Source organism: Streptomyces sp. ME19-01-6 (assembly GCF_033793745.1).
GTDB lineage: Bacteria > Actinomycetota > Actinomycetes > Streptomycetales > Streptomycetaceae > Streptomyces.
On sequence record NZ_JARAXF010000006.1, the window covers coordinates 54,099 to 110,197 of the forward strand.

Sequence of the window (56,099 nt, forward strand, 5' to 3'; positions counted from 1 at the left end):
GCCTTTGTTCACGAACTAGGTCGCCCTTGTCGTCGTAGTCGAGCAGCTCGAAGCCATCGGCGTAGCCGGACGCCCCGAACTCGTCTTCGAACTCCTTGAGGAGGTTGAGCTCGGGGATGGGTGAGTACGCGTTGCTCATGAAGGCCGCCGTGGGGGAGGGGCGCCGTCGTGTGATCGCATCGTATTGCCACCGGCCAGAGATTCGGCCGGATCAGGCCGCGATGTCGAACCTGCCGTGGTGCGGGGTGAGTTCGAACCACAGGAGCTTGCCGCTGATGCCGAAGAGATCGTCGGCGAGTGGGTAGCCGCCCCAGTTGTCCGCGCAGAGCCGGACGATGAGCAGGCCGCGGCCGTGGGTGTCGTCGATCTTGGCGGCGGCTTCGGTGAGGGCGGTGAAGCGGTCGAGGTGGCCGGGCGGGGTGTCGAAGGGCGCGGGGATGAGGGGGTTCGTGTCCCAGATGCTGACCCGGAGGCGGTTCTCGCAGAGGTGGCGCAGGCGGAGTTGGGCGGGGCCGTCGGAGTGGCGGAGAGCGTTGGTGACCATTTCGCTCGTAAGAAGTTCGGCCGTCTCGGTCAGCTCGGCCATGCCGTGGCCGGAGAGGACCGCCCGCAGGGTGACCCGTGCGATGCGGGCGGCCCTGGGGTCGTTGGGGAGACGGAGGGTGTACGTCCAGGGCTGGTCAGCGTCGTCGGATGGCCCGGAGCCGGAGTCCTGCGGGGATACGGTTGCCATGCGAGTCTCCCTCGGTCGGGTGGAGTTGAGTGGCTTGGCTCACACGGTAGAGCAGTGGATGGTAGATCTAGCCGGAGTTCGGTGAGACAGCTCTCGATTAAACCCGTGTGGGTTACAAGGGGGACCAATGGCGACGACCAATAACCCGACGCTCAAACCGCGACGACTTGGGGCCGAGCTGCGCAAGCTTCGTGAGCGCGCCGGCCTGTCCTCAACTGCGGCAGCGGCCGAATTGGGCGTGCAGCAAGCTCGGGTGAGCATGATCGAGGCTGGCCGGTACGCGGTGAGCGGAGACCGGGTACGGGCGATGGCCCGGAGCTACGCCTGTGCTGATGATGAACTGGTGGATGCTCTGGCAGACATGACCGGTGGGCGCACCCGGGGCTGGTGGGACGAGTACCGGGAACACCTCCCTGCGAGCTTTGCGGACATGGCCGAGCTGGAGCATCAGGCCCGGGGGCTGCGCGTGGCGCTGGTCATCCACATCCCAGGCTTGCTCCAGACCGTGGACCACGCCCGCGCGGTGATCCGGGAGGCGGCTCCGCCGCTGAGGGCATACGAGGTGGAGCACCGGCTGACCCACCGGATGAAGCGGCAGGCCATCCTCTACGGCGACGAACCGGTACCGTACACCGCCGTCATCCACGAGGCCGCTCTGCGGATGGAGTTCGGCGGAGTGAGCACAGTCCGTGCGCAGCTTGAACACCTCATCGAGATGGGCGAGATGGACAACGTCACCATCCGAGTGATTCCGTTTGGTGGCGGGACCTTCCCTGGAACAGGGCAGGGATTCGACTATGTCCTTGGGGCTGTGCCGCAGCTCGACACAGTGCAGCTCGATTCCGCCCAGGGGACTCAGTTCATGGACGCTGAGGCCGAGTTGGTCAAGTACCGGGCCGTCTTGGAACGGATGGAGGCGACGGCGCTCACATCGGCCGAGTCGCGGGACTTCATCCACAGCATTGTGCGCAGCATGTGAAAGGTGAGAAACGTGTCCACGTATCAGTGGCGTAAGTCTTCCTACAGTGCGGACGCGGGCAACTGCGTCAACGTCGCCGCCGCCGACGGCGTCATCGCGCTCCGCGAGAGCGACGACCCCGCCGTCGTCCTGACCACAACCCCCGCCGCTCTGCGCGCCTTCATACGTGGCACCAAGGCGGGCCGTCTCGACCACGTCAACGAGCCGCCCAGGCACGCATAAGGGCGCGGGGGCGCGAGATGGCCACGACAGCTTCGTCGTGGCCATACTCACCGCCGTACGGCGATCAGGCGCGCCTGGGGGCTCGCGACCGCGCCTCGTCGACCTGGATCGAACGGCCGCCGATCTCGGTGCCGTTGAGGTCGACCACCGCCTGCTCCGCCGCGTCGTTGTCGCTCATCTCGACGAAGCCGAAGCCCTGGGATCGCTGGGTGTCGCGGTCGTACATGATCTGGACGCCCGCCACCTCACCGCACTGCTCGAACACCCGCTGAAGGTCGTCCTCCGTCGTTTCGAAGCTCAGATTGCCGACGTACAGCTTCTTCATGACCGGCTCTCCCTCTCGCCGTGGTGTTGGCCGGACGGATCGTCGCGAGCCGGGTCAATCGTCGCGAGGGAGAGGGTGGTCGGCCATCGCGGCTGGGCCGAACGGGTGACGTCACACGCGGGCGCGGTTACCCGGCGAGGGCCGCGCCGAAGGACGACTTGACCGCCTCGTAGCCGAAGGAGTCCGGGCCGAAGAGGATCGAGCCGGTGCCGGTGAGACCGTCGCCGCCGCCGTACAGCATGCTGACGGCCCCGGTGTCGCGCCACTTGCCCCGCACGCCCACGGCGAGGTCGGCCGTTCCGTCGCCGTTGTAGTCGCCGGGGGCCATAGCCGAGCCGAACAGGTCGCCCGTCTCGGCGACGCCGACGACGCCCTTGGTGTCGAGCGACAGCGTCTGCGCCTTTGAGCTGGCCAGCCACTGCGTACTGCCGGGCACGACCGTGAGCGCCCCGGCGTTGGAGAAGCCGTCGCCGTCCTCCGCGGTCGGATCGCCGATGAGCAGGTCGGCGTGGCCGTCGCCGTTGACGTCTGCGAGCTGCGCCGCGGTGCCCTGGTGCGGGCCGCCGTCCCACACCACGGCGCCCGCCGCGTCGAGGCCGCTCGCGCTGCCGGGGAAGGTGCGCAGCAGGTAGTCGTCGGGGCCGTCGGAGAAGCCGGTGTCGATGACGACGTCGGCCTTGCCGTCGCCGTTGATGTCGCCGACCACGGCCTTGTAGCCGGCGAAGGGCAGGTTGATGTTCCGGCCGAGCGGCGTGCTCTTCAGGCCTGTCCTGGAGCCCGGCAGCACGCCGAGGGTGCCTTCGTCGGCGGGGTCGTCGGAGTAGGCCACGGTGACGAGGTCGTCGTAGCCGTCGCCGTTGATGTCGCCGCTCGAGATGCCTCGCGTTCCGGCGCCGCCGCCGGGCGGGGCGATCCGGGTGATCTTCGGGGTGGGCGTCGAGCGCAGGTTCTTCGCCCCGAGGACGAGGTCGACCTTGGTGCCGTCGCCGATGGCGAGGTCCTTGAGCCCGTCGTGGTTGTAGTCGCCCAGGGCCAGCCGGCCGCCGAAGCCCTGCCGGGCCGTGACGGTCGGCGCGTGGAAGGCGATGGCCTTGGTGGACAGGCCGGTCGCGGAGCCGAAGACGACGGTCACCGAACCGGCGCCCTTGACGTCGCCGATGGCCTCGCCGCTCGCGCCGACGACCAGGTCCGCGTATCCGTCGCCGTCCATGTCGCCCAGTGCGAGCGAGGACCCGAACCGGTCACCGGCCTCAGGCGTGCCCGGGACCCCGGTGGACGACTGGGTGAGGCCCTTGTGCCGGCTGACCTGGATGCCGCGCTGGGTGCCGTACGTCAGGACCACGTAACCGGCCTTGGCGTACCCCTTGGTGGCGGCGTCGGGCGCGCCGGCGGCGAGGTCGTCGTAGCCGTCGCCGTCCACGTCGGCGGTCTTGCCCGAACCGGCTGCCGCGGCCGCTGCCAGTCTCGTGGCGCCGCTGTCACCGTCCGGGGCGCCGGTGTGAGCGGCGGCGTGCGAGGTCCCCGCCAGTGTCACCCCCGTGACCACGGCAGTGACCACGGCCGTCACGGCACCTACAGACAGCAAGCGTTTGCGCATACCCGTTCCCTCTCCCGGTGGTTCGTCGTCGCCGGGTGAGACCAACGAGAAGGTGGAATGGTTGGGTTGCTGTGGCGGCCAGAAGGTGAACGCGGCCTGAAGCAGCGCGGCCCGGCGCCCAGCGGGGAGCCGCTGGGGCCGGGCCGCGTCCGTGACGCTCAGCGCACGGAGGTCACTTCACGATCGATCACTTCACAATCGGTCACGTGACGATCGGTCACTTGACGACCTTGATGCGGTCCGCCGCGGGCGGAGCCAGGGGCGAGGCGGCCGAGGAGTGCGCGCCCAGGTAGGCCGTGAAGGCCTCCAGGTCGGACGCGCCCACCAGCTTGTTCTTGCCTTCCTTGAAGACGGGGAAGCCGTCCCCGCCGCCCGCGAGGAACTCGTTCATCGCGACGCGGTAGGTCTTGGCCGGGTCGATCGGCTCGCCGTTCAGCCTCACCGAGTCGGCGACGACGCGGTCGGCGCCGGTCTTGGTGAGGTCGAGCGTGTACGTGAGGCCCTTGGAGACCTGGAGGATCTTCGGGGAGGCCTGGTTCGAGCCGCTGACCTGCTGCTGCAGGGCGGTGATGAGCTGGGCGCCGGTGAGGTCGATGACGTTCAGCATGTTGGTGAAGGGCTGCACGGTGAACGCCTCGCCGTACGTCACGACCCCGTCCCCCTCGCTGCCCGACGCCGCGTAGGCGAGGTCGGAGCGGATGCCGCCGGGGTTCATGAGGGCGAGCTGGGCGCCGCCCTTGTCGGCGGGGGAGAGTGCTTCGAGCTGGGCGTCGGCGATGACGTCGCCGAGCGGCGACTCGTACGCCGTGGAGCCGCGGCCCGGGATCTCGGCGGAGACGTAGCCGACGGGCTTGTTGGCGACGGGGGCGGCCAGCTTGTTCCAGCGGCCGATGAGGGAGGTCATGTCGGCGGCCTTGGGCTGCTGCCGATCGACGACGTGGTTGGCCGACTTCACCTTCGTACGGACGATGTCGCCGGTGCGGCGGTCGTAGGTGAGGGTGGTGTCGGTGTAGAGGCGGCCGAAGGAGGCGGCGGAGGTGACGGTGCGCGGGGTGCCGGAGGGGTCCGGGACGGTGCACGCGTAGGCCTGGTGGGTGTGGCCGGTGACCAGGGCGTCGACCTTGGGGGTGACGCTCTTGGCGATGTCCACGATCGGACCGGAGATGCCGGCGCCCGGCCCGGAGCTGTCGCAGTCGTAGTTGTACGAGGAGGAGGCGGGCAGGCCGCCCTCGTGGACGAGCGCGACGATCGACTTGACGCCCTTGCGGTTGAGCTCCTTGGCGTACTTGTTGATCGTCTCGACCTCGTCGTGGAACTTCAGGCCCTTGACGCCCTCGGCAGTGACGATGTCCGGCGTGCCTTCGAGCGTGACGCCGATGAAGCCGATCTTGACGCCGTTGTGGGTCCAGACGGTGTAGGGCTTGAGGATCGGCTTGCCGGTCTTCTCGTCGGTGACGTTCGCGGCGAGGTAGGGGAAGTCGGCGCCGGGGAAGGTCTTGCCGTCCTCGTAACAGCCGTCCTTGGGGTGGCAGCCGCCGTTCTGGATCCGCTCCAGCTCGGCGCGGCCCTCGTCGAACTCGTGGTTGCCGACGGCCGTGACGTCCAGGTCGAGCTTGTTGAGCGCCTCGACGGTCGGCTCGTCGTGGAAGAGGCCGGACAGCAGCGGGCTCGCGCCGATCATGTCGCCGCCGGCGGCGGTGACGGAGTACGGGTGGCCCTTGCGCGCGGTGCGCAGGGCGCTCGCGAGGTATTCGACGCCGCCCGCCGGGACGGCCTTGGCGGTGCCGTCCGGCTGCGTCTCGGTGACGGTGCCGGAGGAGCCCTGCGGGGGCTCCAGGTTTCCGTGGAGGTCGTTGAACGACAGCAGCTGCACATCGACGGTGCGGGCTGGGGCCGGTCGCGGCTTGGTGGAGGCGGCGTCGGCGTTCGCGCCTGCCGGGCCCGCGGCGGACAGGACTCCGGCGGCTGCGGCCAGCACGGCCGCCGCGGCGGTCAACCGGCGGGCCGCGCGGCGCCGTTGAGGTGTCGCTGGCATGTGGTCCCCTCTGTGCACCGTGATGGTTGTGCGCGGCAGCTTACGGTCAACGCGCGTAGCGGGGCAGGGGGATCGAGGTTACGAGCTGATTGCGCGTGGGCGGCCGGTGGAGCGGCCTCACCCGTTCGGCGGTATGGCGTGGGGTGTCGGGCGTGGGGTCGGTGCGGCCGGGTTCGGTGTGTGGGCCCGGGATCCGTCGGGCGAGTGACTCATGGATGACCGAATGCGCGGCCGCCTGCCCGGCCAGGGCCTGGCCGTAGGCTCGGGAACATGAATGACGTGCTGAACGAGGCGGCCGCCGCCCGCCGGATCGATGTCCTCGACGAGGTGACGCCCGACGTGGCGCAGGACGTGCTGCGGCTCGTCGCGGAGGCCGCGCGCACCGATGGTCAGCAGGCTGTGTCCGAGCAGGGGCGGCTGCAGCTGCGGGGGCGGCGGGAAGGGGTGCGGCATCTGCTGCTGAGCGAGGAGCCGAGCGGCAAACTCGTGGGGTACGCGCAGTTGGAGGACACCGACCCGGTGGAGGCCCCGGCCGCCGAGCTGGTCGTACACCCCGCGCACCGGGGGCAGGGGCACGGGCGGGCGCTGGGCGTGACGCTGTTGCGCGAGTCCGGCAAGCGGCTGCGGGTGTGGGCGCACGGCGGGCACTCCTCGGCGCGCCATCTCGCGCAGGTGCTGGGGCTGACGCTGTTCCGGGAGCTGCGGCAGATGCGCCGGCCGCTGGGGCCGCTGGCGGGGCTGGACATCCCCGAGCCGGTGCTGCCGGAGGGCGTGACCGTACGGATCTTCCGGCCGGGTCAGGACGAGGCCGCCTGGCTGGCGGCGAACGCGGCGGCCTTCGCGCACCACCCCGAGCAGGGCTCGCTGGCCCTGCGCGACCTCGAGGACCGGATGGGGGAGCCGTGGTTCGACCCCGAGGGCTTCTTCCTGGCCGAGCGGGACGGGGAGATCGTCGGGTTCCACTGGACCAAGGTGCATGCGCGGGAGCGGCTGGGCGAGGTGTACGTGGTGGGGGTGCGGCCCGAGGCGCAGGGCGGCGGGCTCGGCCGGGCGCTGACGGCGATCGGGCTGCGGCACCTGGCGGGGCGGGGGCTGCCGACCGCGATGCTGTACGTCGACGCCGACAATTTCGCCGCCGTCGCCGTCTACGGGCGGCAGGGCTTTACGACGTACGAGACCGATCTCATGTACCGCACGGAGACCTGAGCCCGGGAGGGCCGGGGCGGGGGCTGCCCTGGACGACGGGCGGCACGGCACGCGGGCCGGGGGCGCGGAACGGCGGCCGGGCACGGTGGTCAGGTCGCCTGCGGGATGGATCGCGATTTCCTACGCGCCATGTCTCCGTTACCGGCGATTCACACTCGGTTGCGAGCATCGCGGAATGCAGCCCGCCGTGCCGCCCACCTCGAACCGGAGGTTCCGTGCCGCTTCAGCACCGGCTTCCGGGAAGCCGTTCGCGCCTTCGGCGCGGAACAATGAGGACATGAACCACTCCAGCGGACAGGCCCCCGTTACCGCGCAGCACCAGCCTCAGCCCTCGGTCGGCTCCATCGCGGCCCACCGGCCGCATGCCGTCGCCGCGCCGCCCGTCCGGAACCTCGACCCCGACCTCGACGGCGACCTGGACGCGTACGAGGTCGACAGCGTGGACGGAGCGGGGGACGAGCTGCCCCAGGGGCGGTTCCTCGACCGTGAGCGCAGCTGGCTGGCGTTCAACGAGCGGGTGCTGGAACTCGCCGAGGACCCGAACACGCCGCTGCTGGAGCGGGCGAACTTCCTCGCGATCTTCGCGAGCAACCTGGACGAGTTCTTCATGGTGCGGGTCGCCGGCCTCAAGCGGCGCATCGCGACCGGCGTCGCCACCCGCTCCGCCTCCGGGCTGCAGCCCCGCGAGGTGCTGGACCTGATCTGGAACCGGTCGCGGGAGCTCATGGCCCGGCACGCGGCCTGCTTCCAGCAGGACGTCGCGCCCGCGCTCGCCGACGAGGGCATCCACCTGATCCGCTGGCCCGACCTCACGGAGGACGAGCAGTCCCGCCTGTTCACGCTCTTCCGCCAGCAGATCTTCCCGGTCCTCACGCCCCTGGCGGTGGACCCGGCGCACCCCTTCCCCTATATCTCCGGGCTCTCCCTCAACCTCGCGGTCGTGGTGCGCAACCCGGTGAGCGGCCATGATCACTTCGCGCGTGTGAAGGTCCCGCCGCTGCTCTCGCGGTTCCTGGAGGCGTCGCCGCAGCGGTACGTGCCGCTGGAGGACGTCATCGCGGCGCACCTGGAGGAGCTGTTCCCCGGCATGGAGGTACTGGCGCACCACATGTTCCGGGTGACCCGCAACGAGGACCTGGAGGTCGAGGAGGACGACGCGGAGAACCTGCTCCAGGCCTTGGAGAAGGAGCTGCTGCGGCGCCGCTTCGGGCCGCCGGTGCGCCTGGAGGTCGAGGAGTCCATCGACCCGTACGTGCTGGACCTGCTGGTGCGCGAGCTGAAGATCTCCGAGGCCGAGGTCTATCCGCTGCCGGGGCCGCTCGACCTCACCGGGCTCTTCGGCATAGCCGCGCTGGACCAGCCGGAGCTGAAGTACCCGAAGTTCGTGGCCGGGGTGCACCGGGACCTGGCCGAGGTCGAGACCGCCTCCGCGCCGGACATCTTCGCCGCGCTGCGCGAGCGGGACGTACTGCTGCACCACCCGTACGACTCCTTCTCGACCTCCGTCCAGGCCTTCCTGGAGCAGGCGGCCGCCGACCCCGACGTGCTCGCGATCAAGCAGACGCTCTACCGGACCTCCGGCAAGTCGCCGATCGTCGACGCGCTCATCGACGCCGCCGAGGCCGGCAAGCAGGTGCTGGTCCTCGTCGAGATCAAGGCCCGCTTCGACGAGCAGGCGAACATCAAGTGGGCGCGCAAGCTGGAGGAGGCCGGCTGCCACGTGGTCTACGGCCTGGTCGGCCTCAAGACCCACTGCAAGCTGTCGCTGGTGGTCCGCCAGGAAGGCGACACGCTGCGCCGCTACTGCCACGTCGGCACCGGCAACTACCACCCGAAGACGGCCCGGCTGTACGAGGACCTGGGGCTGCTGACCGCCGACCCGAAGGTCGGCACCGACCTGTCCGACCTGTTCAACCGGTTGAGCGGCTACTCCCGGCGGGAGAACTACCAGCGGCTGCTGGTCGCCCCCAGGTCGCTGCGCGACGGGCTGGTCAGCCGGATCAACCGCGAGGTCACCCACCACAAGGCGGGGCGGCCCGCCTACGTACGGATCAAGGTCAACTCGATGGTCGACGAGGTCATCGTCGACGCGCTGTACCGGGCCTCGCGGGCGGGTGTTCCGGTGGACGTCTGGGTGCGGGGCATCTGCGCGCTGCGGCCGGGCGTGCCCGGGCTCTCGGAGAACATCCGGGTCCGCTCGGTCCTCGGCCGGTTCCTGGAGCATTCGCGCCTCTTCGCGTTCGGGAACGGTGGAGAGCCCGAGGTGTGGTTCGGCAGCGCCGACATGATGCACCGCAATCTGGACCGCCGGATCGAGGCCCTGGTCCGGGTCACCGACCCCGCCCACCGTGCCTCTCTCAACCGTCTGCTGGAGTCCGGCATGTCCGACTCCACCTCCTCCTGGCACCTGGCCCCGGACGGCGAGTGGACGCGGCACGCGACGGACGCGGACGGACAGCCGTTGCGGAACATACAGGAAATGCTCATAGACGCCCGGAGGCGACGGCGTGGTACAGCGACATGATCTGTCGTCGCCGGTCGGGGTTACGGGGGCCGGCCGGTCGCATGGCGCTCCACCCGCCGCTGCCCTCGGCCCTGGGGGGTACGACACGATGACGGACGGTGTGATGGGGGTCGACGCGGCGGCGGCCGGGCCGGCGCTCGCGACGGCCACGGCGGGCGATGTGCTGTCGTGGTACTTGAACACCCAGGCCGGGGACTTTCTGCGGAGCCTGCGGCAGCAGCGCGAGAGCGGGGCGGACGCCGAGGAGGCGGCCGAGGCCGCCCGGCTGCTGCGCCGCTGCGCGCGGCGCATCAGCGGCACGCTGTGGGTCTACCGTCCACTCACCGACACCGCCTGGGCGGATCAGCTCCGCTCCGAGCTGAGGTGGCTGTCCGGCACGCTCGCTCTGGAGCACGCCTACGCGGCCCGGCTGACCCGGCTGCGCGGCGCCCTGCACCGGCTCTCGGGCGCGGGCGCCCCGGCGGACGCGGCGGCGGGCGCCCGGGGGGCTGCGGCGGCGGATGTGCGGGTGGACGCGCGAGTGGACGCGCGGGGTGACGGGGCGGCGGGGGACGCGGCGGCGCAGCGCTCGCCCCGGGCCGCACGCCGCAGCGTCTCCCTGACGGCCGACGCCCCGCAGGACCCGCCCGGCCCGCCCGGCCCGCCCGGCCCACGCGGGAGCGGTACGGCGGGCGGGGGAGCGGCGGACGCCGCACATGGCGCCGCCCGTGACACCGCCAACGGCGCTTCCGGCGACGCGGCCCCGGGGCCCGAGGCAGGGGCGGCCGGTCAGCGGGGCGACAGGGCGAAGCAGCAGCCGGGCGGCGGCGCCGGACCGCGGCCGGGCGGCGGCGCGGACGAGGCCCGGGGCGGGGCGCTGACGGTCGGGGCCGCGCGGGCCGGAGCCCTCCTGGAGCGTCAGCTCACCCTCGCGCGGACCCGCGCGCACACCGCGGCCCTGCAGGTGCTCGGGTCCTCCCGCTTCCACGCGGTCGCCGACGCGGTCGCGCTCCTGGCCTCGGAGGTCCCCCTCGACGAGGCCGCCGCGCCCCGCCCCGCCGGGCTGTCGCTGCCGCCGCTCGCGGGGCTGGCCCACCGGCGGCTGGTCGAGGCGGTCGAGACGCTGCCGCTGGGCCGGGCCGGGCACCCGTACAACGCGGAGGCGCTGGTCCACGGCCTCGCCGCGACCCCGGCCGCCGACGCCCCGCCCGCCAGCGAGCGGCAGGACGCGCCCTGGGACCAGGTGCGGCGGCTGGTGCGGCTGCGGCGCTATGCCCTGGAGGTGCTCGACGCGGGGCAGCGGCCGGACGGCACCGGGCCGGTGGACGCCGACCCCTCCCTGTCCGTACGGCTGCTGGCCGCCGGGCAGGCCCTCGAACGGCACCGGGACGCGGCCGAGGCGGCGGCCGCCGCGGCCACCGCGGCCCGGACGCCGAGGATCGCCCCCGCCACCGCCTACGCCCTCGGCGTGCTGCACGCCGACCAGCGACACGAGGTCGAGGCCGCCCGCTTCGCCTTCGGGCGGATCTGGCAGCGGATAGCGGTCTCGGCGCATGGCTGAGATGGCTGAGACCGCGGTGATCCGCGCGGCGGGGTGCGTCCTGTGGCGGCGCTCCCGGCGCGACGGCCGGCCGGAGATCGCGCTGGTGCACAGGCCGCGCTACGACGACTGGTCGCACCCGAAAGGCAAGCTCAAGCGGGGCGAGGAGCCGCTGCGCGGCGCGGTGCGCGAGGTGTTGGAGGAGACCGGTGTGGCCTGCGTGCCGGGGGCCGCGCTGCCCACGGTGCGCTATGTGGCCAAGGGCCGCCCCAAGGAGGTCCGTTACTGGGTGGCGGAAGCGGCCGGGGCGGTGGACGCGGGGGCCGGCGGGGCCTTCGTGCCCAACGACGAGGTCGACCGGCTCGTATGGCTGCCCCCGGACGAGGCCCGCGCGCGGCTGACGCATGACCACGACCGGGCGCTCGTCGACGCGTTCCTGCACACGCTGAGCCCGGGCGGCTAGGCCCCCGGCCGCCGGCGACGCTGTGCCTTGTCGGCCAGCGCGGGCGGCGTGTAGTAGCTGTCGTCCCGGTTCAGTTCCGTACCCGGCGGCACGATCTCGTCGATGCGGTCCAGGATGTCCTCGCTCAGCTCCACATCCGCCCCCGCGAGCAGGTCTTCCAGCTGCTCCATCGTGCGCGGGCCGATGATCACCGAGGTGACGGCCGGGTGGGACCGTACGAAGGCGACCGCCAGGTGCGGCAGCGAGAGCTTGGCGTCCGAGGCCAGCTCGGCCAGCTGGCCGACGGCCTCCAGCTTGCGTGCGTTCCCGGGCAGCGAGGGGTCGAACTTGTGCCTCTCGAGGGCCGTCCGGCCGCCGGTCAGATCGATGTCGGAGGCCTTGGTGTAGCGGCCGGACAGCCAGCCCGCCGAGAGCGGGCCCCAGGTCAGCACGCCCATCCCGTACTTCTGGGCGGTCGGCAGCACCGCCGCTTCCGCCGAGCGCGCCAGGATCGAGTACGGCGGCTGCTCGCTGCGGAAGCGGACGTGGCCGCGCCGCTCGGAGGTCCACTGGGCCTCCACGATCTGCTCCGCCGGGAAGGTGGACGAGCCCACGGCCCGTACCTTCCCCGCCCGGACGAGGTCGGACAGGACGGAGAGGGTCTCGTCGATGTCGGTCGCCGGGTCGGGGCGGTGGATCTGGTACAGGTCGATGTAGTCCGTGCCGAGGCGGCGCAGGCTGTTCTCGATCTCGCGGATGATCCAGCGCCGGGAGTTGCCGCCGTGGTTCTCGTCCGGGCCCATGGAGTTGTAGACCTTGGTCGCCAAGACGATGTCCTCGCGGCGCCCCTTGAGCGCCTTGCCGACGATCTCCTCCGACTCGCCGGCGGAGTAGACGTCGGCGGTGTCGACGAAGTTGATGCCCGCGTCGAGGGCGCGGTGGATGATCCGGACCGAGTCGTCGTGGTCCCGGTTGGCCCAGCTTCCGAACATCATCGTGCCCAGGGCGTATTCGCTGACCGAGATGCCGGTGGCGCCGAGGATTCTGCGCTTCATGGGGGTTCCGCCTTATGCGAACAGGTGGCTTCGGTGGGGTGTTGGTGACAGCTTTCGCCCCGCGCGGGGCGGGGACCAGGCCCGGCTCAACCTGGGTCCGGCAGAACCACCTGGACGGCGGCCCTCCGGGTGCCCCGGCGGGTACCGGCACCCGCCGCGGATAATGGAGCGATGGGCGATGCGGAGCCGGAGATCAAGGCGTTCCTGAGGGCGCGGCGCGCGGCGCTCGACCCCGACGAGGTGGGGCTGCCCGAAGGGCTCGTACGGCGCCGGGTGCGGGGGCTGCGCCGCGAGGAGGTCGCGCAGCTGGCGGGGATCAGCGTCGACTACTACACCCGCATCGAGCAGGGCCGCGCCCCCGCCGTCTCGGACTCGGTCGTGGACGGCCTCGCGCGGGCGCTGCGGCTGACGCCGTCCGAGCACACGTATCTGCGCAACATCACGCTGCCCCGGCGGTCCGGGCACGGCCAGGGTCACGGGCCCGTGGGCCCCGGCCCCTGGCCGCGCGTGCGGCCCGAGGTCAGGCTGCTGCTGGACGCCATGGACGAGACCGTGCCCGCCTACGTCTTCGGGCCTGGCGGGGACATCCTGGCCTGGAACCTGCTGGGTGGCCGCGTCTGCTTCGACTACGCCGCGCTCCCGGAGCGCGAGCGGAACTCCTCCCTGCTGGTCTTCCTCCACCCGGACGCCAAGGCCCTGCACCCGGAGTGGGACAAGGTCGCCGAGGAGACGGTGGCGGGCCTGCGGGCGGAGACCGGGCGGCACCCCGGCAACCTCCGGGTGTGCCAGGTCGTCCAGGAACTGCTGGAGCGGAGTGAGGAGTTCCGGCGGCGGTGGGAGGCGCAGGTGGTGCAGGAGCGGACCAGCGGTACGAAGCGGATCCGGCACCCGGTGGTGGGGGATCTGGTGCTGGCGTACGAGGCCTTCGTACTGCCCTCGGACCCCGGTCAGGTGCTGTGCACCTACGCGGTGGAGAAGGGCTCCCCGACGGCCGAGGCACTGCGGGCGCTGGTGAGCGGGGTGCCGGTCGGGCAGGTGCCGGTGGGTAGGGGGTAGAACCTCGCGCTACCCGCGCTCTGGTTATCCGCCCTCCCGGGATCCGCCCTCCCGGGATCCGCCCTCCCGGGATCCGCCCTCCCGGGATCCGCCCTCCCGGGTCCAGGTGAACACCCGCTCCCGGGCCGCCTCCACCCCTGTCGCCACCGCACTCAGCAGAGCCGCGCACCCTGTCCCGGCTCCGGGGCGGACGGGGCACGGCGGGGGTCACGGGCGGGGTGCCAGCGCCTCCCAGCTGACGGTGACCTCGCCCTGGCGCCAGCGCCGAGGGCCGTCCACGAGCGGCCAGCCCGCGGCGCGCAGCGCCTCGGCGCTGCGTATCCAGCGCTGGCGCGCGCTCAGCGTCGCGTACGGGGCGGCGGCCGCCCAGGCGCGGTCGAAGTCGCGCAGGAAGGCGTGCACCGGCTCGCCCGGAACATTGCGGTGGATGAGCGCCTTCGGCAGCCGTTCGGCCAGGTCGGAGGGGCGGTCCAGGGAGCCGAGCCGCGCCGCGAAGGTCACGGTGCGCGGGCCGCGCGCGGTGAGGGCGACCCACACATGCCGCCGCCCGATCTCGTCGCAGGTCCCCTCCACCAGCAGCCCGCCCGGCGCCAGCCGCGCGCACAGCCGCCGCCACACCGCGGCGACCTCGTCCTCGTCGTACTGCCGCAGCACATTGGCCGCCCGGATCAGCGCCGGCCGCGCACCGTCCGGCAGCGGCACCTCGAACCCGCCGTGCGCGAAGTCCAGCCCCTCCCGCCGGTACGGCCGCGCGGCGGCGACCCGGGCCGGGTCGATCTCGACCCCCACGACCCGGGCGTCCGGCCGCACCGTACGCAGCCTGCCCAGCAGCTCGACGGCGGTCCACGGCGCGGCCCCGTAACCCAGGTCCACGGCGATCGGCGCCTCGGCACGGCGCAGCGCGCGGCCGTGAGCGGCGGCGATCCACCGATCCATGCGGCGCAGCCGGTTGGGGTTGGTGGTCCCCCGGGTCGCCGACCCGATGGGCCGACCCGGCGGCGGTGAGACACGGGCAGACATGCCGCCGAGCCTAAGCGCCGCCGCCGAGCCCAGGCACTGGGGGACATTCCGCCCCCAGAACGTCACGCTTTGGCAAAGCGGAAATGGGAACGAGAGATTCCGGTGTTGAGGGGTCGGAGGGGAAATCCGGAGTCCGCCCGAGTCCGCCCCGCCCGAGTCCGCCCCGGCAAGGAGGTAGCGCGCGGTGAGCCAGCATCTTCCCCGGCTCGGCGGCCTGCGAGGCCGTTCCCACGGCCACGGAGCGTTCGGCGGGCCACACCAGCGCCTCAGACGTGTCGGCCGCCGCCCGCGCCGGATCGCGATGCTCAGCGTGCACACCTCGCCGCTGCACCAGCCCGGCACCGGTGACGCGGGGGGCATGAACGTCTACATCGTGGAGCTCGCCAAGCGGCTGGCCACCATCGACATCGAGGTGGAGATCTTCACCCGCGCGACCACCGGCGCCCTCCCGCCCACCGTCGAGCTCGCGCCCGGCGTGCTCGTACGGCATGTGGACGCCGGGCCGTACGAGGGGCTGGCCAAGGAAGACCTCCCGGCCCAGCTGTGCGCGTTCACGCACGGGGTCATGGGGGCCTGGGCGGGGCACCGCCCCGGGTACTACGACCTCGTCCACTCCCACTACTGGCTCTCCGGCCACGTCGGCTGGCTGGCCGCCGAGCGCTGGGGGGTGCCGCTCGTGCACGCCATGCACACCATGGCCAAGGTCAAGAACGCCGCCCTCGCCGAAGGCGACACCCCCGAGCCCGCGGCCCGCGTCATCGGCGAGGAGCAGATCGTCGGGGCCGCCGACCGGCTCATAGCCAACACCGCCGAGGAGGCGGAGGAGCTGGTGCGCCACTACGGCGCGGACCCCGAGCTGGTCGCCGTCGTCCACCCCGGGGTGAACCTCGAACGCTTCCGGCCCGCCGACGGCCGCGCCGCCGCCCGCGCGCGCCTGGGCCTGCCGCCCGACGCGCTGATACCGCTGTTCGCGGGGCGCATCCAGCCGCTGAAGGCCCCCGACATCCTGCTGCGCGCCGTCGCTCATCTGCTGGACGAGGACCCGCGGCTGCGCGAGCGGATCGTCGTCCCGGTGGTCGGCGGGCCGAGCGGCAGCGGGCTGGCGAAGCCGGAGCGGCTGCACAAACTCGCGGCGCGGCTCGGCGTCAGCGATGTGATCCGCTTCCGGCCGCCGTGCACACAGGACGAGCTCGCGGACTGGTACCGGGCGGCGTCGGTGCTGGTCATGCCCTCCTACAACGAGTCGTTCGGGCTGGTCGCGGTCGAGGCCCAGGCCTGCGGCACGCCGGTGATCGCCGCCGAGGTGGGCGGCCTGCCCGTGGCCGTACGGGACGGGCACAGCGGCATCCTGGTGCCCGGCCACGACCCCGCCGACTACGCCCGGGCGCTGCGCCGCCTCTCCGACGACCCCGGGCTGCTGAAACGTTTGAGCAGCGGGGCCGCCCACCACGCCGAGCGCTTCGGCTGGGACAAGGCGGCCGCGGCGACGGCGGACGTCTACGCGGAGGCGATGCGCGGGCACCGTCGCCTACGATCGGTTCATGGGTGACGCCGAGGCCAGGAACGAGACCGCCGCCAGAACAGCGGCCACCAAGGCCGTGCTCGAGCAGACGCTGCGCGACGCCGAGCTGGAGTGGGAGAACCCGTCCGACGGCACGTACGTCGTCACGCTGCCCGGCACCCGCAAGCTGTCCACGACCTGTTCGCTGCGCCTGGGCAGGCACTCGCTGTCGGTCAACGCCTTCGTCGTCCGCCGCCCGGACGAGAACCACGAGGCCGTGCACCGCTGGCTGCTGGAGCGCAACACCCGCCTGTACGGGATGAGTTACGCGATCGACCAGCTCGGCGACATCTATCTGGTGGGCCGGCTGCCGTTGGCGGCGGTCACGCCGGAGGAGCTGGACCGGGTGCTCGGCACGGTGCTGGAGAACGCCGACGGCAGCTTCAACACGCTGCTGGAGATGGGGTTCGCCAGCGCGATCCGCAAGGAGTACGCGTGGCGTACGGCGCGTGGCGAGTCCACGCGGAACCTGGCGGCGTTCGCCCATCTGACCCGCGAGGCCTGAGCGCGGCGCGACCTGGACTGCTGAGGTTTCCCGCGATTCACTCTGTTTCGCGGTAAAGAATCTCGTCCTCTGAGGCCTCTTCCTTGTGCACCGGTCACCGACCGGGAAGCATCAAAGGAGAACACGATGGGGGCCGACCATGGGTAACGGGGAGTTCGAGGGCTGCGAGGACTTAGAGGAGTTCGAGGACGTCGAGGACTTCGAGGATTTCTACGCCCGCACCTACCCCTGGCTCGCCGCCCGCGCGGTGATGCTCAGTGGCAATCGTCAGAACGCCGAGGACGCTGTCCAGGAGGCGTTCATCGAGGCGATGCGCCGCTGGCCGACCGTGCGGGCGTGCGCGTCGCCGGAGGGGTGGGTCGCGACGACCATGCGCCGCAAACTGTCGCGCGACGGCCGGCGCTGGTGGTTCCGGTGGAAGCCGGTCGAGCTCACCGTACCGGCCGCCACCACCGCCACCGTGGAGGAGACCTCGGAGGCGCTGGCCGCGCTGCGCGCGCTCGGCATGCTGCCGCCGCGCCAGCGCCAGGTGGTCGTGATGCATTCCCTGGAGGGGATGAGCTACGCGGAGATCGGCGCCGAGCTCGGCATCAGCCCCGGGAGCGTCGGCAGCAATCTGCACAAGGCCCGCGCCCGGCTCAGCCTGTTGCTCGATGTCTCGCCGGAGCTCGGCCGGCCGGGAGATTCCCTGGTCCCCGGCGTACAAACCGACCCGCTGTCCACGGCGCTGCGCGGCGCCGCCGCGTGGTTGCTGGACGGGCTGGGCGCTGCTCACGACCGGGGCGACCATGGTGCCCCCGACGATGGGGGGCGGGGATGATCGCCGCAGCCCTCGCCGCCGCCCGCGCCGTGCTGGCCCTGGTGCTGCTGGTCGTCTTCTACGTCCTGGTCGCGCTCCTGGTCCTGGTGTGGGTGGCCTTCCTGGTGCTGGGGTTATGGAGCGCCGGGGCGCCGGAGAGCACGGCTCCGCCCACCACCGTCATCCTGGCCTGCGCCGCGTTCGCGCCGATCATGGCGGGGATGGTGTGGGCGGTGGTGCGCACCGCGCGGCCCGCCGCGCCGCTGGAGAACACGGTGTGGGTGAGCCGCCGCAGGGCCCCCGCGTTATGGGCGGCGGTCGAGGAGCTGGCCGAGGGCGTGGGCACCGCCCCGCCGGACGCCATCCGGCTGACCGCCGAGGTCAACGCCTCCGTCACCGAGGACGCCACGTTCCTCGGCCTGGTGGCCGGCCGCCGCACCCTCTACCTCGGCCTGCCCCTGGTGGTGGGCCTGCCGCCCGCCGAGCTGCGCGCGGTGCTCGCGCATGAACTGGGCCACTTCTCCCGCCGCCACAGCCGCTTCGGCGCCCTCGCCTACCGCGGCTCGGCGGGGCTGGCGGCCGCCTGCGAGGCGATCCGGAGCGCGGCGGCGGCCAACGACCTGGTGCGGATGTACGCGGGCGGGCCCCTGCTGCTGCTCCGCGGCTACACGCGCGTCTTCCGCCTGCTCACCCGGCCGGTCCGGCGGCGCCAGGAGATCGAGGCGGACCGCGAGGCCGCCCGGGCGACCGGGGCGCGGACCGTCGCCGACGCCCTGCGCTCGGCGGCCGCGCTGGAGGTGGCCTGGCTGGAGTTCGTCGCGGGCTTCCTCACCCCCGTACGCCGGTCCGAGGGGCGCGTACCGGACGATCCGTTCCGCGCCTTCGCCCACATGGCGGAGGCCCCCGAGCTGCGGGAGCCGTTCGCCGCGCTCCGTGCGCGGGCCGCCGAGCGGCCCGCCGACCGCGACGACCCGCACCCCGACCTGGCCACGCGCATCAGCCGCCTGGCCCGCCTCCCCGAACGGCCCGCCGGGACCGCCGGGGGCGATATGGCCGAGCCCCTCGACGTGCCGTCGGGGTACGCGAGGGAGCTGGCCCGCACGCTGCACGCCGCCTCGGGGGCAACGCCTGCCATGCCGTGGCGGGACTGGCTCGGGCTGCTGGCCGAACACCGGGCGACGCGGCTGCTGAGGCCGCTGGCGGAGGCCGTCCGTACGGTCGAGAAAGCCGAGGGGATCGCAGGGGTCGGAAACGGGGAACCCACCGGGCTGACGATCCAGCGGGTCCTGCGCCTGCTCGACAGCGGACGGCGGATGCCGCTCGCCCGCGCGCTGGTCAGCCGCATGCCACCGGATGAGCGAGCCACGGGGAGCGAGGGGACCGGACGGGATCCGTTGGGTTTGCTCGCCGAGGCTCTGTACGTGCTGATCGGGGCGCAGCTGGTCGCGCGGGGGAGCGCGCACTGGACGATGAACTGGACCGGCCCGGGCACCCTCGTGCCGCCCGAGGGCATCGCGCTCGAGACGATCCGGGACCGGGCCGACACCGCCGTACGCCTGCCCGGCCAGACCCAGCGGCTCGGCCTGTACGTGGCCGCGTTAGGGATGGACGAGCGGGCACCGCTGCCGGGGAAGACATCACCGAATCAAACAAAGCCGGCCGGCAAACACCCTCCCAAGGCTCCCCGGGCGCAGATCAGCATCGCGCCCGGCGTGGACGCGCCCGCCCAGCGGCGTATCTCCGGCGTCCGGGTGCTGGCGCTCACCGTGCTGCTGGGGATGGCGGGCATGTCCTGGCTGCTGTGGGTCAACCGCGAGGAGCGGCCTTACCCCGGAACGGGGTGGCAGCGGGTGAACCCGACCGCCACCTACGACCCGGCCGCGGGCGGCGCGGGGCTGCCCGGGGAGGTGCCGGGCTCGGGCGGGTACTCGGGCTGGCCGACGACGGGCCCGTCGTATCACCTGCCCACCGCCCCGATCTGGACGCCGGGGACGTTGTTGCGGCCGAGTATCGACATCGAGTCCCTGGTGCCCAGGCGCACCCGGTGAGCGCTGGGGGGGGCTCAACCTGCCGAAACGGTGCGATCAGGCCGGGAGCCGTCCCCGACGCGTTCCTCCACACAGTCCCCCGCTTGCTCCGTCCCAGGCCCGATGACCCGCATCAGCCCCGCGTACCCGACGGCGGTCAGCGTCCCCACCACCGCGCAGGCCGCCCACAGCACATCCGCCCCGTAGTGGTCGATCACGGCCCCGCCCGCCAGCGGGGCGATCAGCGCCGCGAGCGACCAGGAGAGCACGTAGAACCCCTGGTAGCGGCCGCGTCCGTGGGTCGGGGAGAGCCGGGCAACGAGCCCCATCTGGATCGGGGTATTGATGATCTCGCCGATGGTCCAGACGCATACGGTCAGGGCGTACATCCCGACCGATCCGGCGAAGGCGGTGAGCCCGAAGCCGTAGCCGATCAGCAGCGCGGCACCGATCAACAGCCGGGTCGGCTCGCGGTGCCGCTCGATGAACCGGGTGACCGGGATCTGCACGGCCACGATCAGCACGCCGTTCACGGCGATCGCCAGCCCGAAGTCCGAGCTGGACAGGCCGTTCGCGCCCATCGCCACCGGCAGTCCCACGAACCCCTGCTGGATGAGCGTCGCGACCAGGAACGACAGCGCCACCACGGCCATGAACCACCGGTCGCGCAGCACGGTCCCGAGCCCGGTCTCCGGCTCGTCCGCCGCCGCCGTCCCCTCCCGGACCGGGCGGGACTCGGGCAGTTTGACGAAGACGACGACGGCGCACAGCAGCGTCATGATCGCCTCGCCCAGGAAGAGCGCCAGATAGCCGTGCTCGGCGATCAGCCCCGCCACCGTCGCGGAGAAGGCGAAGCCGAGGTTGATGGCCCAGTAGTTCAACGCGTAGGCGCGCACGTGGTCCTTGGGGGCGACGATGTCGGCCATCATGGCCTGGACGGCGGGCCGCGACCCGTTGGTCGCCATGCCGACGAGGAAGGCGACCGAGGCGATGGCGACCGGATGCTCGACGAAGCCGAGCACGGCGACGCTGACCGCCGTCGCGCTCTGCGCCATGAGCAGCGTGGGACGCCGCCCCAGCCGGTCCGTCATGACCCCGGCCCCCACCGCCGACACCGCCCCGCCCAGCCCGTACAGCGCGCCGACCAGACCCGCGTACGTGGCCGAATAGCCGCGATCTACCGTCAGGTACATGGCAAGAAAGGTGGCGACGAAGCCGCCCAGCCGGTTCACCAGGGTGGAGGTCCACAGCCACCAGAACGCACGGGGCAGACCCGAGACGCTCTCCTTCGCCGCCTGTGTCAGACGGGCGACGGACGGTAGGGCAACGGACATCGGACAACCCCCGGTGAGGTAAGTGGCGCAAGCAGTACCCGCAAATTACCGACCCCGCCCCCCGCGCACCACCGGATTGACCGGGTGCGTCAAGCGGGGCGTCCAGGCCGGTCAAGTAGGCTCGACGCCATGGCCGACGCACCGTACAAGCTGATCCTCCTCCGCCACGGCGAGAGCGAGTGGAACGCGAAGAACCTGTTCACCGGCTGGGTGGACGTCAACCTCAACGAGAAGGGCGAGAAGGAGGCAGTCCGCGGCGGTGAGCTGCTCAAGGACGCCGGCCTGCTCCCCGACGTGGTCCACACGTCCCTCCAGAAGCGCGCCATCCGCACCGCGCAGCTCGCCCTGGAGGCCGCCGACCGCCACTGGATCCCGGTCCACCGCTCCTGGCGCCTCAACGAGCGCCACTACGGCGCGCTGCAAGGCAAGGACAAGGCCCAGACCCTCGCCGAGTTCGGCGAGGAGCAGTTCATGCTCTGGCGCCGCTCGTACGACACCCCGCCGCCGCCCATCGACGACGACTCCGAGTGGTCGCAGGCCGACGACCCGCGCTACGCGACCATCCCGCCGGAGCTGCGGCCGCGCACCGAGTGCCTCAAGGACGTCGTCGCGCGCATGCTCCCGTACTGGTACGACGGCATCGTCCCGGACCTGCTGACCGGCCGTACGGTCCTGATCGCCGCCCACGGAAACTCGCTCCGCGCGCTGGTCAAGCACCTCGACGGCGTCTCCGACGCCGACATCGCGGGCCTGAACATCCCCACCGGCATCCCGCTCGCCTACGAGCTCGACGCCGCCTTCCGCCCCGTCAACCCGGGCGGCACCTACCTCGACCCGGAGGCTGCGAAGGCCGCGATCGAGGCGGTCAAGAACCAGGGCAAGAAGAAGTAACCTGAGTTGAAGAAGCCCCCTACCTGCGGGTTTGCTGCGAGTGGGGGGCTCTTCTGTGCGCTTGGGCCGTGTCTGGGCCGTCAGACCTTGGAGCGTCGATACCAGCGAACCTGGACGCTGAAGATCACCAAGAACGCTACTGGGAGGACGAACTCCCATGGGACGTGAGCCCACAATGCCAGGGCCCCTCCACTGGAGCCGATGAGGGGCTCGCGCAAGGTGATGTGGATCGCTAAGCCTAGGCGTGAGAGCATGGGTTTCCTCCGTTTGGTGCATCTGATCTAATACATCGATGGAGACTGGGCCGCTCCCGTGCAGGGGGGCGGCCCGAATTCATGCCGAGCGGCAAGAATTCGACCCCGACCATATGCGCATGGCGAGTCCCATCGCAAATCCGCGACTTGGGTGGCTCTCGGGGCATCGCGAGCGGGCGTTGCAGATTCATGTTTCGCCGTGTACTTCGATTGCCGTTACAGGCGTGCGCATACTTCTTAGGGTGCGAGGGAAGCGCTGGTTCCTGAGGCGCTCCTTGTATCTGCCCGCCCGGCCGACCAGGTGCCCGCCCGGTCGCCCGCCCGGCCGCCCGGCCGGGCTCCTGGGGCTCAGACTGAATCACGGTTCGTAGGAGATTCACGGATGGTGATCCAATGTTGGAGTCGACGAGGCCGCGAAACATGAACTTTCCAGCCTGGGGTGAAAATTCACGGATGATGATTGCAAATGTTGGCGCCGACGAATTGGTGAAGTAGGAAATTTCCGTACTGGCAGGATGGATTCACGGATGGTGATTCCATGTTGGAGTCGATGAAATGGTTACACCGAACTTTCCTCGCCGGGTGCAATGTTCGTAGGAATCCTGAATCACGCGAAGACGGCGGCCACGGCCTTACGGGTGCGCTCCTGGCTGGTTGGCATGAGGTGCGCGTACACGCGGAGCGTCAGGCCGGGGTCGGAGTGGCCGAGGTACTCGGCGAAAGCCTTGATGTTCTCCCCGGCGTCCAGGAGCACCGACGCGTAGAAGTGCCGCAGCGCGTGCATGCCGTTCTGGCGGGACTCCGCGTACGGCTGGCCCCGCTCGGGCGCCGGGATGACCCCAGCCGCAGCGAGCGCCGGTTTCCATGCCTCCTCGTTGAGCGATGTGCGCCAGACGTGCCCACCACGCGGCCCAGTGAAGACCAGTCGCTTGGTCACCGGGGGACCGTCCGCAACCTTCACGGCAAAGTGTCTCGACCGGCGGGAACCGCTTCATGTGCTCCCGGAGCGCGTCGGCGACTGGTCCGGGCAGCGGTACGTCCCGGAGCATGCCGCCCTTGGGCGGGGCGAACACGGCCTTGCTGCGGCTCAGCTTCAGTTGCTGGACCACGTGGAGCGTGTCTGACTCGAAGTTGATCGCGTCGACGGCTACGCCAAGGATCTCGCCCTGACGGAGCCCGCAGCCGCCGCCCAGGTCGACCATGGCCTGATAGCGCTCCCGCATGGCGGCCCGGACAGCGAAGAGACGTCCCGGCGTTTACGGGATCACACGCTTCGTATCGATGGTCGGCGGCCGGACCGAGGGGCGGCGCACGGGTTCCGGGGAAGGTGCTCGTCGTCCACGGCTGCGCTCAGGGCGGCACGCACGTTGGAGTAGATCGTCCGCGCGTACGACCCCCGGATGCCGTGTGGTTGGGGGGCGGCGTTCTGGGTGATGTGCAGGCGGCGCAGCTCGTGTTCCAGGGCGTTGCGGCCGCCGCGGCCGCCTGAGAGGCGGGTGGTGAAGACCATGCCGTTGTCGGTGAGGGTGGAGGCCGGGGTGCCGTGCGTGGTCATAGCGCGGCGGAAGGTGTCCAGGACGATCGGGTCGGTCACCCGCAGCCAGCAGGTCACGTGCAGGGCGTAGCGGGAGCAGTTGTCCAGCCAGGTGAGGATCTCGGTGTCGGTGCCGGCTGAGCCGGCGAGCCGGTAGTGGGTGATCGGCCTGCCAGGTCTCTGGGCAGCTCGGCCTGGAAGCGGATGTCGGACGAGCGGGGCCGTTTGCTGGGTGTGGGGACCACCAGGCCGTGGGCGGTGAGGTAGCGGCTGATCGTCGCCCGCGACACGCGCAGGTGGTGATGGTGCTGCACGTGCCAGGCGATCGTCTCGGGCCCCGCGTCCAGGCCCTGTTCGGCCAACTCCTTTCGGATGCGGACGATCAGGGCGACCGTGTCCGCATCGAGCGCGGTCGGTGAAGTCTTCGGCCGCCGGGAGCGCGGCTCGAGGCCGCCCCGCCCTCGGCTCGGTAGCGGGCCACCAGACGGCTGACCCAGCCCTGTGACGCCCCTTACGCCCGCGCGACCTCGCCCTGGGTACGGCCCTCTACGACCACAGCAGTGATCACCAGACGCCTCTTCGACATCGTCAGACCTTGACCCCGAGGTCATTCCGATGTCTTGAGACACCCCATTCCTATGTCACCTCCTATGTCCTGAGCGAGCACACTGCCGGGGCGCAGAAAAAGGGCCAGCTCAGGAGGGGGTTCCCTCCCCGGCTGGCCCCTCGTCATCCCGGACGCCGGTTACACGGCGCCGGGCCCCGGCTGAGGGCCCCGGCTGAGGGGCCCGGTGCCGCGGTGCTTCATCGTTGCTTACTGAACGTCGACGTAGTCGGCGGTGGCGGTGGCGGTGCCGGTGGTGGAGGTGCCGGCGAATGACCAGCGCCAGTAACCATCGGCGGCGGCTTTGACTGTGGTCTTGAGAGCGCCGCCGGTACCCGTGGTCACGGTCTTTACGGTGGTGTAGGTGTTGGTGCCCTTCTCGCGGAACTGCAGTTTCACCGGCTGGGCGGTGTAGCCGACGTACTTGTAGGTCTCCCAGTTGGCGCGGGTCAGCTTGCCGGTGACACTGAGGGTCTTGCCCTTCTTCACCGGCTCCGGCGAGGCGTTGACCGTCAGCTTGGAGTAGCGCCTGACCTTCACCGTGGCGGCGACGTCCTTGCTGACATAGTCCCAGTCGTTGCCACTGGCGCTGGCACGTACCTTCCAGGTTCCGGCCGTGGTGTTGTCTTGGGGGTCGATCCGCGGGTTCATGGTCAAGGTGAAGGTGCAGGTGGTCGTGGTGGTGCTGTGAGCCACGCAGTCACCGGACACGTCGTCGGGGATAACCAGCCCGTAGGGGTCGTCGGGCATTTTCTGGCCGGGCCCGTGCCACAGCACGGGGAAGGTGTAGTCCTCCTTGATGCCCGAGTCGTCGGTGGCGGTCACCGCGATGGTGAAGGTCTTCGGGTTCGTGGTGCCCAGGACGATGTTGGACCCGCCGTTGACGACCACCTTGGTGATTTCGGTGTCGCCCACGGCCTCATCCGCCTGGGCGGCGCCTGGACCAACGAACGCGGACAGGGCCAGGGCGCTGGCAACGGCGGCCACGGTGGCGCGCTTAGGCATAAGTGTGTTTCCCCCACACTCTGGTGGTCCCGGGATGTCCGGGACATAACCGGCGAGGCGCATCCGACGCAGGGGAGGCCAGCTCATCCGGGTAAAGGCGGCCTCATCCGCTCGGCGGCACGGACGGCACCGAAGATGACTGCCGAACCCCCGGAATGGTTGCACCGGAAGGAAACCCGAGCACACCCGCGAGCGCGGGAGGTGCCCATCTGGGACCTCGGCGGGCGCTCGTTGATCGTGACCATGGGGTGGCGGTAGCGGGGCTGGCGCTGCTGGGCCAGGCGGCGCGGCTTGCGCCATGCCCGTCCAGTGCGCAAGGCCTTCGCCAGCTCCCGGCGCAGTTCACCGCGGGCCCTGGACGTAGAGGGCCTGGTAGATCGTCTCGTGGGCCACGTGCAGCTCCGGCCGGTCGGGGAAGCGGGTGCGCAAAGCCTGGTAGATCTGCTCCGGGCTCCACCGCCGGTTCAGGCGGTCCTGGACGAAGTCCCGCAGCTCGGGATGGAGAGCGGTCTTGCGGAGCTTGGGACGGGGCCGACGGGACTCGGCGCGGGCCTGCGCGGCGTACGGCCGCTACTGGCCATTGGTGGGGTGCCCTGTTGTGCCGGGGCCGTCTCTGGGGCAGCCGACCACCCAGCGCTTCGACATAAAAGCGGATCGGGGCCAGCTCGGCGCGGTCCAGTTCGCCGTGTTCGATCGCCGAAACCCGAGGCATGGAGACCCCCATGGAAGCGTCAACCTGGCGCTGAGCCAGCGCCTGCTCGCGCCGGACCTCTGTGAGCTTGTGAGCGCGCACCTCTGCGGTCAGCCGGTCAGCCGGTCTGCCGTCCGCCGCGCGGCGCAGGAGCTCTTTGTCACGGGCGACTACTACTCCCTCGCAGGCGGCATCTCCTTTCTGGAACTCAACGCGCTGTTCTCCGAGCTCCGCTGACCGGCCCGCCACAACCCAACGACGAGCGAGGCCCCGAGCGGGTGCTGGTTCGGGGCCTACGGCCTGTCCGGCGAGTCGAGCCACAGACCCACATGGACAAGCCTTAGATCAGGGATGGCAGGACGCCGCGGGGCCAGTTGCCCAGCCAGAAGGCGGCGGTCGAGGGCTTGGGCTGTGCTTCCGTGGAGCCGTCGTGGGGGAAGAGTTCGGTCGGGGCGATGTAGCCCTCGCCGGGTTCCAGGCGAAGCCGGAAGCAGAGCATGAGGTGGCCGTCGTCGATGAACTGTCGCAGGTCGTCGGTGTGCGGGTATCTGTGGGCGAAGTCCTCGTGGACGGTGCGGCATACGACCCGTATGTCGAGGTCGCCGAGGAGGAGGTAGCGGGTGCCGGGGCCGAGGTTGAGACAGAGGCGGCGTCGGGCGGTGTGCTTGGTGGCGTAGGGGAGCTTGTCCCAGTTGTCGACGTGCAGGCCGATACGGCGGCCCTCGTTCTCGTGGTTGCCGGTGGTGGTGAAGGTGTCGGCGGGAGCGTTTGCCTGCCCGAGGTAGAGGGCATCGGGATCGCCGAGCCGGTCGGTCAGGGTGCCGAGGGCAATGGGCTCGGGTGGCTTCACCAGTTCGACCAGCGCGCTGTCCCTGATCATCGCGGCTGGTTCGGTGAGACTTCCCTCCATCTCGTCAGTGATCTTCGTCCAAGGGCCGACGGGGACGACCGCGTGGTCCCCGTAGGTGAGGCTGCCGCGCATGGTGCGCAGGGTCGTCACCTCGCAGCGCTCCTGGAGTGCGGCGGCCCCGGTGGCGGCGATGGCGAGGGACATGCGGGGACGGTGGGATCGATCAGCGTGGGGCATCGAGATCCTCGCTGTATGTGACGTTGAGTTGAGCCAGGAGGGCTGCGGTCAGTTCGGGTTCCTGGGTGCGGTCGATGATGACTTTGGAAAGCCGTTCGACGCCGTGCACGGAGGAGAGGTCGCTGCCGCGCAGGTCGAGGCTCTGGTAGCGGCCTTTTCCGAACTCGGTCAGCCGCAGCGTGCAGGTGCCCAGGACGGCCTGGGTCAGGTCGCAGCCGGTCATTGACGCCTCGGTCAATACGCATCGGGAGAAGGCGACCGGACCGGTGGCGCGGACGTTTTCCAGCATGGCGTAGTCGAGTCGGCAGCCTTCGAACAGGACGTCGTCCAGGGCTAGCTCGACCAGGTTCGCGCCCATGAGCTTGCAATCTCGGAAGACGACGCGAGACAGCTTGCTGTCGCGCCAGGTAGCGGAGCCGAGGTCGCAGGCCACAAACTCGACTGAGTTCAGCCGCAGCCGTTCCAGGTGGACGCGGGCGGCCCGCAGGTTCGTGACCCGGCCGCTGACCAGTTGGGTGTCGGCGAGGTCGAGTGAGCGCAGGTCGGCGTCGGCGTACTGGAAGTCCTGGACGATCCCCCTGCCGCCTTCGAGGGACTGGACATTGGACAGGTACAGGCCAGGCTCGTCGAGGCTGGGAAGGGTCACCGTGACGCGGCCGATGGTTCGGGTGTCCACAGTCGTGCTCCATCTCTCCGGGGCTGAGGGGCGCCGAGGCTACTTCTTCTTGTTCCAGTTATCCCAGGTCGGGCGGTTATCGAACGAAGGCGTCGTGTTCGACCAGGTGGGGCGGTTGTCGAATTTCGCCGTGTGCGGCACCGTTCCCGCGGTTCGTATGAGGGCGCGGAAGCGGTCGGCCGAGTCGAGCACGAGATCAGTGGCGGTGGTTGCGGACATGCTGGGTGACTCCTTCCAGAAGGGCGATTTTCGCTGCGGTGCAGTAGCGGGTACGGGTGCCGTCTAGGCGGCCGTCGTGTTCGAAGTAGCGGTTGGCCGGATGGCCGCCGCCGCAGAACGCGAAATACGGGCAAGTGGCGTGGCAGGCGTCCACACCGCTCCAGAACTCCGCCAACCAGGGGGTGCCGTGTTCGGCGTCGGCCAGGAGGGACCGTAGGTCGCGGTCCAGGACGTTGCCGGTGGTGAAGTCACCGAAGCGGGGGTCGGTGAAACCGGCCAGCTCCGGTGAGAGGAGTACGACGCCGCCGTCGTAGGAGATGGTGGGCAGTGGGTCCCACGGCGCGGCGGACGGGCCGGAGGCCAGCCCCCGCCGCCCGAGTACGGAACCGGCGAACTCCAGGACCCGGGAGACCTCGCGGACCTGGAGCACCGGGTTCGATTCCCACGCCGCCGTGAAGGTCGCCCAGAAATCGGTGGTCCGGCCAGCGTCGTGGGCGCACGGCGCCCTATTCATTCCCTCCTGCTCCTCGACGTTGACGCCGAGTGAGTGGCAGCCCAGTTCGGCAAAGAACTCGTAGAACTCGGTGGCCCGTCGCGGTTCGGGATCGGTGACCACCGCGATGGCGGAGAACGGGATGCCATGGGACCGGAGTCGCTCGATGCCCCGCATCACCACGCGGAAGGCGGGGTGTCCGGCGCGTGTGGTCCGGTGGGTGTTCATGTCGGCCGGTCCGTCGATGCTCACCCCCACCCCCACGTCGTGTTCCAGAAGGAACGAGCACCAGGCGTCGTCGATCAGCGCGGCGTTGGTCTGGAGGGTGTGCTTGACGCCGGTGAACGGCTCCATGAGCTGCGCCAAGTGGTCGCGCCCGGCGGACAGGGGCTCGCCGCCGTGCCAGACGACTTCGAACCATGGGTCGTCACGGGCCCACTCGTTGACCGAGGCGGCCACGGCCTGGGCCACCTGCACGGGCATGAGGTGCTTCTCCTTGCGGAACGGTAGGTAGCAGTATCGGCAGTCAAGCGGCTGGCAGAGTGTCGTCGGCTGCATGATCACAGCACCGGGGACAGCAGCGAGACGGGTGGTCGTAGTCACATCTGCTCCTCGTCCAGCGAGCCGGTGTCCGGGGCGGTCGTGGCGAGCGAGTGGCCGACGGACAGCAGGCCAATGGCCTGGGTGTTGAGCACAATGAGCGGTGGGATGACCCGCAGTCCAAACGTGGCCAGGATGAACCGGATGCCCGGATCCTTGATCGCCTCCGCTGGGGCCGTATGGCGTCCGGCGGTCACAGGCCACCCGCCGACGCCATCTGCGCCTGAAGGCCGTGTATGTACTGCTGTGGGGTGAGGGCGCTAAGGTGCCGTCGTAACAGCAGGTCACGACCCTTCGCCGTCCTACGGATGCGGACGTCGAACTCGGCCCAGACCTTCTTGCCTGCCTCTGTGGGCTCCCAGCCATGCCGGGAGGCCAGATGGTCCACGAGCGCCAGACCGCGACCGTGCTCCTCGTCGGCCTTCGCGTCCCGGCGCTTCGGGGGATCAGGATTGCCGTCGTAGACGACGAGCAGGAGTCGCCGTTCGTACGACTCGTAGAAGAGGCCGACGGTGACGAGCCCCCTGCCGTGGACGACCGCGTTGGTGACCAACTCCGAGACGACCAGCTTCACGGCCTCCCGCTGGGCATCGTCCAGCGGCACACCCCAGCCGACCGCCTCGGTGAGGACTCGATCGCGGGCGGAGGCGATAACGGCCGGGTCCACGGGCAGGGCGAGGAGGGTACGACGCATGGGCATGAGGGGAACTCCTCGGGGAGGGGACGGAGCGGCCCCTCCTGACGGGGGCAGAGGGGAGACCGCCGGGCACGCCGTACTGAGCGGCTCCGCAGGACTGGGAAGCTTCGAACGGCGGACCCAGTAGACGCCTCATGCGGGCCCCCGCGAGACTCCGTCAGGTGACCCCAAGTCGGAGTCACGGCTCGCTCGTTTGGCATAGCCTCGAGGAACCGCCTTATGGGGGAGACGTCCATGGACCGTGTGCGGCGAGATTCACGCGAAGTTGTCGCCGGCCTGCTGGGCGACGATCGATTCCTCGCTGCCTGCGCCAGGCGTGACATGGGAGCGCTGTTCCGCTTGCTCAACAACCGCGGGATCAGCACTCGGCGCATTGCGGCCGCCGTGGACATCACCCAAGGGCGGCTCTACGACTACATGAACGGCAAGAGCCGGGTCGAGAAGCTTGTCATCTTTGAGCAGATCGCGGACGCCTTCCACATCCCGGGCCAGCTCCTGGGCCTGGCCTCACGCCCCTGGGAACCCACCCCCGCGCCACCTCCCGCGCTCGAACGAGCGGTCCCTCCAGACGGCGACGACCTGGCCGCCGTGGACGCCTTCCGCAGCGCCGACCGGCAGACCGGCGGCGGTCGCCTCTACGGAGCGGTGGTCCGGCACCTCAGCGGCAGCGTCGCTCCCCGCCTCGTCGATGCCGACAGCAGCCCCCACGTCTTCGCCGCCGCAGCCGCTTTGACCGAGATGGCCGGGTGGATGGCACACGATTCCGGCCGCGACGACTTGGCCGGGCGCCACTTCACTCGCGCCCTCTCCCTTGCCCGCACCTCGGGCGACACCCTGCTGGCCGCCAATATCGCCGCCAGCAACAGCCACCTGGCCCTTCAGGCCGGCGATCCGACCTCCGCGTCGCATTGGGCCCGCACCGGCCTGGAACTCGCCGGCCAAGGCCCGCGCGTCCCCGCGCTCACCGCCCGCCTGCACGTCATGTCGGCTCGCGCCCTGGCCGCGTCCACCCAAGCTGCTGTGGTTGCCCGCGCCCTCGACCAGGCCCACCAGGCCCTTGACAGCGCCACGCCACAGGCCGAGCATCTTTGGCTCAGCCCCTTCGACTCCGCCGCCCTGGCCAGCGAGGCTGCGCTCGCCCTGCGCGACCTGGGGCAGTACGACGATGCCCTGCACCATGCCGAACAAGCCATCGCACTCCGAGAAACTGGTCGGGCGCGGTCCCTCGCCTTCAGCCGCATCACCTTGTGCCGTATCCACATCGACCGCCAGGACTTGGACGCCGCCGTCAGCGTCGGCCACACCCTGATCGCTGCTGATCCCGCCCTCAGCTCCGTCCGTGTCGTCCACCAATTGGACACCGTTCGTAAGCTTTTGGCATCCCACCGCGACCATCGCCCCGTACGCGACCTCCTGGCCCGCTTCGACGAAGCCTGGCACGCCAGAATGCTGCTGCTCGCCGACATCATCCAGCCGCCCAGCAAAGGCACCACTCCATGAGGCCCACCCCCGCAGACCCCGCCGCCTGGAACGCTTACCTTGCCGAAGGCAACGCCACCCAGGCCCGGAAACGCGTCTCCGCCGACGTTATCCTGCGCGACCTGGCCGGCCACATCCTGCTGGTGAACCCCACCTACAAACCCGGCTGGGACCTCCCTGGTGGCATGGCCGAGGCGAACGAGGCGCCCGACGACGCGGCCCGTCGGGAGATCAAGGAGGAGCTGGGCCTAGACCTCCAGCTACTCCGCCCGCTCGTCGTCGACTGGGTGCCACCCCACGGCGCCTGGGACGACCAGATCGCCTTCGTCTTCGACGGCGGCACCCTCGACCACGACCAGGCCACCGCACTGCGCCCTCACGACGACGAACTGTCCGAACTGGCCTTCGTGCCACCGCACCATATCGATGGCTGGCTACAAGGCCGGCTGGGCCGACGGCTGGAGGCCGCCATCACCGCGCTGTCCGACGCACACCCGAAGTTTCTGCGCGACGGGCAGCCGACGCCGGACGCGTGAGCGTATGTTCCGGAGCCCCCGGCCCCTCCCGGGCAGCGTGATCTGGACTACAAGCCTCCGACGCTGAGCCAAGAGCGCGTGTGCTTTTCCCAGGATGGCCAGCGCCCTCTGGCACTTGGCCAGTTCGGCAGCCAGCTTCTCGTTCTCCGCGCGCAGCCGTTCGGCCTTTTTCCCGGCCGCGCTCTTGCCCGTCGGTCCGGAAGGCGGTCAGCGCATCCAGCGCGCTGGCGTCCCGGGCGTTCCGTCAGTCGATGATGTGCGAGTGGTACAGCCCCTCACGGCGCAGAAGCGCGCCCTTCGCGCCCGGCTCGGTCAGCCGCTCGTACTCCTCCATGATCCGAAGCTTGTGCTCCGGAGTGAAGGACCACCGCTTCGGCCCGCCCGCGCGGGGACCGAGCTTCTTGTTGCCCACGACCTCGTCATCGGCCACACCGGCCGATTGTCCTCATGTCTCACGAGAGTCTGACAGGGAGGGCTCGGCCGGAGCGTAGCGGCTAGCTTGCGTTCGTGACCTCGACATCAGATCCCCTCTGGCAACGCTATGAACTATCAGTTCGCGAGATGCTCAAGGCGTTGGACCCCAGCGCCAGCGTCATTCACGACAAGCAAGTTAGAGGCCGTCTCAGCGGAGCGCGACGGCAGGTAGACGTCTACGTGACCGGCAAGTGCTAGGACGCCTCCGGCGCACACAGTCTGTCCCAAAATTCGGGCCGTCCCTGGGCCGTCCAAGGCCGATCAATGGTGGCCAAGAGCGACCAACGTCGACCACCAGGCACTCACGGGCACTGCTCTGAGCAGCGAAACCCCAGCTCACCAAGATCCCCGGCAAGACTGAGGGCAAGGAGAAGTAACAACAAACAGTAAGCCCCACCGCCCAAGCCCCCCACCCGTGCCCTTCGCGCAGGCAGGGGGCCTTCGGCGGTCCTCACTCGCGCGCGCCGATCGCCTCCGCAGGGTGTCGGCGGAGGGCCAGTCGGGCCGGGAGGGCGGTGGCGGTCAGGGCTAGGGCGGCGGTGGGCAGGAGGACGGCGAGGTAGGTGAGGGGTGGGATGTGCGGGGTGGATGAGCTGGTCATGCCGGTGGCGAAGGCGGTGAGTGTGAGCAGGGCGATGCCTGTGCCGAGGGCCGTGGCGATCAAGAGGGCGGTGAGGGTCTCCAGGCGCAGGACGCGCAGGACTTGGCGGCGCGTGGTGCCCACCAGCCGCAGGAGGGCCAGTTCGCGGGAGCGGTCCGAGGTGGACATGGCCAGGGTGTTGATCACGGCGATCGCGGAGAAGGCGATGATCAGGCCCATGGCCACGTAGTTGACTTCGGCGTTGGGCGCGCTCGCGGCGACGGCCTCGGTGTGGTCCATGACCGTGACGCCGGGGACGGCCGAGGTCAGGGCGGACAGTTGAGGGCGGGACAGGTTGGGGGCCGTGATGAGGAGGGTGGCCATGGGGTTGTCCACATGGGGGGCCACCGAGGCGTAGGAGAGGGTGAGGTCGCCGTAGCCCAGGCCGCGGCTGTAGAGCGCGGCGACCTTGAGGGTGGCGGGCGTGCCGTCGCCCAAGGTGAGGCGGAGGGTGTCGCCCACGGTCACGCCGAGCCGGTTGGCCGCGTTCTCGCTGACCGCCAGGGAGTCCGTACCGAGGTCGCGGAGGGAACCGGCGACCACGCCGAGGTCGGTCGTCCGTTCGAGGCCCTGGGCGGTCACTGCTTGCGCCCCGTACTTCTTGAGGCCGATCCGTACCGAGGTGTGCAGGACTTCGGTGACGGCCTCGACGCCGGGCCGGTCGCGCAGGGATTCCGCGAGGGAGTCGGGGACGCGGGGGCCGAGGACGTAGTCCGCTCGGCTGCCGGAGGCGATCTCACGTTGGGCGGCGTGCCCCATCGTGGTCTGCGAGAACAGGATCGTGCAGGTCAGGGCGGTGAGCAGACACAGCGGGGTGACGATGGACGCCAGCCGCCGGGATTCGGCCCGCAGGTTGGCCGCGGCCAGATGCCCGCCGACCCGGGAGATGCGGAGCGGCAGGGCGAGCAGGGCGACCGCCGCGCGGACCAGGAGCGGGCCGAGGAGGGACACCGCGAGGGTCCACACCAGCGCGGTGAGCAGCACCACCGGGCCGGAGGCCGCCTCGGTGGACAGCGTCGACAGCACGAGGGTGAGCGTGACCCCGCCGGCGGTGGCGAGGAGACCGGCCACCAGCCGGACCCAGGGCAGCCGCGCGGTCGGCAGCGCGGCCTCGCCGAGCGCCTCCACCGGGCGTACCCGGGCCGCCCGGCGGGCCGAGAGGCGGGCCGCGGCCCATGCGGCCAGCGCCGTGGCGAGCAGCGCGGCGAAGGCGGGGAAGGGGCTGACCACCAGCGCCAGATGTTCCGGCACGGCGCCCAGGGCCACGAACCGGGACCGCAGCCAGAAGCCCAGTCCGATGCCCGCGGCGGAGCCGAGGAGGCCGGCGGCGACGGCGGTCATGAGTGCCTCGCCGGCGAGCAGCCGGCGCAGCTGTTTCGGGGTGGCCGCGATGGCGCGCAGCAGGGCGATCTCCCGTTGCCTCTGCTGGACGGAGAGCGCGAAGGTGCCGGCCACGACGAGGATCGCGACCAGGAGTGAGGTGCCGCCGAGTGCTGCGCCCAGGCTGACGAGTTTCACCCGCGCCTGCTCCGCGTCGAGGAACTCCATGGCGCCGCGGCCGTCTCCGGCGTACTCCAGGGCCCTGGTCCCGCGCAGGGCGGCGGTCAGATCCGGCCGTTCCCCCGGCTTCGGGAAGACTCCGATCGCGCTGACCTGGCCGGGGCGGCCGGCCAGCCGCCGTGCCTCGGCCGGGGCGAAGAAGAGGGTGTCCTGGCTGGGCAGGGCCTGCCGGGTGACGCCCGACACCCGGTAGGTGGCGGGGCCCGCCGAGGTCAGGACGGACAGCCGGGCGCCCGGGCGGGCACCTGAGCGGCTGTCGACGACCACCTCGTCGGCGGCCTTCGGGGCATGGCCGGAGGCCAGGGTGAAGGGGGTGAGCGCCGCCGAGTCCCAGCCGTGGCCCTGGGCCGGGCCGCTCTTGCTGGACACAGGGAAGGTCACCTCGGCGACCACCTCGCGTACGCCCGGGGACCGGCGCAGCCGCTGTGTCAACGACGCCGGTATCCAGGCGCGTTCGGCGATCGGCTTCGCCTTGTGCTTCGTCTTGCCATTGGACTTGTGGATGGTCTGGTGCACGTACTGGTCCCCGGCCACCAGCACCGGAGCGCCCGCGTAACGCTCGGGTGCGACACGGCCGCGCAGCCCGGTCTCCAGCAGCATCCCGCAGGCGGTGACGAGCGCGGCGGCGCACAGCAGGGTGACGAACGCGCCCGCGAAGGCGGCCTTGCGGTGTCGCAGCGTCTTGAGTGCGAGGGTCAGCACGGCCATCACTTCCACGCTCCCAGCCGGGTCATCCGCTCGGCGATCCTGTCTGAGGTCGGGGCGCCCATCACGTCCACGATGCGGCCGTCGGCCAGGAACAGGACGGTGTCCGCGTACGAGGCCGCCACCGGGTCGTGGGTCACCATGACCACCGTCTGACCCATGTCGCTGACGGTCTCCCGCAGCAGGGTCAGGACGTCGCGGGCGGTCATCGTGTCGAGCGCTCCCGTCGGCTCGTCCCCGAAGATCACCTCCGGGCGGGTGGCCAGAGCGCGGGCGAGCGCGACGCGCTGCTGCTGGCCGCCGGAGAGCTGGGCCGGGCGGCGGCCCGTACGCCCCTCAAGACCCACACGCCGCACGATCTCGCCCAGCCACGCCTTGTCCGGGCGGGCACCGGCCAGCCGCAGTGGCAAGGTGATGTTCTCCAGCACGGTGAGCGAGGGGATGAGGTTGAACGCCTGGAAGACGAACCCGACCCGCTGCCGCCGCAGTCGGGTCAGCTTTGTCTCGTCCATCCCGGTCAGGTCCGTGTCTCCCAGCCGGACCGTGCCCGAGGTGGGTGTGTCGAGGCCTGCGGCGCAGTGCAGGAACGTGCTCTTGCCCGACCCGGAGGGGCCCATCACCGCGGTGAAACTGCCCTGGGCGATGCTCACCGATACCTCGCGGAGTGCGGCGACGGACCCCTGGCCCTTGCCGTAAACCCTGCTGACCGCGTCCAACCGCACTGTGTCTGTCGACCGCGCCGTGTCCGCCAACCGCGCTGTGTCGTCCAACCGCACTGTGTCTGCCATGAGGTCAACCCTGCTGGTCAGGCACGGCACGGGCCACGGACGTCATCATGTCCGAAGCATGACCTCGTCATGATCCGGACTCTGTGCAACTGGTATACCTGGCCGGGTGATACGGGTGCTTCTGGCGGAGGATCAGCACATCATCAGGGAGGCGCTGGCAGCGCTGCTCGGCCTCGAGAAGGACATCGAGGTCGTCGCCACCGCCGACTCCGGCGCCGCGGCCGTGGACGCGGCCAGGGTCTACCGGCCGGACATCGCCGTGCTCGACATCGACATGCCCGGGACGATGGACGGGCTGGAGGCGGCGGCCGTGGTGCGCGAGAAGGTGCCCGACTGCCGGGTGCTGATGCTCACCGCGTACGGCAAGCCCGGGCATCTGCGCCGGGCGCTCGGCGCGCGGGTGGACGGGTTCGTCCTGAAGACCGCGCCGCCGGAAGACCTCGTCGCCGCGATCCGCAAGGTGGCGGTGGGCGAGCGGGTGCTCGACGCCTCGCTCGCGGTCACCGCGTGGGACCTGGCCGACAACCCGCTCACCCCCCGTGAGGCCGAGGTGTTGCGGCTGGTGGCCCAGGGCGCGGAAGCCACCGAGATCGCGGCGCAGGTGCACCTCACGGCGGGGACGGTCCGCAACTACCTCACCGCCATCGTCACCAAGCTCAACGCCCGCAACCGGACGGACGCCGTCCGTATCGCGACGGAAGCGGGCTGGATCTAGGGCAGGGTCAGCGGAGCCCGTGGCGGTCCGTCCAGGAAGAGATCGCCCCGGCGATCTCGGCCGGCCGGTCCTCGGGGGCGTGATGCCCGGCCGGATTTCGTCGACGACAGTCAGGCCTCGCGCGGCACCCACGCGGCCAGTTCGAACCAGCCCTCGTCGCCCGAGTCCACGGTCAGCTTCCCGTCCAGCGCCGCGAGCCGGGCCGTCAGATTCCCGATCCCCGACGACCCCGAACGGCCGCCCGCGCCGCGCGACCCGTCGTACCCGTCGTTGCGTACGAGCAGCCGTACCCCGCCGTCCACCGAGACCGTCGAGATCGTGCACGAGCGGGCGTCGCTGTGCCGCAGCACATTGGTCACCGCCTCCCGCAGTACCGCGCTCAGCGCGGTCTCCGCCTCGGGTCGAAGGCCGTCGTGGGCCAGTGACACCTCGGCCGAGACACCCGCGGCGGTCAACACCGAGCGCACCGAGGCGGCCTCCGCGGTCAGCGACATACTGCGCACGCCACCGGAAGCCGCCCGCAGGTCGGCCTCGCCGCGCTCGGCCATGGCCAAGACGCTCATCAGCTGTGAGCGGGCCTGCTCGGGCGGCAGCCGGCGCGCAAGCTCGCAGGTCAGCAGCGCGCCGGCCAGGCTGTGGCCAAGCAGGTCGTGCAGGTCACGGGCGGCGCGCAGGCGCTCCTCGACCACCGCCGAGCGGGCCAGCCGCCGCTGCGCCTCCTTGAGTTCGTTCACGATCTGGTCGAGGCGCAGCAGGCCGTAGACGACGAGCCCGGTGACCACGGTGCTGAGGGCGTAGTTGACCGTCATCGCGAGCGACAGACCCAGCCGCGGCCCGATGAGCGCGACGCTCGCCGTCACACAGCCGACCAGCGGCCAGGCCACGGACCGGCGGAACGCGAGCAGCAGCGGTCCCGCGAGGAACCCGGCGGCCCCCAGCCAGGCGCGGCCGAACGCGAGGATCGGCAGATACGTGAACAGCGCCATCACCGCGAGCGCCGTCATGTGCCGTCCGCGCACCGAACGGACCTGCAGCGCGATCACCACGGCCAGACAGGCGGCGGCGGGCAGGACCCGGCCACCGGGCACCATCAGCAGTGCCTTGAGCGAGAAGCCGACCAGCACGGTGACGAGCAGGATGAGGGAGACCGAGCGAGCGTGCCCGTCGCCGGCCGGCTCCCGGGGTCGCGCCACATCGGGAAGCGTGGCCTCCACCACGCGCCGCCCTTCGCGGGTCAGCCCGGTCGTCAGGGTGCCGCCCGCCTCCGCGATCCGGTCGGGAAGATCACCCAGACTCTCGTCATCCGCCGTCCGCGCCCCGTCGCTGACGACGCGCAGGCGTATCCGTCCCCGCTCGGCCGCGGTCTCGATCAGACAGCCGGTGGCCGCGCCCCGGCGGACGATGTCGGTCACGGCCGCGCGCAGCACGTCCGCGAGCAGCGCCCCCGCGGGGCCGAGGGGTTCGGTGTGTCCGGTGCGCACCTCCACCGGGACCCCGGCCGTGGTCAGCATCGCCCGCGCCGCCGTCGTCTCGGGCGCCAGCGACATGGAGCGGTAGGACGCCGCGGAACGCCGGGCGTCGGCGAGGCAGTCACGGGCTGAGCGCGTGATGTCGGCGAGCAGCCGCTCGGCCCGCTCCGGCTTCGCCAGGGCCGCCCGTACACCCGTGGTGATCTCGGCGAGCCCGCGCCCGAGCCCGTCGCTCAGCTCGCCGGCGATCCGCAGCCTCTCCTCGGCGACCGCGGCCGCGGCCAGGCTCAGCCTGGCGGCGTGGAGTTCGTCGGCCCGCTCGGTGAGCCGGGTGAGGCCGAAGATCACCAAGCTCATGAGCACCATGCTGATGGCCGAGTCCACGGGCCCGCGGAGTGCCGCGCCGACGGCGACCGGCACGGCCAGCGGCCACGCCGGGGTCAACAGCACTGAACCGCCGAGAAAACCGAGGATCCCGACGGACGCGCCGGTGGCGTACACCGCCGCGTAGCACGCGGCTCCTTGTGCGGCGAGCAGCCACGGCCATGCCGGTTGCCACCGCCGCGGCAATGGCAGCACATGGAACAACTGGAGGCCGAACACGACGGGCGCGAGCAACGACCCGCCGGAGAGGAAGACGGTCGCGAAGGCGGCCAGCACCACGACGGTGACGGCTCGCGCCGGACCGGACATCAGACCTCCCCCGACGCCAGCCGCGCCCAGATGCCAAGATCCTAAACCACGCGACAGAACACTTGTTCTGCTTCGGTGCGATTCTTCGCGATGCGGCAGATTCTTCGCGATGCGGCACACGCCGAAGGGCCTTCGACCGGACACCGGATACTCGGATGCCGGTCGAAGGCCCTTCAGCGCGTCGCCGTGAGTACGAATGCGTGGGTACGAATGTGCTGGGTGCGAAATGCGTCAGCCGCAGTTGCCCCCGCACGAGCAGGAGCCGCCGGACTGGCAGCCGCAGGAACAGCCGGAACCGCAGCCGCAGGCGCCGAGGAGAGGCAGCGGGGGGCGGTGTTCGGCGGCCGGCCGGGTGGGGTCGGCGGGGGTGGGAGTGGGGAAGTCGGCCATGAGTCGCCTCCTTGGGAGGGGTCACCTCCTGCCCATGGTGCCGGTCCGGTGGCCCCCGCCCGTAGCGGCGCATGGACGGCGCGCGGATGCACGGGCCCCGCGGCGCGCCGGGCGCGTGCCCGGCGCGTGAGGGCGCGCCGGGACGCCCTCACGCCCCCTGAGCGGGCCCCTGGACACGCCCCTCGGGCGCTACGGGGCCGAAGATCAGGCCCCCTCGGGCGCCTCCGCCTGCGTGATCTCGTCGGCGTGCTCCCCGGTGACCAGGTACACCACGCGCTTGGCGACCGAAACCGCGTGATCGGCGAACCGCTCGTAGTAGCGGCCCAGCAGCGTCACGTCGACGGCCGTCTCTATGCCGTGCTTCCAGCGGTCGTCCATCAGGTGCTGGAAGAGGGTGCGGTGCAGCAGGTCCATCGCGTCGTCGTCCTCCTCCAGCTGCAGCGCGAGGTCGACGTCCTTGGTGATGATCACCTCGGCGGCCTTGGCCATCAGCCGCTGCGCGAGCTGGCCCATCTCCAGGATGGTCGCGTTCAAGTCACGCGGAACGGCCGAGTCCGGGAAGCGGAGCCGGGCGAGCTTGGCGACGTGCTGGGCGAGGTCGCCGGACCGCTCCAGGTCGGCGCTCATCCGCAGGCTGGTCACCACTATCCGCAGATCCGTGGCCACCGGCTGCTGCCGGGCCAGCAGCGTGATCGCCCGCGCCTCCAGGTCGCGCTGCAGGTTGTCGACCTTCTCATCGGCGGCGATGACGCTCTCGGCCAGCTTGAGGTCCGCGTCGAGTATCGCCGTGGTCGCTCGACCGATGGCCGAGCCGACCAGCCTGGCCATGTCGACGAGGCCATCCCCGATCGAATCGAGCTCCTCGTGGTACGCGTCCCGCATCACTGACCTTCTCTCGCTGTTGGATCTCGGTGAACTCTTGGACTCGACGCCGAATCGCCGCCCCCCAGGCTTCCATGTTCCGGCGAAAACGCGTCGGGCTCCGGCATCCGGAGTGAACCGCCACTGACTCCCCGGTGAACTCTGGGCAACGTCTCCCCGAGGGCGCCCGTCTGGGGCTGTGGAGCTGTCTCGTGCCGCGCATAACCTGGACGCATGAACGTGAACGCGGCGATCGCCGCACTGGCGGCGCTCGCCGGGCTGTGCACCGGCGTCATCGCCATGCTGGCGTTCCGCTGGAGCGAACGCGAACAGGCGAAGCCTACGCGCTCCTCACTGCACACCGACGCTGCGCTGCCGCCAGGCGTGGACACCGTGCTCTCCGTCCTGCGCTCCTCGGCCGTCGTCCTCGACGAGGCGGACGCCGTGGTCAAGGCCAGCTCCGCGGCGTACGCGCTCGGGCTGGTCCGCGGCGGGAAGCTGGCCGTCGAGCCGATGCTGCAGATGGCCCGCGACACCCGGCGGGACGGAGAGATCCGCCAGATCGAACTGGACCTGCCCCGGCGCGGCACCGGCCGCGGCGAGGCCCTCGCGGTATCGGCCAGAGTCGCCCCGCTGGGCTCCCGCCTGGTGCTCCTGCTGGTGGAGGACCTCACCGAGGCCCGCCGGATCGAAGCCGTACGGCGCGACTTCGTCGCGAACGTCAGCCATGAGCTCAAGACCCCCGTCGGCGCGCTGTCCCTGCTGTCCGAGGCCGTGATGGACGCGTCCGAGGACCCCGAGGCGGTCACCCGCTTCGCCGGGCGGATGCAGATCGAGGCGACCCGGCTGACCAGCCTCGTCCAAGAGCTCATCGACCTCTCCCGGGTGCAGAACGACGACCCGCTGGAGGACGCGGAGCCGGTCCGCGTGAACGAACTGGTCGCCGAGGCCATCGACCGGTGCCGCCACCAGGCGGGCACCAAACAGATCACCATGGCCACCGGCGGCACCGCCGACCTGCACGTATGGGGCAACCGCGGCCAGCTGGCCGCCGCGCTCGGCAACCTCGTGGAGAACGCGGTCAACTACAGCCCGGCCCGCACCCGCGTCGGCATCGCCGCCCGCCGCATCCCCGCCACCGGCGGCGATCAGATCGAGATCGCCGTCACCGACCAGGGCATCGGCATCTCGGAGAGGGACCGCGAGCGGATCTTCGAGCGCTTCTACCGGGTGGACCCGGCACGCTCGCGACAGACCGGCGGGACCGGGCTCGGGCTCGCCATCGTCAAACACGTGGCCGCCTCGCACGGCGGGGAGGTCACTGTGTGGAGCGCCGAGGGACAGGGCTCCACCTTCACCCTGCGGCTGCCGGAAGCCGGCTCGGTACGCGACCGCGACCGAGACCGCGACCGCTCGTCGCGCGAGCCGTACGAGACCAACGCTGACCTCGATGGAGAGGACCAGGACCGGCCGTACGAGACCAATTCCTGTGATCACCTTTCTGCCCCGGAGGTCCTTCCGTGACCCGAGTTCTGGTCGTCGAGGACGAGGAATCGTTCAGTGACGCGCTGTCGTACATGCTCCGCAAGGAGGGATTCGAGGTCGCGATCGCGACAACGGGGCCTGAGGGGCTCGACGAGTTCGAGCGCAACGGTGCCGATCTGGTGCTGCTCGACCTGATGCTGCCGGGCCTCCCCGGCACGGAGGTGTGCCGTCAGCTGCGCGGCCGCTCCAACGTCCCGGTGATCATGGTGACCGCCAAGGACAGCGAGATCGACAAGGTCGTCGGCCTGGAGATAGGGGCCGACGACTATGTGACCAAGCCCTTCTCCTCGCGTGAGCTGGTGGCCCGCATCAGGGCCGTGCTGCGCCGCCGCGGCGAGCCGGAGGAGGTCACCCCGGCCGCGCTGGAGGCCGGCCCGGTGCGGATGGATGTCGACCGGCACGTGGTCACGGTCGGCGGCGGCAAGGTGGACCTCCCGCTGAAGGAGTTCGACCTGCTGGAGATGTTGCTGCGCAACGCGGGCCGGGTGCTGACCCGGATGCAGCTGATCGACCGCGTCTGGGGTGCGGATTATGTCGGCGACACGAAGACGCTGGACGTCCACGTGAAGCGGCTGCGCGCGAAGATTGAGCCTGACCCGGGGGCGCCGCGGTATTTGGTGACGGTGCGCGGGTTGGGCTACAAGTTCGAGCCGTAAGCCGGCCTGAGCCCCGGGGTTCGGCGGGCGGAGTCCGGCGCAGCGTCTTGAAGCCCGTGAGGCCCCCTGGGGCCGATCGGTGCGAGGGGCGCGTTGGGGTGGGGGTTCGAGTAAGCCGTACAGCTTCGCCGTGAGGGCCCTGGAGTTGCTTCCAGGGCCCTCACGGCGTTTGCTGTCGCTGCTGTCGGCTCAGTGGCCCGTCGGCGTGGGTTCGCCGGACGCGATGCCGTTGGTCGGCGCGCCGCTCTCGTTCGCCGCGCCGGACGGCTTGTTGGTCGCCGTGGCGGTGCCGGAGGCCGGGGAGCCCGGCTTCGTGGTGGTGGTCTGCTTGCCGCCCGGGGTGGTGGGCGCCGTGGCGGACGGGGTCGTGGTCGGCATCTGCGACGGGCCCCAGTCCTCGAAGTAGTGCGTCGCCGGGACCACGAACGCGGTGATCGGCACGTCGCCCGTCTTGCTGAAGTCGAAGACGATCGGCTGCGCGTCGCCGTTCTTGGGGGCCTCGCGCCCGTCCGCGATGACCGCGGAGGGGTTGCCCTTGCCGCCGAGGAGTACCGAGCCGCCGGCCGGGACGACGACCGCGCCGGTGCCCTTGGCCGGGGAGACCTTCACCTTGATGCCGGTCCCGGGGAGGGTGATGGCCTTGAGGGTCTGGTTGCCCCCGCCGTTGTTGAAGATCTTGGCCGTGATGACGGCCGGGCCCTTCGTCTTGCGGTCCGGCTGGGTCACGACGGTGGCGTTCTGGATCTTGATATCGCCGACGGACGTCGCGGCGTTGTCCGGCTTGACCTGCAGCGTCTGCGCGTCGTTCCCGGCCGCGCAGGCGGAGAGTGAGGCGACCGAGACCACGAGGGCGGCGGCGGCGAGGGCGCCGCGTCGAAGGCTGCTGCTCACGGCGGCGGCATCTCCTAGGGCTAGGTAAAAGTTGGATCAGCGGGCTTAGGTTACCGATCCCCCTGTCCGGGGCCGCACCCGACCCACCCCGGGTTGCCCGCTGCTCGCCCGCGGCCCGCCCGGCGCACCGTCCGGCACCGCATCCCGGGCGCTCCCGATCCGATCTTCAGCTTCCCGGATCCACTTCTGACGTGCGTGTCTGATGTGTGCGGCGAATATCGGTCCGGTGGCGGAAGGGGCGATTATCGGTAAGGAATGTGTGGACGTCCGAGAATTGATCAACACTCTTGATCCACTGTTGATCCACCCCTGATCCACTCTGGCGTGATCAATTCGGGAAAGAGGATGGGATCAGCCGCTCCGGGCTCGAACGGAGTAGCGGAAGTCCTTCGACTGGACTCCGGCAAAACGGGACGTAAGGTCACTCGTGGGGGGGTGTCGAGGGGTGTAACGTACGGGTTTCGCTGCGCCCGCGCAGCCGCTCCCACCTGCGGATACCCGCTTCCGTAGCCCCCGCCCAGCACGTTCCGCCCGCTGTTGTCAAGCCCCGAGATATGCCCTGACCTGCGAAAACGCCATTCAGAAGAAGGCGTTCCCGTGTTACCCTGGATAGCCACGGAAGGGGTACCTGTCACATGACGTTCAAGGTTGGCGACACCGTGGTCTATCCCCATCACGGGGCCGCGCTGATCGAGGCCATCGAAACTCGCCAGATCAAAGGCGTGGACAAGACCTACTTGGTGCTGAAGGTCGCTCAGGGTGACCTGACGGTTCGTGTGCCGGCGGACAATGCGGAGTTCGTCGGTGTGCGTGATGTGGTTGGCCAGGACGGGCTGGACCGGGTCTTCGAGGTGTTGCGCGCGCCGTACGCCGAAGAGCCGACGAACTGGTCCCGTCGCTACAAGGCAAATCTCGAGAAGCTCGCCTCCGGCGACGTTATCAAGGTCGCCGAAGTGGTGCGCGACCTGTGGCGCCGAGAGCGGGAGCGCGGACTCTCCGCCGGTGAGAAGCGCATGCTCGCCAAGGCACGCCAGATCCTGGTGAGTGAGCTCGCCCTCGCTGAGAACACCAACGAGGACAAGGCCGAGGCCCTGCTCGACGAGGTCCTCGCGTCCTGACACATAGATGCCGCGGTGCCCGAGTGACTCAGACGACATAGCGTCTGTCGCCGGGCGCTGCGGCATGTGCGCATGCCGGTGTCGCCGGAGATTCAGGTGCCCTGAAAGGTGCCCCGAACATCCGGCCCCGCTGTACGTACCACGGCTGACGCTCCGGCCGACTGCTTGCCGGCTTCGCGCCGACGGTGCTGGTGTGCCGGGCCCGGGCAGCTGGCTCGACCAGTCGTCACGGAAGGGGCTGGTCGGGGCATCGCGCCCGGCACGCTGTGGCCATACCCACTTCGGTCGAGGAAGCAAACCTGAACGCCAACTCAATGTCCGTATCAGGGCAGTCCGCGAATCCCAGGGGCGCCGAAAGCCCCGCCCGTCCCACCGGTACCGCCGCCGTCATCCCGGCAGCGGGCCGCGGGGTGCGTCTGGGGCCCGGCGCGCCGAAGGCGCTGCGGCCGCTCAGCGGTACGCCGATGCTGGTCCACGCGGTGCGCGCCATGGCCCGGTCCCGTTCCGTCACGCTTGTCGTCGTGGTCGCCCCGCCGGACGGGGTCGATGAGGTCCGCCGGCTGCTCGACGCCTCTCCACTGGCCGGAAACACCGAGGTGGTGGTGGTGCCCGGCGGCGAGACCCGCCAGGAGTCGGTCCGGCGCGGCCTGGCCGCCGTACCCGAGGACATCACGTGCGTCCTCGTCCATGACGCGGCGCGCCCGCTCGTGCCCGTCGACACCGTGGACGCGGTCGTCGCCGCCGTACGGGAGGGGGCGCCCGCCGTCGTCCCGGCGCTGCCGCTCGCCGACACCGTCAAGCAGGTCGAACCGCGCACCGGCGACCGGGCCGGGGAGCCCGAGCCGGTGGTCGGCACCCCGGAGCGCGCGCTGCTGCGCGCGGTGCAGACCCCGCAGGGCTTCGACCGGGCCACGCTGGTCGCCGCGCACGAGAAGATCGCCCTGGAGGGCGAGGGCGCGACGGACGACGCCGGGATGGTGGAGCGGCTCGGGGTCGAGGTCGTGGTCGTGCCCGGTCACGAGGAGGCGTTCAAGGTGACCAGGCCGCTGGACCTGGTGCTGGCCGAGGCCGTGCTCGCGCGGAGGAGGGCCACCGATGGCTTCTGAGGTCTCCGGCACGCCCCTGGCCGGGATGCCGCTCGTGGGCATCGGCACGGATGTGCACGCCTTCGAGAAGGGCCGGGAGCTGTGGTGCGCGGGTCTGCTGTGGGAGAGCGATGAGTACGGAGAGTACGGCCTGGCCGGGCACTCCGACGGCGACGTCGCCGCGCACGCCGCGTGTGACGCGCTGTTCTCCGCCGCCGGGGTCGGCGACCTCGGAGCGCACTTCGGCACCGACCGCCCCGAGTGGGCGGGGGCCTCGGGGGTCACCCTGCTGGCCGAGGCCGCCCGGATCGTCCGCGCCGCGGGCTTCGAGATCGGGAATGTGGCGATCCAGGTGATCGGCGTGCGCCCGAAGATCGGCAAGCGGCGGGACGAGGCGACGAACGCGCTCTCGGCGGCGGTCGGGGCGCCCGTGGCGATCTCGGGCACCACCACGGACGGTCTGGGCCTCACCGGCCGGGCGGAGGGCCTCGCGGCGATCGCCACGGCCCTGGTGGTGCGGACGCGCTAGCCGCGCTGTCCGGGACGGGGCAGGGCGGGGGAAAGGCGCTCCGCCGAACGGCCCTGCGCGCCGGGATTTGACGGTGTGTCGCGCGCTCATCGGGTACCCAACACACCGTACGTATCTCGCGAGGGAAGGAACCGCCGTGTCAGCCGCACTCTCCGATGAGCTCAAGCGTCTCCTCGACACCCCCGTCTTCGTGACCGTCGGGACCCTCCAGTCCGACGGCAGTCCGCAGCTCTCACCGGTCTGGGTGAAGCGCGACGGCGACGAGCTGCTGTTCTCGACCACCATGGGTCGGCAGAAGCAGAAGAACATCGCCCGGGACCCGCGGGTGTCGGTCGTGGTGCAGCCCTCCGACGCCCCGTACACCTACGCGGAGATCCGCGGCACCGCCAGCTACACCACCGAGGGCGCCTACGACCTGATCGACGAGCTGTCGCTCAAGTACACGGGCAAGAAGTACGCCGAGTTCAACCCGGCGTCGGCGGAGGACGCCCAGCGCATCGCCGTACGGATCACCCCGCGCAAGGTGGTCGGCAGGGTCTGAGCCGGCGGCCGGAGCGTCCCGAGTGTCACGCTTCTGTGTCCCTGCGGCCATAGGGTCGCGGGGCACTGCCGCCTTCCGTCTACCCTTGATGCGTGACTATTCGCCTGTACGACACCAGCGCCCGGCAGATCCGTGACTTCAACCCGCTCACGCCGGGCTGCGTCTCGATCTACCTGTGTGGCGCGACCGTGCAGGCCGCCCCGCATATCGGGCACATCAGGTCGGGGCTCAACTTCGACATCATGCGCCGCTGGTTCACCTACCGCGGCTACGACGTGACGTTCATCCGCAACGTCACGGACATCGACGACAAGATCATCGCGAAGTCGGCAGAGCAGAACCGCCCCTGGTGGGCGATCGGCTATGAGAACGAGCGCGCCTTCAACTCGGCGTACGACATCCTCGGCTGCCTGCCCGTGACCTATGAGCCCCGGGCCACCGGCCATGTGCCGGAGATGATCGAAATGATGCGGGGCCTGATCGAGCGGGGTCACGCCTACGCCGCCGAGGGCAATGTCTACTTCGACGTGCGCTCGTACCCCGGCTATCTGCAGCTCTCCAACCAGGAGCTGGACGGGCTGCGCCAGCCCTCCGGCGAGGGGGAGAACGGCAAGCGCGACCCGCGCGACTTCGCCATGTGGAAGGCGGCCAAGCCCGGCGAGCCGAGCTGGGAGACCCCGTGGGGGCGCGGCCGGCCCGGCTGGCACCTGGAGTGCTCGGCGATGGCCCACAAGTATCTGGGCTCGGCCTTCGACATCCACGGCGGTGGCGTCGACCTGATCTTCCCGCACCACGAGAACGAGATCGCGCAGGCCAAGGCGTTCGGCGACGACTTCGCGACGTACTGGACGCACAACGCGTGGGTGACCATGAGCGGCGAGAAGATGAGCAAGTCGCTCGGCAATTCGGTGCTGGTCTCCGAGATGGTCAAGCACTGGCGCCCCATCGTGCTGCGCTACTACCTCGGCACCCCGCACTACCGCTCCATGATCGAGTACAGCGAGGAGTCGCTGCGCGAAGCCGAGTCCGCGTTCGCGCGCATCGAGGGCTTCGTACAGCGAGTCACTGAAAAGGCAGGGAAGGCGGTCGCTCCCGCCGCCGAGGTGCCGCCCGCGTTCGCGGAAGCGATGGACGACGACTTCGGCGTCCCGCAGGCGCTCGCCGTCGTCCACACCACCGTCCGCCAGGGGAACTCCGCCCTGACCGCCGACGACAAGGAGTCGGCGGTCCAGCGGCTGGCCGAGGTGCGCGCCATGCTCCGTGTGCTGGGTCTCGACCCGCTCGACGAGCACTGGGCGGGCGGCCCGGACCGGGGTGAGGATCTGCACGGCGTGGTCGACTCGCTCGTACGGCTGGTCCTGGAGCAGCGGCAGGCCGCGCGGACCCGTAAGGACTACGCGACGGCGGACGCCATCCGCGACCAGCTGCAGCAGTCGGGGCTGGTCATCGAGGACACCCCGAGCGGGCCGCGCTGGGAGCTCGGCTCGCGCTGACCCCGGCGGCCCCGCTCCGACCGAGCCCCGACAGACCCCCGACCGACGCGGTGCGCCCCGGCGCACCCACCGACATGACCCAAGCAGGCAGCCGCCGGACCAGGTCCGGCGGCACAGCCGCGCGAAGCCGTGAGGCCCGTCAGGGCCGGGCGGCCGGCGGGCGGCCACGGATGAGAAACAGGTGAACCCCATGGCCGGCAACAGCCAACGCAGGAACCGCCGCACCGCCAACAAGAAGGGCGCGACGGTCGGCAGCGGCGGCAAGCGGCGCCGGGCCCTGGAGGGCAAGGGCCCCACCCCGCCCGCCGAGATGCGCAAGGGCCACGCCAAGCAGCGCGTCGCCCAGGCGCGCGCCAAGCAGGCCGCCCGCCGCCCGGCCCCGCGCCGGGGCGGCGGCAAAGGCACGAACGAGCTGGTGGTGGGCCGTAACCCGGTCTTCGAGGCGCTGCGCGAAGGCGTCCCGGCCAGCACCCTGTACGTCCAGCAGTTCATCGACAGCGACGACCGGGTGCGCGAGGCGCTGAAGCTCGCGGCCGACCGCGGCGGCATCCACCTCATGGAGGCCCCGCGCCCCGAGCTGGACCGGATGACGAACGGCCTGAACCACCAGGGGCTGGTGCTCCAGGTGCCGCCGTACGAGTACGCCCACCCCGAGGACCTGCTCGCGGCCGCGGCCGACGAGGACCAGGACCCGCTGATCGTCGCCCTCGACGGGGTTACCGACCCGCGCAACCTGGGCGCGGTGGTGCGCTCGGTGTCGGCGTTCGGCGGCCATGGCGTGGTGGTGCCGGAGCGGCGCGCGGCCGGGATGACGGCGGGGGCGTGGAAGACCTCGGCGGGCGCCGCGGCGCGTACTCCGGTGGCGCGGGCGACCAACCTCACCCGCGCGCTGGAGGCGTACAAGAAGGCGGGCCTGATGGTGGTCGGGCTGGCCGCCGACGGTGAGACCGAGGTGCAGAACGCCGAGGTTCTGGACGGCCCGGTGGTGATCGTCGCCGGCAGCGAGGGAAAGGGGCTGTCCCGGCTGGTCGCCGAGACCTGCGACGTACTGGTGCGCATCCCGATGCCCGGCGGCGCCGAATCGCTCAACGCGGGCGTCGCGACGGGCGTCGTGCTGTACGAGGCGGTCCGGCACCGGGGCTGACCCGACCTGGGCTTGATGGGCCTCACATGATCATGGCTTGACGGGCCTCGGACACCTCGGGGCGGTCATGGCAGTGTCCTATCCGCGCGTCACTCGGTTAGATGAGCGTGGAGACCAGAACACCCCGCACGCCCATGGGGGGACGCGCACCGGGTTTTGACGACGAGCCACAGCTGACCATGACCAAGGTGCCGAGCGATCCGGCACAGGTCACCGTCAATCCGGCGAGCTTCCGGGTGCGGCTTGCCGCCCCGGTGGTGAGCGGCGCGCTGGCGGACACCACGCGGCTCGCCCGCGTCCCGTCCGCCGCCCGGCGCCGCCCGCCCGTGGTCTGGAGCGGCCGCACCCGGCCCGGCGGCGACGCGGCGGCCACCCGGCTGCTGCAGGCCGTGCGGTACGCGGGGGCGGGGCTCACGGAAAGCGGCGTCACCGGCATCGCCGGCGCCTCCGGTGCCGGGGACGGCGGCGAGGACGCGACCGCCACACAGGTGCTGCCGCGGCTCACCTTCGACGACGGCCCGCCCACGGTCGTCGGCCCGCGCCGCAGCTCGTACGCCGAGAAGGGGCACCTCCCAGCGGCAGCCGGGGGAGCGCCGTCCGCGGACGGGGCCGGGGCGCGGCACGGGGCACCGCGCGAGCCGCGCGCGCCACAGGGGCGGACGGCTGAAGGGCGGACGGCCCGGCGCGGGGGCGCCGAGGTGCCGCGCCCGCGCCGCCACGCCGACTCCGTACGGCACGCCTACTACCCCGGCCGCCGGATGAACCTGGGCGTGGTGCTGCTCCCGCTGCGCATCTTCCTCGGCCTTATCTCCATCTACGCCGGCATGGGCAAGCTCTCCGACCCGGTCTACTTCGACGGCGGCGAGCGCGGCTCGATGGTCACGTGGCTGCGTTCGCTGCATCCCTGGCCGATCGCCGAGCCGCTGCGCGACGTCGCGCTCGGGCACCCGGTGGGCGCGGGCCTGACGGTGGCCTTCCTGCAGGTCGTGGTCGGGGTGCTCACGGTGCTGGGGCTGTGGCAGCGCCTGGCGGCCTGCTTCGGCGCGTCGCTGTCCGCCGCGCTGATCCTGACCGTGAGCTGGCGGACCGTACCGGTGTACGACGCGCCGGACATCATCTACCTCGCCGCCTGGAGCCCGCTGATCATCGCGGGCGCCCCGGTGTACTCGACGGACTCCCGGCTCGCGGGCGAGGCGTGGCGGCGGCTGGGGCCGCGGGTCGGGCTGTGGGCGCTGCGGTGGCGTGTGCTGCGCCGGGGCGGCTTCATGGCGCTGATCGTGGTCGGGATGACGCTGCTGCTCGGCTCGATGCTCGGCGGCGCCGTACGGGCCTCGGAGACGGTGCGAGCGCCGGAGCCGAGTGACGCCCCGACGAACAACCTGCCCGGCTCGCCGCTGCCCCGGCGGGCCGACCAGAGCCCCACCGGCGCCACCCGCGGCCCCCTCGGCGCGGGCGGAGCGGCCTCCCCGCGCGCCCCGCGGACCAGCCCGACCACCCCGTCGGCGGCCTCCTCGGCGGGCCCGCCCAGCGCGTCGGGCCCGGCCGGCGGCTCCCACCGGCCCAGCCCGTCCCAGGGCGGCGCGCGGACCGCCCCCGGGCAGCCGCGGCGGCCCGCCGACCCGGCGACCACGGAAGGGCCGTCGTCGGCGGGCGGGCGGAGCGGCCGGGGCGGTCTCGGGAGCGGCGAGGGCGAGACCTGGCCCGAGGTGGCCGGGGGCAGCGGCGGCATGTCCGGCGACTCGTACGGCTACGGCGAGGGCTCCCCGGAGAGCGGCGGCGCCCTCGGCGGTCTCCTCGGCTGACGTGCCGGTCGGCTGACGCGCCATCTGGTACCCGGAGACAGTCTCGTACCCGGAGACAGTCTCGTACCCGGAAACACTCTCGTACCCGGAGACAGTCTCGTACCTCGAAGCGCTCTGGTACCTGGGAACACACTGGTCCCTGGAAACACTCTTGGGGGGCGGACCGCGGTCCGCCCCCCAAGTCAGTGCGTGCCGTGCGGCGGCGGTCCGGCGGCCAGCTCCTTGGCGGCCTCGGTCAGGTCCTTGGCCGTGTCGATGGCGCGCCAGTACGCGCCGTGGGGCAGCGGGAACCCGGCCAGGCGGCGCTCGCGGGCGAGCCGGGGGAAGGTGGTGCGCTCGTGGTCCCCGCGGTCGGGGAGGAGCGCGGTGAAGTCGGCGGAGAAGACGTAGACGCCGGCGTTGATGAGGTAGGGCGACGGGGGCGCCTCGATGAAGTCGAGGACGTGGCCGAACTCGTCGGTCTCCACCGCGCCCCAGGGGATGCGCGGACGGGCCAGGGAGAGCGTGGCGACGGCGTCCCGCTCGCGGTGGAAGTCGGCCATGTCGCGGAGCGAGAAGCGGGTCCAGATGTCGCCGTTGGTGGCATACCAGGACCGGTCGGGGTGCGGGAGCGACGCCGCGGCGAACTTCAGACCGCCGCCGCGGCCGAGCGGCTCCTTCTCGACGACCGTCGTCACCCGCAGCGGCAGGTCCGCCGACTCCAGCCAGTCCTGGAGCACCGCCGCGAGGTGACCGCAGGAGACGACGGCATCGGTGACGCCCTCGGCGGCCAGCCAGGCGAGCTGGTGGCCGATGATCGGGGTGCCGGTGCCGGGGATCTCCACCATGGGCTTGGGGCGGTCGTCGGTGTACGGGCGCAGCCGCGAGCCCTGGCCTCCGGCCAGGACGACGGCTTGCGTGGGGCGCGCGGGCAGCGGGGGCCGCGCCGCGGTGCGGGCGTCATCTGTCATGGGCCGCACGATATGCGGGACCGCCACAGACATATCGGTGGGGGCGGCGAGCCGAGTCAGCGGCGGGCCCGGGCCACGCCGGTCGCGTACGAGGTGTCGCAGACCGGGCGGGAGTAGGCCTGGGCGCGGTCCACGCCGCCGTACTTGGCGACCGCGGCGCGGCCGAGCGCGCGGGCGATGGAGACGCAGTGCCTGGCCAGCGAGGGCCGCTCGGACGTGGCGGCCTGGAGGTGGGTGAGTGCCACGCCGGGGTCCTTCTCCTGGAGTTCGGCGAGCAGCCGGTCGCGCAGCGCCTCGTGCGGGGCGCGGTGGGCGGCGCGGGTGGACGCCTTGTCGGAGGAGGCGGTGAGGATCTGCGACTCGGACGCCGGGGAGGCCCACGGGACGCGGGTGACGGCGAGTGTCCCGGAGAGGACGAGGACGACGGGGAGGACGAGGGCGAGAGTTCTGCCGATGCGGCGTGCTGCGGTGTTCAAGGACGTTCCTCGCGGTTCGTGGCCGTGCTCGACGGTCGGTGCGTACGGGACTGCGGTACGCGGCGATCGTAGCGAGGAGCGATGATTTGGCGACATTTAGTCACCGTTTCGGGGGACCCGATACGTCGAGGAGTGGGGCGGGCCTTGACGAGTTGGGGTGAAATGTCCGATCTGTGAGGGTATTTATCTGTCGGGGTATTTGTCGATACAGCAACAGGCGCCGTCCGTCCGCGCGGAGGCGGACGGACGGCGCCGTGGAGTCAGCCGGGGGTGCCGCTCGCTCAGTCGCTCAGGCGCTCGCCGGTGGACGTCGAGAAGACGTGGGTCTCACCCGGGCGCGGGACGACGTGGAGCTGGGCGCCCTTCTCCGGCACCGCGCGGCCGTTGACCCGGACGACCAGGTCCTTGACCTCGCCGCCGACCTCGGCGGTGCCGTAGACGTAGCCGTCGGCGCCGAGTTCCTCGACGACGTTGACGGTGACGGCCAGGCCGGCCGGGGCGTCCTTGCTCTCCTTGGCGAGGGTCTTGGCGACGGCGCCGCCCTCCTCGACCACGTCGAAGTGCTCGGGGCGGACGCCGACGGTGACCGTGCGGTCACCCTTGTCCGCCGCCGCGCTGAGCGCCTCGCGGCTGACCGGAACGACACTGTTGCCGAACTTCACACCGCCGTCGGTGATCGGCACCTCGACGAGGTTCATCGCCGGGGAGCCGATGAAGCCCGCGACGAAGAGGTTGTTGGGGCGGTCGTACATGTTGCGCGGCGAGTCGACCTGCTGCAGCAGCCCGTCCTTGAGCACGGCCACCCGGTCGCCCATGGTCATGGCCTCGACCTGGTCGTGGGTGACGTACACGGTGGTGATGCCCAGCCGGCGCTGCAGGCTCGCGATCTGGGTACGGGTCTGCACGCGGAGCTTGGCGTCCAGGTTGGACAGCGGCTCGTCCATGAGGAAGACCTGCGGCTCACGCACGATCGCGCGGCCCATCGCGACACGCTGCCGCTGACCACCGGAGAGCGCCTTGGGCTTGCGGTCCAGGTAGTCGGTGAGGTCCAGGATCTTGGCCGCTTCCTCGACCTTCTGCCGGATCTCCGTCTTGTTGACGCCGGCGATCTTCAGTGCGAAGCCCATGTTCTGCGCCACGGACATGTGCGGGTACAGCGCGTAGTTCTGGAACACCATCGCGATGTCCCGGTCCTTCGGCGGAAGGTGGGTGACATCGCGGTCGCCGATCCGGATCGAGCCGCCGTTGACGTCCTCGAGGCCGGCGAGCATCCGCAGGGAGGTGGACTTGCCGCAGCCGGAGGGGCCGACGAGAACGAGGAACTCGCCGTCCTCGATGTCGATCTCGAGCTGATCGACGGCGGGCTTCTCAGTGCCCGGGTAGATCCGGGTCGCCTTGTCGTACGTGACCGTAGCCATGCTGATCTGGTCCCTTCACCGGCAGGAACGTGCCGGACGATCCGAGTAAAGGCAGGGGTCTAGTCCACTCGTGCGGACTGGCCGTGACCTTAACTCGGGGTGGGGCTCCCTGTCTCTACCTGAGCGGACCAAACTTTGGACGAGGGGAGAATTTTCGAACGGATCACCCCCTCGGCGTGGGTACACTGCTGGGGACGCGCCGACTTAGCTCAGCTGGTAGAGCACCGCTCTTGTAAAGCGAAGGTCGTCGGTTCGAGCCCGACAGTCGGCTCCGCGAGCGCACGGCCCTTCGTGGCGGACCACGGAGGGCCGTGCGTCTCACCCTTCACACGCACCCCCGTGCGCCGGGTTCCCGCCCAGGCTGTCAACAAATTGCCAGCCTCCCCCCGGCGTGATCGCCCACCGTTGCCCCTCGAGTGCGCTGCGCGTTCGGAACCGGGTCACCTGGGGTGGAGTTTCCGGGTTGGAGTGCAGCTTGTTGACAAACCCGCGGCTGCCGCGCTGTGGCGTTAAGCAGAAGCGGCGCAAAAGTGGGCCATTTTACTTGATCTTTACCAACTGTAGTGCGTTGACTGGCTTGCGGAAGGCGAACTAATCTCGCGCCGCAGGGGCTTGTGCGGCCTTTCCGGCCACAATCCACCCACTGGACAAGGGCTTCTTGACTGCGGGGAAGAAGGGCTACTCGCAAGTTAAGAACCGGTGGGTCACGGTGGCCCGGAAGTTTGTGATGCGGAAGTTCGTGATTCTGGTCGGCGGCTGATCATTACGGATTCACATACGGGGCGGCCGCCGATCGCCATCGCGGCCGTTCTGGTGACCTGGGACGGTCGGCAGCAACCGACGGGTATACGACGGACGGGTCGTGTGCCGCATGGGGGAGTCATGGCTGAACTGTCCATGTCCAGTACAAAAGAACAGCCGGCGGCGTCCGTGCTCGGCGTCCCGGTCCAGTCCCCACCGATGGTGCTGGCCACCGACGGCCCCGCCGTCAGACAGGCCATCGGGCAGCTCCTGACGCGCGCCCGGCACAGCGTCAGTCTGATCGTGCCCGGCACCTTCGAGCGGGCCAAACCGGTCCTCCCGCTGATGGGCCGGTTCACCGCCGTCGCGGGCACCGGGGTCACCGTGCGTGTGCTGTGCGCCCCGCAGGTCCTGGCCCCCCTCGGCATCCTCGCCGCCGCGCGGCGCGGCCCGCTGGGCTATGAGGTCCGGGTCGCGGACGTCGATCTGCAGGGGACCGTGATCGCCGATGGAAGGGCCGCCTTCGGCCGGTCGGGCGGCGAGTGCGGCGGCCGGTACGCGACCTTCAACACCGACCCGGCCTCGGTCCGCGCGCTGGACCTGATGTTCGCCGGGGCCTGGGGCAGCGCGATGCCGCTGGACGAGCACCAGCGTCTGGCCGAGCGGCTGCGCTCGGACTCGGTACGGATGATCCTGGAGCGCCTGCGCGAGGGTCACACGGACGATGTGGCGGCGCGCCAGATCAGGGTCTCGCTCCGCACGTATCGCCGCCACGTCGCGGCGATCATGCGTGACGTCGGGGCCAACTCCCGCTTCCAGGCCGGGGTGCGCGCCGTCGAACTGGGGCTGTTGTCGGACGTCGACTGACGTGACCGGGCACGAGGAGGGCGACGCCGAAAGCGAGCGGGCCGAGCGGGCCATCGCCCAGGAACTGCTGGCGGTTCGCGCGCTCATAGAATCCACGGTCGCCGCATCAGCTGCGGCCGCCGAATCCGCCGTCGGTGATTCCGGGGTCGGCGATTCCGGGTCCGGTCAATCTGGTTCCGGTGAATCCGGTTCCGGTGAATCCGCTCCCGACCAGGGCGCCGGGCGATCGGACGGGAACTCCTGGGTCGCGGCGGTGGAAACGGACGAGGAAGAAATTCGAACGGCTGCCGAAGAGCTGATCCGGGAGGCCCGGGGGAATGTCGACGTGGTGCTCGCGGCGGAGGCCGCGCATGTCGGTGCGCTGCATTCCGTACTGAGCGAATGGCTCCGTTCCGGCGGCGAGGACGTGAGAACGCGTGTTCTGTGCGCACAGAACTCACTCGACTGGAATTTCGTCCGGCGGCACGCTGGGGACCGGCAGCACCTGGAGGTCCGGGTCGCCCGGATTCCGCTGCTCGCCGCGCTCATCGTCGACGGCCGCGCCGCGCTGGTCTGCGCCGACTCCGCGGTCGGCCGCCGGGCCTCCGCCATCCGCGACCCGGGGGTCATCGAGACCCTGCAGACCCTCTTCGACGGCATCTGGCGTAACGCGGTGGTGGCGAACGAGCGGGTCGACTTCGGCGACCACGCCCGGATGGAGATGGTGCGGCCGATCCTGGAGTGGCTCAGGCTCGGCGTCACCGACGAGGTCGCGGCGCGCGAACTGTCGGTCTCGGTGCGTACTTATCGCCGCTATGTCGCCGAGATCATGGCCCTGCTGGGTGCGAGCTCCCGGTTCCAGGC

General features: G+C 71.0%; 52 protein-coding genes, 1 tRNA gene and 2 pseudogenes (2 of these 55 cut by a window edge). 28 read left to right on the top strand and 27 right to left on the bottom strand.

Annotation, left to right across the window (positions count from 1 at the left end; translation table 11 throughout):
• Both PV419_RS16105 and PV419_RS16110 read right to left on the bottom strand, forming a co-directional pair.
• Nucleotides 1-139 carry the 5' portion of a hypothetical protein gene (locus PV419_RS16105; RefSeq protein WP_319689198.1) on the bottom strand. The gene continues 8 nt to the left of window position 1, outside the view, so the window shows 139 of its 147 coding nt (coding positions 1-139); its start codon is at nt 137-139; its stop codon lies beyond the left edge, outside the window.
• 72 nt (nt 140-211) lie between these two features.
• Entirely contained in the window at nt 212-733 is a 522-nt protein-coding gene (locus tag PV419_RS16110; protein WP_319689200.1) for an ATP-binding protein, read from the bottom strand.
• 127 nt (nt 734-860) lie between these two features.
• Between PV419_RS16110 and PV419_RS16115 the strand changes: the two genes are divergently transcribed.
• Both PV419_RS16115 and PV419_RS16120 read left to right on the top strand, forming a co-directional pair.
• Nucleotides 861-1,712, top strand: a complete 852-nt coding sequence (locus PV419_RS16115) for a helix-turn-helix transcriptional regulator (RefSeq protein WP_319689201.1) — start codon at nt 861-863, stop codon at nt 1,710-1,712.
• A gap of 12 nt (nt 1,713-1,724) precedes the next feature.
• Nucleotides 1,725-1,934, top strand: a complete 210-nt coding sequence (locus PV419_RS16120) for a DUF397 domain-containing protein (RefSeq protein WP_319689203.1) — start codon at nt 1,725-1,727, stop codon at nt 1,932-1,934.
• A gap of 64 nt (nt 1,935-1,998) precedes the next feature.
• On the opposite strand, the gene PV419_RS16125 is transcribed toward PV419_RS16120, so the two are convergent.
• The 3 genes from PV419_RS16125 to PV419_RS16135 form a co-directional block, all read right to left on the bottom strand.
• Entirely contained in the window at nt 1,999-2,259 is a 261-nt protein-coding gene (locus tag PV419_RS16125; protein WP_319689204.1) for an RNA-binding protein, read from the bottom strand.
• A gap of 127 nt (nt 2,260-2,386) precedes the next feature.
• Entirely contained in the window at nt 2,387-3,856 is a 1,470-nt protein-coding gene (locus PV419_RS16130; protein WP_319689206.1) for an FG-GAP-like repeat-containing protein, read from the bottom strand.
• A 217-nt stretch (nt 3,857-4,073) separates the two neighbouring features.
• Nucleotides 4,074-5,891, bottom strand: a complete 1,818-nt coding sequence (locus PV419_RS16135) for a bifunctional metallophosphatase/5'-nucleotidase (protein ID WP_319689208.1) — start codon at nt 5,889-5,891, stop codon at nt 4,074-4,076.
• A gap of 270 nt (nt 5,892-6,161) precedes the next feature.
• On the opposite strand from PV419_RS16135, the gene mshD reads away from it, so the two are divergent.
• The 4 genes from mshD to PV419_RS16155 all read left to right on the top strand — a co-directional run bounded on the left by mshD (nt 6,162) and on the right by PV419_RS16155 (nt 11,603).
• The gene (mshD, locus tag PV419_RS16140; protein WP_319689209.1) at nt 6,162-7,097 is read left to right on the top strand and encodes a mycothiol synthase; all 936 of its coding nucleotides are present in this window, start codon (nt 6,162-6,164) and stop codon (nt 7,095-7,097) included.
• A gap of 277 nt (nt 7,098-7,374) precedes the next feature.
• Complete coding sequence (locus PV419_RS16145) at nt 7,375-9,621, top strand: RNA degradosome polyphosphate kinase (RefSeq protein WP_319689210.1); 2,247 nt, start codon at nt 7,375-7,377, stop codon at nt 9,619-9,621.
• An 88-nt stretch (nt 9,622-9,709) separates the two neighbouring features.
• Nucleotides 9,710-11,161, top strand: coding sequence for a CHAD domain-containing protein (locus tag PV419_RS16150; RefSeq protein ID WP_319689212.1), 1,452 nt, complete (start codon nt 9,710-9,712; stop codon nt 11,159-11,161).
• A 1-nt stretch (nt 11,162) separates the two neighbouring features.
• A complete protein-coding gene (locus PV419_RS16155; protein WP_319689929.1) occupies nt 11,163-11,603 on the top strand; it encodes an NUDIX hydrolase in 441 nt (146 codons plus the stop codon).
• Here the strand turns inward: PV419_RS16155 and PV419_RS16160 are convergent.
• Nucleotides 11,600-12,637 carry an aldo/keto reductase gene (locus tag PV419_RS16160; protein ID WP_319689213.1) on the bottom strand — a complete coding sequence of 346 codons (1,038 nt, stop codon included), beginning with the start codon at nt 12,635-12,637 and terminating at the stop codon, nt 11,600-11,602. The two genes, PV419_RS16155 and PV419_RS16160, sit on opposite strands and share 4 nt — an antisense overlap.
• A 171-nt stretch (nt 12,638-12,808) precedes the next feature.
• On the opposite strand from PV419_RS16160, the gene PV419_RS16165 reads away from it, so the two are divergent.
• Complete coding sequence (locus tag PV419_RS16165) at nt 12,809-13,693, top strand: helix-turn-helix transcriptional regulator (RefSeq protein ID WP_319689215.1); 885 nt, start codon at nt 12,809-12,811, stop codon at nt 13,691-13,693.
• A gap of 207 nt (nt 13,694-13,900) precedes the next feature.
• Here PV419_RS16165 and PV419_RS16170 read toward each other — a convergent pair whose 3' ends face one another.
• The gene (locus tag PV419_RS16170; protein ID WP_319689217.1) at nt 13,901-14,713 is read right to left on the bottom strand and encodes a class I SAM-dependent methyltransferase; all 813 of its coding nucleotides are present in this window, start codon (nt 14,711-14,713) and stop codon (nt 13,901-13,903) included.
• A 184-nt stretch (nt 14,714-14,897) separates the two neighbouring features.
• Between PV419_RS16170 and mshA the strand changes: the two genes are divergently transcribed.
• The 4 genes from mshA to PV419_RS16190 all read left to right on the top strand — a co-directional run bounded on the left by mshA (nt 14,898) and on the right by PV419_RS16190 (nt 19,626).
• Nucleotides 14,898-16,262, top strand: coding sequence for a D-inositol-3-phosphate glycosyltransferase (mshA, locus tag PV419_RS16175; protein ID WP_319689218.1), 1,365 nt, complete (start codon nt 14,898-14,900; stop codon nt 16,260-16,262).
• Entirely contained in the window at nt 16,255-16,779 is a 525-nt protein-coding gene (locus PV419_RS16180; RefSeq protein WP_319689219.1) for a YbjN domain-containing protein, read from the top strand. Before mshA ends, PV419_RS16180 begins: the two co-directional genes overlap by 8 nt.
• Before the next feature lie 139 nt (nt 16,780-16,918).
• Nucleotides 16,919-17,599 (top strand): sigma-70 family RNA polymerase sigma factor, encoded by a 681-nt coding sequence (locus PV419_RS16185; RefSeq protein WP_319689221.1) that lies wholly within the window; start codon nt 16,919-16,921, stop codon nt 17,597-17,599.
• Complete coding sequence (locus PV419_RS16190) at nt 17,596-19,626, top strand: M48 family metallopeptidase (protein ID WP_319689223.1); 2,031 nt, start codon at nt 17,596-17,598, stop codon at nt 19,624-19,626. Before PV419_RS16185 ends, PV419_RS16190 begins: the two co-directional genes overlap by 4 nt.
• Nucleotides 19,627-19,640: 14 nt before the next feature.
• Here PV419_RS16190 and PV419_RS16195 read toward each other — a convergent pair whose 3' ends face one another.
• Entirely contained in the window at nt 19,641-20,939 is a 1,299-nt protein-coding gene (locus PV419_RS16195; protein WP_319689224.1) for an MFS transporter, read from the bottom strand.
• Between the two features lie 129 nt (nt 20,940-21,068).
• Here PV419_RS16195 and PV419_RS16200 point away from each other — a divergent pair, with 129 nt between their 5' ends.
• Nucleotides 21,069-21,830 (top strand): phosphoglyceromutase, encoded by a 762-nt coding sequence (locus PV419_RS16200; protein WP_319689225.1) that lies wholly within the window; start codon nt 21,069-21,071, stop codon nt 21,828-21,830.
• 861 nt (nt 21,831-22,691) lie between these two features.
• Here PV419_RS16200 and PV419_RS16205 read toward each other — a convergent pair.
• The 3 genes and pseudogenes from PV419_RS16205 to PV419_RS16215 form a co-directional block, all read right to left on the bottom strand.
• Nucleotides 22,692-23,498, bottom strand: a pseudogene (locus tag PV419_RS16205) (tyrosine-type recombinase/integrase); the annotation flags it as partial.
• 934 nt (nt 23,499-24,432) lie between these two features.
• Complete coding sequence (locus PV419_RS16210; RefSeq protein ID WP_319689226.1) at nt 24,433-25,227, bottom strand: calcium-binding protein; 795 nt, start codon at nt 25,225-25,227, stop codon at nt 24,433-24,435.
• Nucleotides 25,228-25,436: 209 nt separating this feature from the next.
• Nucleotides 25,437-25,797: pseudogene (locus PV419_RS16215) on the bottom strand (transposase); the annotation flags it as partial.
• A gap of 28 nt (nt 25,798-25,825) precedes the next feature.
• Between PV419_RS16215 and PV419_RS53285 the strand changes: the two are divergent.
• Nucleotides 25,826-26,155 (top strand): hypothetical protein, encoded by a 330-nt coding sequence (locus tag PV419_RS53285; RefSeq protein ID WP_415925313.1) that lies wholly within the window; start codon nt 25,826-25,828, stop codon nt 26,153-26,155.
• Nucleotides 26,156-26,258: 103 nt separating this feature from the next.
• Here the strand turns inward: PV419_RS53285 and PV419_RS16230 are convergent, their stop codons facing one another.
• Genes PV419_RS16230 through PV419_RS16255 form a run of 6 tightly spaced genes read right to left on the bottom strand, consistent with a single transcriptional unit; the run spans nt 26,259 to nt 29,693 of the window.
• Nucleotides 26,259-26,972: a hypothetical protein gene (locus tag PV419_RS16230; protein WP_319689229.1), complete on the bottom strand. Its 714-nt coding sequence runs from the start codon at nt 26,970-26,972 to the stop codon at nt 26,259-26,261.
• Between the two features lie 19 nt (nt 26,973-26,991).
• The gene (locus PV419_RS16235; protein ID WP_319689231.1) at nt 26,992-27,681 is read right to left on the bottom strand and encodes a pentapeptide repeat-containing protein; all 690 of its coding nucleotides are present in this window, start codon (nt 27,679-27,681) and stop codon (nt 26,992-26,994) included.
• Nucleotides 27,682-27,720: 39 nt separating this feature from the next.
• Entirely contained in the window at nt 27,721-27,900 is a 180-nt protein-coding gene (gene amcA / locus PV419_RS16240) for a multiple cyclophane-containing RiPP AmcA (protein ID WP_319689233.1), read from the bottom strand.
• Nucleotides 27,878-28,951 carry a cyclophane-forming radical SAM peptide maturase AmcB gene (gene amcB / locus PV419_RS16245; RefSeq protein WP_319689934.1) on the bottom strand — a complete coding sequence of 358 codons (1,074 nt, stop codon included), beginning with the start codon at nt 28,949-28,951 and terminating at the stop codon, nt 27,878-27,880. Before amcB ends, amcA begins: the two co-directional genes overlap by 23 nt.
• Nucleotides 28,952-28,992: 41 nt before the next feature.
• A complete protein-coding gene (locus PV419_RS16250; RefSeq protein ID WP_319689235.1) occupies nt 28,993-29,190 on the bottom strand; it encodes a hypothetical protein in 198 nt (65 codons plus the stop codon).
• Nucleotides 29,187-29,693, bottom strand: coding sequence for an ATP-binding protein (locus PV419_RS16255; RefSeq protein ID WP_319689236.1), 507 nt, complete (start codon nt 29,691-29,693; stop codon nt 29,187-29,189). Before PV419_RS16255 ends, PV419_RS16250 begins: the two co-directional genes overlap by 4 nt.
• Before the next feature lie 231 nt (nt 29,694-29,924).
• On the opposite strand from PV419_RS16255, the gene PV419_RS16260 reads away from it, so the two are divergent.
• Nucleotides 29,925-31,190, top strand: coding sequence for a helix-turn-helix transcriptional regulator (locus tag PV419_RS16260; RefSeq protein ID WP_319689237.1), 1,266 nt, complete (start codon nt 29,925-29,927; stop codon nt 31,188-31,190).
• Nucleotides 31,187-31,705 (top strand): NUDIX hydrolase, encoded by a 519-nt coding sequence (locus PV419_RS16265; protein WP_319689239.1) that lies wholly within the window; start codon nt 31,187-31,189, stop codon nt 31,703-31,705. Before PV419_RS16260 ends, PV419_RS16265 begins: the two co-directional genes overlap by 4 nt.
• Before the next feature lie 244 nt (nt 31,706-31,949).
• Here the strand turns inward: PV419_RS16265 and PV419_RS16270 are convergent, their stop codons facing one another.
• The 3 genes from PV419_RS16270 to PV419_RS16280 form a co-directional block, all read right to left on the bottom strand.
• The gene (locus tag PV419_RS16270) at nt 31,950-32,135 is read right to left on the bottom strand and encodes a hypothetical protein (protein WP_319689240.1); all 186 of its coding nucleotides are present in this window, start codon (nt 32,133-32,135) and stop codon (nt 31,950-31,952) included.
• 495 nt (nt 32,136-32,630) lie between these two features.
• Complete coding sequence (locus PV419_RS16275) at nt 32,631-35,087, bottom strand: ABC transporter permease (RefSeq protein WP_319689241.1); 2,457 nt, start codon at nt 35,085-35,087, stop codon at nt 32,631-32,633.
• Nucleotides 35,087-35,800, bottom strand: a complete 714-nt coding sequence (locus tag PV419_RS16280; protein WP_319689948.1) for an ABC transporter ATP-binding protein — start codon at nt 35,798-35,800, stop codon at nt 35,087-35,089. Before PV419_RS16280 ends, PV419_RS16275 begins: the two co-directional genes overlap by 1 nt.
• A gap of 178 nt (nt 35,801-35,978) precedes the next feature.
• Here PV419_RS16280 and PV419_RS16285 point away from each other — a divergent pair, with 178 nt between their 5' ends.
• Nucleotides 35,979-36,587, top strand: a complete 609-nt coding sequence (locus PV419_RS16285) for a response regulator transcription factor (protein WP_319689242.1) — start codon at nt 35,979-35,981, stop codon at nt 36,585-36,587.
• 110 nt (nt 36,588-36,697) lie between these two features.
• On the opposite strand, the gene PV419_RS16290 is transcribed toward PV419_RS16285, so the two are convergent.
• From PV419_RS16290 to phoU, 3 genes are all read right to left on the bottom strand, one after another.
• On the bottom strand, nt 36,698-38,749 hold the full coding sequence (locus tag PV419_RS16290; RefSeq protein ID WP_319689244.1) for a sensor histidine kinase: 2,052 nt from the start codon (nt 38,747-38,749) through the stop codon (nt 36,698-36,700).
• Nucleotides 38,750-38,980: 231 nt separating this feature from the next.
• A complete protein-coding gene (locus PV419_RS16295; RefSeq protein ID WP_319689246.1) occupies nt 38,981-39,139 on the bottom strand; it encodes a hypothetical protein in 159 nt (52 codons plus the stop codon).
• Between the two features lie 204 nt (nt 39,140-39,343).
• Nucleotides 39,344-40,021 carry a phosphate signaling complex protein PhoU gene (gene phoU, locus PV419_RS16300; RefSeq protein WP_319689247.1) on the bottom strand — a complete coding sequence of 226 codons (678 nt, stop codon included), beginning with the start codon at nt 40,019-40,021 and terminating at the stop codon, nt 39,344-39,346.
• A 213-nt stretch (nt 40,022-40,234) separates the two neighbouring features.
• Here phoU and PV419_RS16305 point away from each other — a divergent pair, with 213 nt between their 5' ends.
• Together PV419_RS16305 and PV419_RS16310 are read left to right on the top strand one after the other, a co-directional pair.
• The gene (locus PV419_RS16305) at nt 40,235-41,524 is read left to right on the top strand and encodes a sensor histidine kinase (RefSeq protein ID WP_319689249.1); all 1,290 of its coding nucleotides are present in this window, start codon (nt 40,235-40,237) and stop codon (nt 41,522-41,524) included.
• Complete coding sequence (locus PV419_RS16310) at nt 41,521-42,201, top strand: response regulator transcription factor (protein WP_037960596.1); 681 nt, start codon at nt 41,521-41,523, stop codon at nt 42,199-42,201. Before PV419_RS16305 ends, PV419_RS16310 begins: the two co-directional genes overlap by 4 nt.
• A 189-nt stretch (nt 42,202-42,390) precedes the next feature.
• Here the strand turns inward: PV419_RS16310 and PV419_RS16315 are convergent, their stop codons facing one another.
• Entirely contained in the window at nt 42,391-43,092 is a 702-nt protein-coding gene (locus PV419_RS16315; RefSeq protein ID WP_319689253.1) for a DUF461 domain-containing protein, read from the bottom strand.
• 635 nt (nt 43,093-43,727) lie between these two features.
• On the opposite strand from PV419_RS16315, the gene PV419_RS16320 reads away from it, so the two are divergent.
• From PV419_RS16320 to PV419_RS16350, 7 genes are all read left to right on the top strand, one after another.
• Nucleotides 43,728-44,210, top strand: coding sequence for a CarD family transcriptional regulator (locus PV419_RS16320; RefSeq protein ID WP_003953493.1), 483 nt, complete (start codon nt 43,728-43,730; stop codon nt 44,208-44,210).
• 314 nt (nt 44,211-44,524) lie between these two features.
• Nucleotides 44,525-45,316, top strand: a complete 792-nt coding sequence (gene ispD, locus PV419_RS16325) for a 2-C-methyl-D-erythritol 4-phosphate cytidylyltransferase (protein WP_319689254.1) — start codon at nt 44,525-44,527, stop codon at nt 45,314-45,316.
• Nucleotides 45,306-45,824, top strand: coding sequence for a 2-C-methyl-D-erythritol 2,4-cyclodiphosphate synthase (gene ispF, locus PV419_RS16330; RefSeq protein WP_319689255.1), 519 nt, complete (start codon nt 45,306-45,308; stop codon nt 45,822-45,824). The genes ispD and ispF overlap by 11 nt, the downstream gene beginning before the upstream one ends.
• Before the next feature lie 136 nt (nt 45,825-45,960).
• Nucleotides 45,961-46,365, top strand: coding sequence for a PPOX class F420-dependent oxidoreductase (locus PV419_RS16335; protein ID WP_319689257.1), 405 nt, complete (start codon nt 45,961-45,963; stop codon nt 46,363-46,365).
• 92 nt (nt 46,366-46,457) lie between these two features.
• On the top strand, nt 46,458-47,858 hold the full coding sequence (cysS, locus tag PV419_RS16340) for a cysteine--tRNA ligase (protein ID WP_319689259.1): 1,401 nt from the start codon (nt 46,458-46,460) through the stop codon (nt 47,856-47,858).
• A 190-nt stretch (nt 47,859-48,048) separates the two neighbouring features.
• Nucleotides 48,049-49,002, top strand: coding sequence for a 23S rRNA (guanosine(2251)-2'-O)-methyltransferase RlmB (rlmB, locus tag PV419_RS16345; RefSeq protein WP_319689260.1), 954 nt, complete (start codon nt 48,049-48,051; stop codon nt 49,000-49,002).
• Nucleotides 49,003-49,136: 134 nt separating this feature from the next.
• Entirely contained in the window at nt 49,137-50,804 is a 1,668-nt protein-coding gene (locus PV419_RS16350) for a DoxX family membrane protein (RefSeq protein ID WP_319689262.1), read from the top strand.
• A gap of 182 nt (nt 50,805-50,986) precedes the next feature.
• Here PV419_RS16350 and PV419_RS16355 read toward each other — a convergent pair whose 3' ends face one another.
• The 3 genes from PV419_RS16355 to PV419_RS16365 form a co-directional block, all read right to left on the bottom strand.
• A complete protein-coding gene (locus PV419_RS16355) occupies nt 50,987-51,754 on the bottom strand; it encodes a nucleotidyltransferase family protein (RefSeq protein ID WP_319689263.1) in 768 nt (255 codons plus the stop codon).
• Nucleotides 51,755-51,810: 56 nt separating this feature from the next.
• A complete protein-coding gene (locus PV419_RS16360) occupies nt 51,811-52,230 on the bottom strand; it encodes a hypothetical protein (protein ID WP_319689265.1) in 420 nt (139 codons plus the stop codon).
• Between the two features lie 281 nt (nt 52,231-52,511).
• Entirely contained in the window at nt 52,512-53,648 is a 1,137-nt protein-coding gene (locus tag PV419_RS16365) for a sn-glycerol-3-phosphate ABC transporter ATP-binding protein UgpC (RefSeq protein ID WP_319689266.1), read from the bottom strand.
• 198 nt (nt 53,649-53,846) lie between these two features.
• Here PV419_RS16365 and PV419_RS16370 point away from each other — a divergent pair.
• The 3 genes from PV419_RS16370 to PV419_RS16380 all read left to right on the top strand — a co-directional run.
• A tRNA-Thr gene (locus tag PV419_RS16370) sits at nt 53,847-53,919 on the top strand.
• Nucleotides 53,920-54,530: 611 nt separating this feature from the next.
• Nucleotides 54,531-55,256, top strand: coding sequence for a hypothetical protein (locus PV419_RS16375; RefSeq protein ID WP_319689267.1), 726 nt, complete (start codon nt 54,531-54,533; stop codon nt 55,254-55,256).
• Between the two features lies 1 nt (nt 55,257).
• A protein-coding gene (locus tag PV419_RS16380) for a LuxR family transcriptional regulator (RefSeq protein ID WP_319689268.1) crosses the window boundary here: on the top strand, nt 55,258-56,099 show its 5' portion. Its footprint extends 85 nt past the window's final position; 842 of the gene's 927 nt are visible here — the first part of the coding sequence; it begins with the start codon at nt 55,258-55,260; the stop codon falls past the right edge of the window.

Excerpts from the sequence above, each read along its gene's own strand:
- PV419_RS16110 (WP_319689200.1), bottom strand. The coding sequence starts at position 733 with ATGGCAACCGTATCCCCGCAGGACTCCGGCTCCGGGCCATCCGACGAC.
- PV419_RS16115 (WP_319689201.1), top strand. The coding sequence starts at position 861 with ATGGCGACGACCAATAACCCGACGCTCAAACCGCGACGACTTGGGGCC.
- PV419_RS16125 (WP_319689204.1), bottom strand. The coding sequence starts at position 2,259 with ATGAAGAAGCTGTACGTCGGCAATCTGAGCTTCGAAACGACGGAGGAC.
- PV419_RS16130 (WP_319689206.1), bottom strand. The coding sequence starts at position 3,856 with ATGCGCAAACGCTTGCTGTCTGTAGGTGCCGTGACGGCCGTGGTCACT.
- PV419_RS16135 (WP_319689208.1), bottom strand. The coding sequence starts at position 5,891 with ATGCCAGCGACACCTCAACGGCGCCGCGCGGCCCGCCGGTTGACCGCC.
- mshD (WP_319689209.1), top strand. The coding sequence starts at position 6,162 with ATGAATGACGTGCTGAACGAGGCGGCCGCCGCCCGCCGGATCGATGTC.
- PV419_RS16145 (WP_319689210.1), top strand. The coding sequence starts at position 7,375 with ATGAACCACTCCAGCGGACAGGCCCCCGTTACCGCGCAGCACCAGCCT.
- PV419_RS16150 (WP_319689212.1), top strand. The coding sequence starts at position 9,710 with ATGACGGACGGTGTGATGGGGGTCGACGCGGCGGCGGCCGGGCCGGCG.
- PV419_RS16155 (WP_319689929.1), top strand. The coding sequence starts at position 11,163 with ATGGCTGAGACCGCGGTGATCCGCGCGGCGGGGTGCGTCCTGTGGCGG.
- PV419_RS16160 (WP_319689213.1), bottom strand. The coding sequence starts at position 12,637 with ATGAAGCGCAGAATCCTCGGCGCCACCGGCATCTCGGTCAGCGAATAC.
- PV419_RS16165 (WP_319689215.1), top strand. The coding sequence starts at position 12,809 with ATGGGCGATGCGGAGCCGGAGATCAAGGCGTTCCTGAGGGCGCGGCGC.
- PV419_RS16170 (WP_319689217.1), bottom strand. The coding sequence starts at position 14,713 with ATGTCTGCCCGTGTCTCACCGCCGCCGGGTCGGCCCATCGGGTCGGCG.
- PV419_RS16180 (WP_319689219.1), top strand. The coding sequence starts at position 16,255 with ATGGGTGACGCCGAGGCCAGGAACGAGACCGCCGCCAGAACAGCGGCC.
- PV419_RS16185 (WP_319689221.1), top strand. The coding sequence starts at position 16,919 with ATGGGTAACGGGGAGTTCGAGGGCTGCGAGGACTTAGAGGAGTTCGAG.
- PV419_RS16190 (WP_319689223.1), top strand. The coding sequence starts at position 17,596 with ATGATCGCCGCAGCCCTCGCCGCCGCCCGCGCCGTGCTGGCCCTGGTG.
- PV419_RS16195 (WP_319689224.1), bottom strand. The coding sequence starts at position 20,939 with ATGTCCGTTGCCCTACCGTCCGTCGCCCGTCTGACACAGGCGGCGAAG.
- PV419_RS16200 (WP_319689225.1), top strand. The coding sequence starts at position 21,069 with ATGGCCGACGCACCGTACAAGCTGATCCTCCTCCGCCACGGCGAGAGC.
- PV419_RS16210 (WP_319689226.1), bottom strand. The coding sequence starts at position 25,227 with ATGCCTAAGCGCGCCACCGTGGCCGCCGTTGCCAGCGCCCTGGCCCTG.
- PV419_RS16230 (WP_319689229.1), bottom strand. The coding sequence starts at position 26,972 with ATGTCCCTCGCCATCGCCGCCACCGGGGCCGCCGCACTCCAGGAGCGC.
- amcA (WP_319689233.1), bottom strand. The coding sequence starts at position 27,900 with ATGTCCGCAACCACCGCCACTGATCTCGTGCTCGACTCGGCCGACCGC.
- amcB (WP_319689934.1), bottom strand. The coding sequence starts at position 28,951 with ATGCAGCCGACGACACTCTGCCAGCCGCTTGACTGCCGATACTGCTAC.
- PV419_RS16255 (WP_319689236.1), bottom strand. The coding sequence starts at position 29,693 with ATGCCCATGCGTCGTACCCTCCTCGCCCTGCCCGTGGACCCGGCCGTT.
- PV419_RS16260 (WP_319689237.1), top strand. The coding sequence starts at position 29,925 with ATGGACCGTGTGCGGCGAGATTCACGCGAAGTTGTCGCCGGCCTGCTG.
- PV419_RS16265 (WP_319689239.1), top strand. The coding sequence starts at position 31,187 with ATGAGGCCCACCCCCGCAGACCCCGCCGCCTGGAACGCTTACCTTGCC.
- PV419_RS16275 (WP_319689241.1), bottom strand. The coding sequence starts at position 35,087 with ATGGCCGTGCTGACCCTCGCACTCAAGACGCTGCGACACCGCAAGGCC.
- PV419_RS16290 (WP_319689244.1), bottom strand. The coding sequence starts at position 38,749 with ATGTCCGGTCCGGCGCGAGCCGTCACCGTCGTGGTGCTGGCCGCCTTC.
- PV419_RS16295 (WP_319689246.1), bottom strand. The coding sequence starts at position 39,139 with ATGGCCGACTTCCCCACTCCCACCCCCGCCGACCCCACCCGGCCGGCC.
- phoU (WP_319689247.1), bottom strand. The coding sequence starts at position 40,021 with ATGCGGGACGCGTACCACGAGGAGCTCGATTCGATCGGGGATGGCCTC.
- PV419_RS16305 (WP_319689249.1), top strand. The coding sequence starts at position 40,235 with ATGAACGTGAACGCGGCGATCGCCGCACTGGCGGCGCTCGCCGGGCTG.
- PV419_RS16320 (WP_003953493.1), top strand. The coding sequence starts at position 43,728 with ATGACGTTCAAGGTTGGCGACACCGTGGTCTATCCCCATCACGGGGCC.
- ispD (WP_319689254.1), top strand. The coding sequence starts at position 44,525 with ATGTCCGTATCAGGGCAGTCCGCGAATCCCAGGGGCGCCGAAAGCCCC.
- ispF (WP_319689255.1), top strand. The coding sequence starts at position 45,306 with ATGGCTTCTGAGGTCTCCGGCACGCCCCTGGCCGGGATGCCGCTCGTG.
- rlmB (WP_319689260.1), top strand. The coding sequence starts at position 48,049 with ATGGCCGGCAACAGCCAACGCAGGAACCGCCGCACCGCCAACAAGAAG.
- PV419_RS16350 (WP_319689262.1), top strand. The coding sequence starts at position 49,137 with ATGGGGGGACGCGCACCGGGTTTTGACGACGAGCCACAGCTGACCATG.
- PV419_RS16355 (WP_319689263.1), bottom strand. The coding sequence starts at position 51,754 with ATGACAGATGACGCCCGCACCGCGGCGCGGCCCCCGCTGCCCGCGCGC.
- PV419_RS16365 (WP_319689266.1), bottom strand. The coding sequence starts at position 53,648 with ATGGCTACGGTCACGTACGACAAGGCGACCCGGATCTACCCGGGCACT.
- PV419_RS16375 (WP_319689267.1), top strand. The coding sequence starts at position 54,531 with ATGGCTGAACTGTCCATGTCCAGTACAAAAGAACAGCCGGCGGCGTCC.